55 protein-coding genes and 1 pseudogene (1 of these 56 only partly in view) are annotated in these 56,504 nt (G+C 62.8%); 32 read left to right on the top strand and 24 right to left on the bottom strand.

Annotated features, from left to right (window positions below; genetic code table 11):
* Positions 1-665 carry the 5' portion of an acyl-CoA dehydrogenase gene (locus tag PC358_RS22105; RefSeq protein ID WP_033702565.1) on the bottom strand. Its footprint begins 517 nt before the window's first position, so 665 of the gene's 1,182 nt are visible here — the first part of the coding sequence; its start codon is at positions 663-665; its stop codon lies off the left edge, out of view.
* A gap of 163 nt (positions 666-828) precedes the next feature.
* Here PC358_RS22105 and PC358_RS22100 point away from each other — a divergent pair, with 163 nt between their 5' ends.
* From PC358_RS22100 to PC358_RS22055, 10 genes are all read left to right on the top strand, one after another.
* The gene (locus PC358_RS22100) at positions 829-1,728 is read left to right on the top strand and encodes a LysR family transcriptional regulator (protein ID WP_033702564.1); all 900 of its coding nucleotides are present in this window, start codon (positions 829-831) and stop codon (positions 1,726-1,728) included.
* A gap of 436 nt (positions 1,729-2,164) precedes the next feature.
* Positions 2,165-3,286 carry a Re/Si-specific NAD(P)(+) transhydrogenase subunit alpha gene (locus tag PC358_RS22095; RefSeq protein WP_033702563.1) on the top strand — a complete coding sequence of 374 codons (1,122 nt, stop codon included), beginning with the start codon at positions 2,165-2,167 and terminating at the stop codon, positions 3,284-3,286.
* Positions 3,287-3,297: 11 nt separating this feature from the next.
* The gene (locus PC358_RS22090; RefSeq protein WP_033702562.1) at positions 3,298-3,612 is read left to right on the top strand and encodes an NAD(P) transhydrogenase subunit alpha part 2; all 315 of its coding nucleotides are present in this window, start codon (positions 3,298-3,300) and stop codon (positions 3,610-3,612) included.
* A 2-nt stretch (positions 3,613-3,614) separates the two neighbouring features.
* Entirely contained in the window at positions 3,615-5,051 is a 1,437-nt protein-coding gene (locus PC358_RS22085) for an NAD(P)(+) transhydrogenase (Re/Si-specific) subunit beta (RefSeq protein ID WP_033702561.1), read from the top strand.
* 188 nt (positions 5,052-5,239) lie between these two features.
* Entirely contained in the window at positions 5,240-6,733 is a 1,494-nt protein-coding gene (locus PC358_RS22080) for an acetyl-CoA hydrolase/transferase family protein (protein WP_033702560.1), read from the top strand.
* Between the two features lie 319 nt (positions 6,734-7,052).
* On the top strand, positions 7,053-7,268 hold the full coding sequence (locus PC358_RS22075) for a DUF1127 domain-containing protein (RefSeq protein WP_033702559.1): 216 nt from the start codon (positions 7,053-7,055) through the stop codon (positions 7,266-7,268).
* Between the two features lie 293 nt (positions 7,269-7,561).
* Entirely contained in the window at positions 7,562-7,879 is a 318-nt protein-coding gene (locus PC358_RS22070) for a DUF2388 domain-containing protein (RefSeq protein ID WP_033702558.1), read from the top strand.
* 85 nt (positions 7,880-7,964) lie between these two features.
* On the top strand, positions 7,965-8,270 hold the full coding sequence (locus tag PC358_RS22065; RefSeq protein ID WP_033702557.1) for a DUF2388 domain-containing protein: 306 nt from the start codon (positions 7,965-7,967) through the stop codon (positions 8,268-8,270).
* Between the two features lie 36 nt (positions 8,271-8,306).
* Positions 8,307-8,627, top strand: coding sequence for a DUF2388 domain-containing protein (locus PC358_RS22060; RefSeq protein WP_027591949.1), 321 nt, complete (start codon positions 8,307-8,309; stop codon positions 8,625-8,627).
* Positions 8,624-10,579, top strand: a complete 1,956-nt coding sequence (locus PC358_RS22055) for a DUF7844 domain-containing protein (RefSeq protein WP_033702556.1) — start codon at positions 8,624-8,626, stop codon at positions 10,577-10,579. Before PC358_RS22060 ends, PC358_RS22055 begins: the two co-directional genes overlap by 4 nt.
* Positions 10,580-10,680: 101 nt before the next feature.
* Here the strand turns inward: PC358_RS22055 and PC358_RS22050 are convergent, their stop codons facing one another.
* A complete protein-coding gene (locus tag PC358_RS22050) occupies positions 10,681-11,082 on the bottom strand; it encodes a GFA family protein (RefSeq protein ID WP_033702555.1) in 402 nt (133 codons plus the stop codon).
* A gap of 267 nt (positions 11,083-11,349) precedes the next feature.
* Between PC358_RS22050 and PC358_RS22045 the strand changes: the two genes are divergently transcribed.
* From PC358_RS22045 to PC358_RS22005, 9 genes are all read left to right on the top strand, one after another.
* On the top strand, positions 11,350-12,657 hold the full coding sequence (locus PC358_RS22045) for a CitMHS family transporter (protein WP_033702554.1): 1,308 nt from the start codon (positions 11,350-11,352) through the stop codon (positions 12,655-12,657).
* 72 nt (positions 12,658-12,729) lie between these two features.
* Complete coding sequence (locus PC358_RS22040; RefSeq protein WP_033702553.1) at positions 12,730-13,500, top strand: TerC family protein; 771 nt, start codon at positions 12,730-12,732, stop codon at positions 13,498-13,500.
* A 232-nt stretch (positions 13,501-13,732) separates the two neighbouring features.
* Positions 13,733-15,391 carry a Na/Pi cotransporter family protein gene (locus tag PC358_RS22035; protein WP_033702552.1) on the top strand — a complete coding sequence of 553 codons (1,659 nt, stop codon included), beginning with the start codon at positions 13,733-13,735 and terminating at the stop codon, positions 15,389-15,391.
* Between the two features lie 30 nt (positions 15,392-15,421).
* The gene (locus PC358_RS22030) at positions 15,422-16,828 is read left to right on the top strand and encodes a M16 family metallopeptidase (protein ID WP_033702551.1); all 1,407 of its coding nucleotides are present in this window, start codon (positions 15,422-15,424) and stop codon (positions 16,826-16,828) included.
* 93 nt (positions 16,829-16,921) lie between these two features.
* The gene (locus PC358_RS22025; RefSeq protein WP_033702550.1) at positions 16,922-17,944 is read left to right on the top strand and encodes a DUF5924 family protein; all 1,023 of its coding nucleotides are present in this window, start codon (positions 16,922-16,924) and stop codon (positions 17,942-17,944) included.
* Between the two features lie 87 nt (positions 17,945-18,031).
* A complete protein-coding gene (locus tag PC358_RS22020; protein ID WP_033702549.1) occupies positions 18,032-19,165 on the top strand; it encodes an ABC transporter permease in 1,134 nt (377 codons plus the stop codon).
* Positions 19,162-19,953, top strand: a complete 792-nt coding sequence (locus PC358_RS22015) for an ABC transporter ATP-binding protein (RefSeq protein WP_033702548.1) — start codon at positions 19,162-19,164, stop codon at positions 19,951-19,953. Before PC358_RS22020 ends, PC358_RS22015 begins: the two co-directional genes overlap by 4 nt.
* A 3-nt stretch (positions 19,954-19,956) precedes the next feature.
* Entirely contained in the window at positions 19,957-20,895 is a 939-nt protein-coding gene (locus PC358_RS22010) for an MlaD family protein (RefSeq protein ID WP_033702547.1), read from the top strand.
* Positions 20,892-21,533 carry an ABC-type transport auxiliary lipoprotein family protein gene (locus PC358_RS22005; protein ID WP_033702546.1) on the top strand — a complete coding sequence of 214 codons (642 nt, stop codon included), beginning with the start codon at positions 20,892-20,894 and terminating at the stop codon, positions 21,531-21,533. Before PC358_RS22010 ends, PC358_RS22005 begins: the two co-directional genes overlap by 4 nt.
* Here the strand turns inward: PC358_RS22005 and PC358_RS22000 are convergent.
* From PC358_RS22000 to PC358_RS21975, 6 genes are all read right to left on the bottom strand, one after another.
* A complete protein-coding gene (locus PC358_RS22000) occupies positions 21,515-22,744 on the bottom strand; it encodes a nucleoside recognition domain-containing protein (RefSeq protein WP_033702545.1) in 1,230 nt (409 codons plus the stop codon). The two genes, PC358_RS22005 and PC358_RS22000, sit on opposite strands and share 19 nt — an antisense overlap.
* Positions 22,745-22,900: 156 nt before the next feature.
* The gene (gltP, locus tag PC358_RS21995) at positions 22,901-24,229 is read right to left on the bottom strand and encodes a glutamate/aspartate:proton symporter GltP (protein ID WP_033702544.1); all 1,329 of its coding nucleotides are present in this window, start codon (positions 24,227-24,229) and stop codon (positions 22,901-22,903) included.
* Positions 24,230-24,996: 767 nt separating this feature from the next.
* Complete coding sequence (locus PC358_RS21990; protein WP_033702543.1) at positions 24,997-25,467, bottom strand: inhibitor of vertebrate lysozyme family protein; 471 nt, start codon at positions 25,465-25,467, stop codon at positions 24,997-24,999.
* A gap of 2 nt (positions 25,468-25,469) precedes the next feature.
* Positions 25,470-25,631: a DUF1328 domain-containing protein gene (locus tag PC358_RS27385; protein WP_003252966.1), complete on the bottom strand. Its 162-nt coding sequence runs from the start codon at positions 25,629-25,631 to the stop codon at positions 25,470-25,472.
* A gap of 54 nt (positions 25,632-25,685) precedes the next feature.
* A complete protein-coding gene (locus PC358_RS21980; RefSeq protein ID WP_033702541.1) occupies positions 25,686-25,976 on the bottom strand; it encodes a hypothetical protein in 291 nt (96 codons plus the stop codon).
* A 174-nt stretch (positions 25,977-26,150) separates the two neighbouring features.
* A complete protein-coding gene (locus PC358_RS21975) occupies positions 26,151-26,972 on the bottom strand; it encodes a BON domain-containing protein (RefSeq protein ID WP_033702540.1) in 822 nt (273 codons plus the stop codon).
* Positions 26,973-27,181: 209 nt separating this feature from the next.
* Here PC358_RS21975 and algB point away from each other — a divergent pair, with 209 nt between their 5' ends.
* Entirely contained in the window at positions 27,182-28,528 is a 1,347-nt protein-coding gene (algB, locus tag PC358_RS21970; RefSeq protein ID WP_033702539.1) for a sigma-54-dependent response regulator transcription factor AlgB, read from the top strand.
* Positions 28,525-30,303, top strand: a complete 1,779-nt coding sequence (locus PC358_RS21965; protein WP_033702538.1) for a KinB sensor domain-containing domain — start codon at positions 28,525-28,527, stop codon at positions 30,301-30,303. The genes algB and PC358_RS21965 overlap by 4 nt, the downstream gene beginning before the upstream one ends.
* A 15-nt stretch (positions 30,304-30,318) precedes the next feature.
* Here PC358_RS21965 and PC358_RS21960 read toward each other — a convergent pair whose 3' ends face one another.
* The 8 genes and pseudogenes from PC358_RS21960 to PC358_RS21925 form a co-directional block, all read right to left on the bottom strand.
* Positions 30,319-31,938: an EAL domain-containing protein gene (locus PC358_RS21960; RefSeq protein ID WP_033702537.1), complete on the bottom strand. Its 1,620-nt coding sequence runs from the start codon at positions 31,936-31,938 to the stop codon at positions 30,319-30,321.
* Between the two features lie 72 nt (positions 31,939-32,010).
* Positions 32,011-32,787 (bottom strand): N-acetylmuramoyl-L-alanine amidase, encoded by a 777-nt coding sequence (locus PC358_RS21955; RefSeq protein WP_033702536.1) that lies wholly within the window; start codon positions 32,785-32,787, stop codon positions 32,011-32,013.
* A 79-nt stretch (positions 32,788-32,866) separates the two neighbouring features.
* A complete protein-coding gene (locus tag PC358_RS21950) occupies positions 32,867-33,259 on the bottom strand; it encodes a hypothetical protein (RefSeq protein WP_033702535.1) in 393 nt (130 codons plus the stop codon).
* Positions 33,260-33,359: 100 nt separating this feature from the next.
* Positions 33,360-35,303: a GGDEF domain-containing protein gene (locus PC358_RS21945; RefSeq protein ID WP_033702534.1), complete on the bottom strand. Its 1,944-nt coding sequence runs from the start codon at positions 35,301-35,303 to the stop codon at positions 33,360-33,362.
* 27 nt (positions 35,304-35,330) lie between these two features.
* Positions 35,331-36,163: pseudogene (locus PC358_RS21940) on the bottom strand (endonuclease/exonuclease/phosphatase family protein).
* 33 nt (positions 36,164-36,196) lie between these two features.
* Entirely contained in the window at positions 36,197-36,829 is a 633-nt protein-coding gene (dsbA, locus tag PC358_RS21935; RefSeq protein WP_033702532.1) for a thiol:disulfide interchange protein DsbA, read from the bottom strand.
* Between the two features lie 204 nt (positions 36,830-37,033).
* Positions 37,034-37,651, bottom strand: a complete 618-nt coding sequence (locus PC358_RS21930) for a c-type cytochrome (protein ID WP_033702531.1) — start codon at positions 37,649-37,651, stop codon at positions 37,034-37,036.
* Between the two features lie 31 nt (positions 37,652-37,682).
* Positions 37,683-37,985 (bottom strand): c-type cytochrome, encoded by a 303-nt coding sequence (locus PC358_RS21925; protein WP_033702530.1) that lies wholly within the window; start codon positions 37,983-37,985, stop codon positions 37,683-37,685.
* A gap of 201 nt (positions 37,986-38,186) precedes the next feature.
* Between PC358_RS21925 and yihA the strand changes: the two genes are divergently transcribed.
* Positions 38,187-38,819 (top strand): ribosome biogenesis GTP-binding protein YihA/YsxC, encoded by a 633-nt coding sequence (yihA, locus tag PC358_RS21920; RefSeq protein WP_033702529.1) that lies wholly within the window; start codon positions 38,187-38,189, stop codon positions 38,817-38,819.
* A gap of 350 nt (positions 38,820-39,169) precedes the next feature.
* Here yihA and polA read toward each other — a convergent pair whose 3' ends face one another.
* Entirely contained in the window at positions 39,170-41,920 is a 2,751-nt protein-coding gene (polA, locus tag PC358_RS21915; protein ID WP_033702528.1) for a DNA polymerase I, read from the bottom strand.
* Between the two features lie 74 nt (positions 41,921-41,994).
* On the opposite strand from polA, the gene PC358_RS21910 reads away from it, so the two are divergent.
* Entirely contained in the window at positions 41,995-42,282 is a 288-nt protein-coding gene (locus PC358_RS21910) for a DUF2782 domain-containing protein (RefSeq protein ID WP_010951520.1), read from the top strand.
* 69 nt (positions 42,283-42,351) lie between these two features.
* Complete coding sequence (locus PC358_RS21905) at positions 42,352-43,302, top strand: homoserine kinase (protein ID WP_033702527.1); 951 nt, start codon at positions 42,352-42,354, stop codon at positions 43,300-43,302.
* Positions 43,303-43,353: 51 nt separating this feature from the next.
* On the opposite strand, the gene PC358_RS21900 is transcribed toward PC358_RS21905, so the two are convergent.
* Positions 43,354-44,310 (bottom strand): zinc ABC transporter substrate-binding protein, encoded by a 957-nt coding sequence (locus PC358_RS21900; RefSeq protein WP_095065497.1) that lies wholly within the window; start codon positions 44,308-44,310, stop codon positions 43,354-43,356.
* A gap of 18 nt (positions 44,311-44,328) precedes the next feature.
* Between PC358_RS21900 and zur the strand changes: the two genes are divergently transcribed.
* The 4 genes from zur (at position 44,329) to PC358_RS21880 (ending at position 47,194) form a co-directional block, all read left to right on the top strand.
* Entirely contained in the window at positions 44,329-44,814 is a 486-nt protein-coding gene (gene zur / locus PC358_RS21895; RefSeq protein ID WP_033702526.1) for a zinc uptake transcriptional repressor Zur, read from the top strand.
* Positions 44,811-45,584, top strand: coding sequence for a zinc ABC transporter ATP-binding protein ZnuC (gene znuC / locus PC358_RS21890; RefSeq protein WP_033702525.1), 774 nt, complete (start codon positions 44,811-44,813; stop codon positions 45,582-45,584). The genes zur and znuC overlap by 4 nt, the downstream gene beginning before the upstream one ends.
* Positions 45,577-46,359, top strand: a complete 783-nt coding sequence (gene znuB / locus PC358_RS21885; protein ID WP_033702524.1) for a zinc ABC transporter permease subunit ZnuB — start codon at positions 45,577-45,579, stop codon at positions 46,357-46,359. The genes znuC and znuB overlap by 8 nt, the downstream gene beginning before the upstream one ends.
* 127 nt (positions 46,360-46,486) lie before the next feature.
* Entirely contained in the window at positions 46,487-47,194 is a 708-nt protein-coding gene (locus PC358_RS21880) for a PA5502 family lipoprotein (RefSeq protein WP_033702523.1), read from the top strand.
* A 43-nt stretch (positions 47,195-47,237) separates the two neighbouring features.
* On the opposite strand, the gene katE is transcribed toward PC358_RS21880, so the two are convergent.
* Complete coding sequence (katE, locus tag PC358_RS21875; protein WP_033702522.1) at positions 47,238-49,382, bottom strand: catalase HPII; 2,145 nt, start codon at positions 49,380-49,382, stop codon at positions 47,238-47,240.
* 226 nt (positions 49,383-49,608) lie between these two features.
* Between katE and PC358_RS21870 the strand changes: the two genes are divergently transcribed.
* The 3 genes from PC358_RS21870 (at position 49,609) to PC358_RS21860 (ending at position 52,122) form a co-directional block, all read left to right on the top strand.
* Complete coding sequence (locus tag PC358_RS21870; protein WP_033702521.1) at positions 49,609-50,616, top strand: methionine ABC transporter ATP-binding protein; 1,008 nt, start codon at positions 49,609-49,611, stop codon at positions 50,614-50,616.
* The gene (locus tag PC358_RS21865) at positions 50,616-51,287 is read left to right on the top strand and encodes a methionine ABC transporter permease (RefSeq protein WP_033702520.1); all 672 of its coding nucleotides are present in this window, start codon (positions 50,616-50,618) and stop codon (positions 51,285-51,287) included. The genes PC358_RS21870 and PC358_RS21865 overlap by 1 nt, the downstream gene beginning before the upstream one ends.
* A 64-nt stretch (positions 51,288-51,351) precedes the next feature.
* Positions 51,352-52,122 carry a MetQ/NlpA family ABC transporter substrate-binding protein gene (locus PC358_RS21860; RefSeq protein ID WP_033702519.1) on the top strand — a complete coding sequence of 257 codons (771 nt, stop codon included), beginning with the start codon at positions 51,352-51,354 and terminating at the stop codon, positions 52,120-52,122.
* Positions 52,123-52,229: 107 nt separating this feature from the next.
* Here the strand turns inward: PC358_RS21860 and PC358_RS21855 are convergent, their stop codons facing one another.
* From PC358_RS21855 to PC358_RS21835, 5 genes are read right to left on the bottom strand one after another with little or no spacing between them, the layout of a single operon-like run.
* Complete coding sequence (locus tag PC358_RS21855) at positions 52,230-52,862, bottom strand: SCO family protein (RefSeq protein WP_033702518.1); 633 nt, start codon at positions 52,860-52,862, stop codon at positions 52,230-52,232.
* Positions 52,859-53,752 (bottom strand): heme o synthase, encoded by an 894-nt coding sequence (gene cyoE, locus PC358_RS21850; RefSeq protein WP_033702517.1) that lies wholly within the window; start codon positions 53,750-53,752, stop codon positions 52,859-52,861. Before cyoE ends, PC358_RS21855 begins: the two co-directional genes overlap by 4 nt.
* The gene (locus PC358_RS21845; RefSeq protein ID WP_033702516.1) at positions 53,737-54,810 is read right to left on the bottom strand and encodes a COX15/CtaA family protein; all 1,074 of its coding nucleotides are present in this window, start codon (positions 54,808-54,810) and stop codon (positions 53,737-53,739) included. Before PC358_RS21845 ends, cyoE begins: the two co-directional genes overlap by 16 nt.
* A 9-nt stretch (positions 54,811-54,819) precedes the next feature.
* Positions 54,820-55,404 (bottom strand): hypothetical protein, encoded by a 585-nt coding sequence (locus PC358_RS21840; RefSeq protein WP_033702515.1) that lies wholly within the window; start codon positions 55,402-55,404, stop codon positions 54,820-54,822.
* Positions 55,370-56,113 (bottom strand): SURF1 family protein, encoded by a 744-nt coding sequence (locus PC358_RS21835; protein WP_033702514.1) that lies wholly within the window; start codon positions 56,111-56,113, stop codon positions 55,370-55,372. Before PC358_RS21835 ends, PC358_RS21840 begins: the two co-directional genes overlap by 35 nt.
* 51 nt (positions 56,114-56,164) lie before the next feature.
* On the opposite strand from PC358_RS21835, the gene PC358_RS21830 reads away from it, so the two are divergent.
* Entirely contained in the window at positions 56,165-56,368 is a 204-nt protein-coding gene (locus PC358_RS21830; protein WP_033702513.1) for a twin transmembrane helix small protein, read from the top strand.
* Positions 56,369-56,504 lie beyond the last annotated feature (136 nt).

Genomic DNA, 56,504 nt, shown 5'->3' with positions numbered 1-56,504 from the left:
ATTTCGCCGGTGATCGAGGCGCGCAGGCCGACCTTGCCATGGATCGCCGGGGCACTGAGGCCTTCCCAGCCCTTTTCCAGCACGAAGCCGCGGATGTCGCCCGCGTCATCCTTGCCCCAGACCACGAACACATCGGCGATCGGGCTGTTGGTAATCCACATCTTGCTGCCGGTCAGGCGGTAGCCACCGTCGACCTTCCGGGCACGGGTGATCATCGAACCCGGGTCGGAGCCATGGTTAGGCTCGGTCAGGCCAAAGCAGCCGATCCATTCACCACTGGCCAGTTTGGGGAGGTACTTCTGCTTCTGCGCCTCGGTGCCAAATTCGTTGATCGGCACCATCACCAGGGAAGACTGCACGCTCATCATTGAGCGATAGCCCGAGTCGATGCGCTCTACCTCGCGTGCAATCAACCCGTAGCACACATAATTCAGGCCGCTGCCGCCGTACTGTTCGGGAATGGTCGCACCCAGCAAACCGATTTCGCCCATCTCGCGGAAGATTGCTGGGTCGGTTCGCTCATGGCGGAAGGCCTCGAGCACGCGCGGCGCCAGCTTGTCCTGGGCAAACTGATAAGCGCTGTCACGCACCATGCGCTCTTCTTCAGTGAGCTGCTGATCCAGCAACAGCGGATCGATCCAGTTGAAGCTTGCTTTACCGGCCATGAGCGAAATCCTCGATATAGAGAGAGCAAATTCTTGTGCCCTTGAGCCTAGGCCTGATCGGCTGCCGGGACAAACGAGGATTGCGCACGGATTAGTGATAATTTATCACTCCGTAAATCGGCAAAACGCCACATTGACAGCCTTACAAGTGAGGTTGACGTACATGCGCCGCAAGATCCCCAGTACCGCCGCCCTGGTCTGCTTCGAGGCGGCGGCGCGTAACGAGAGCTTTACCAAGGCTGCGCAAGAGCTTGCGCTGACCCAGGGCGCCGTTTGTCGGCAGATCGGTGGCCTGGAGGCCTTCCTTAATGTCGAACTGTTTCGTCGCTCACGGCGTGGGGTAAAGCTGACCGAGGCGGGCCTGTCTTATAGTCGCCAGGTCGCCGCGCAGCTGGATGCCGTTGAGCGCGACACCCTGTCAGTGATGCGCCAGCAAGGCGCCAACGTGATCGAACTGGCCGTGGTGCCGACCTTTGGCACCCAATGGCTGCTGCCCAGGCTCAAGGACTTCCAGCAGGGCCACCCGGACGTCACCGTCAACCTGACCAACCGCACCCGCCCGTTCCTGTTTGCCGACACCGCCTTTGATGCCGCCATCTATTTCGGTGATGCCGACTGGTCAGGCACCCAGTCGCACCGGCTGATGGGCGAGAACCCTGTACCCGTGTGCAGCCCGGCCATGCTGGACGGGCAGGGCATGCTCGACGCCCGGCGCATTGCGCAACTGCCCTTGCTGCAGCAGACCACACGCCCGTATGCCTGGCGACAGTGGTTCGCCAGCCTGGGCATGAACGTGGAGCGCGACATGACAGGCCCACGCTATGAACTATTCTCCATGCTCGCACAGGCGGCGATGCACGACATGGGCGTCGCGCTGATCCCACCCTTCCTGATCCAGCGTGAGTTGCAGGAGGGTAGGTTGGTGGTCGCTAACAGGCATGCCCTGAGCAGCGACAAGGCCTACTATCTGATGATTCCCGAGCGCAAGGTTGAGTCCGCTTCGCTGCGCGCCTTCCGCGACTGGCTGGTGGCACAAGCCAAGCAATACACGGCGTCAACGTAGGAATACGGTGCAACCTGACCCCGTAGTCAATTATTTTAAACACCTACAGATATATGTATTTGTCGCATATACGTAAACTGTTATGCAAGCCTGAAAATCCCCTTTAAGCCTTCTGACTACGCGGCTTTCAGGGCGAAATTGCGACATTCAGCAAGTCGTAAGCGAATTAGGGCCATTTTTTTTGATTTTTTCTCCTAATCTCCCAATAGCCCATGTTTGACGGGCTGCGACGGTAGGCTTGCGACATACGGTCACAGGGTGACTTGTAGTTTTAACTTCGTTTCGCTCCATAACCGGTTGTAGGCCCCCGGGTTCATCTGCAAAATGCCTGGCCCGCCTAGGACTCGGCGGGTTGACGCTCAACGACCGCACCAGCGCACCACCCGAAGTACGCTGGCTTCCACAAAGACAAAAGGTCACCGCAGGAGATAAAGTCGTGCACATTGGTGTTCCTCTCGAGACGCAGACGGGTGAGACAAGGGTCGCCGCGACCCCTGAAACCATCAAAAAACTGGTTGCTCAAGGCCATCAGGTCACCGTCCAACGGGGGGCAGGGCTAAACGCCAGCATTCCGGACAGTGCCTATGAGGCCGTGGGCGCCTCCCTGGGAAGCGCCGCCGACGCCTATGGCGCGCAACTCGTACTCAAAGTGGTCGCGCCCAATGATCAGGAGCTCGCGCTGATCAGCAGTGGCAGCCTGCTGGTGGGGATGCTCAACCCGTTCAACGGCGAACTGATCGGCAAGATGGCCGACCGCGGCATCACTGCCTTCGCCCTGGAAGCAGCGCCACGTACCTCACGTGCGCAAAGCCTCGACGTACTGTCGTCGCAGGCCAACATCGCCGGTTACAAGGCAGTGCTGCTGGCCGCTCACTACTACCCGCGCTTCATGCCCATGCTGATGACCGCTGCCGGCACCGTTAAGGCTGCCCGCGTGCTGATTCTGGGCGCCGGCGTTGCAGGGCTGCAGGCCATTGCCACGGCCAAGCGCATGGGCGCCGTGATCGAGGCCTCGGATGTGCGCCCCGCCGTCAAGGAGCAGATCGAATCGCTGGGCGCCAAGTTCATCGATGTGCCTTACGAAACCGACGAGGAGCGTGAGTGCGCCGAAGGCGTGGGTGGCTATGCGCGGCCGATGCCGGCCAGCTGGATGCAGCGCCAGGCCCAGGCCGTACACGAGCGCGCCAAGCAGGCCGATATCGTCATCACCACGGCACTGATCCCGGGCCGCAAGGCGCCAACCCTGCTCAGCGCTGAAACCGTCGCGCAAATGAAGCCGGGCTCGGTGGTCATCGACCTGGCGGCAGCCCAAGGCGGCAACTGCCCGCTGACCGTTGCCGACCAGGTGGTGCTGGAAAACGGCGTGACCATCGTCGGCCCCACCAACCTGCCAGCCCAGGTGGGGGCCGATGCGTCGGCGCTGTACGCACGCAACCTGCTGGACTTCATGAAGCTGTTGTTCGACAAGGACAACGCGCTGGTCATCAACCTCGAAGACGATATCGTCGCGGCCTGTCTCATGTGCCGCGACGGGCAAGTCGTCCGCAAGAACGGCTAAGGAGCACGACAATGGAAGACATGCTGATTTCCCATGGCATCTACAACCTGATCATCTTCGTGCTGGCCATCTATGTGGGCTACCACGTCGTGTGGAACGTTACCCCGGCATTGCACACGCCGCTGATGGCGGTCACCAACGCCATCTCCGCCATCGTCATCGTCGGCGCCATGCTGGCCGCCGCGCTGACCGTGACACCGGCCGGCAAGGTGATGGGTACGCTCGCCGTGGCCTTGGCCGCAGTCAACGTGTTCGGTGGCTTCCTGGTCACCCGTCGCATGCTTGAGATGTTCAAGAAGAAAGCCAAGAACGAGGCGAAGAAGTAAGCATGAGCATGAATCTGGTAACGCTTCTCTACCTGGTCGCCTCGATCTGCTTCATCCAGGCGCTCAAGGGCCTTTCGCACCCGACCACGTCACGCCGCGGCAACCTGTTCGGCATGATCGGCATGGGCTTAGCCATCATCACCACCGTTGGCCTCATCTATAAGCTGGGCGCAGAGCTTGCCACCGCCGGCATCGGCTATGTGATCGTCGGCCTGCTGGTCGGCGGCACCGCTGGCTCGGTCATGGCCAAGCGTGTCGAGATGACCAAGATGCCGGAGCTGGTCGCCTTCATGCACAGCATGATCGGCCTGGCTGCGGTATTCATCGCCATTGCCGCCGTGCTTGAGCCCCAGTCGATGGGCATCGTCGCCGCCATCAGCGACCCGATCCCCACCGGCAACCGCCTGGAGCTGTTCCTCGGTGCAGCCATTGGTGCCATCACCTTCTCGGGTTCGGTCATCGCCTTCGGCAAGCTGTCGGGCAAGTACAAGTTCCGCCTGTTCCAGGGCGCACCGGTACAGTTCACCGGCCAGCACAAGCTGAACCTGATCCTTGGCCTGACCACCATCGCCCTTGGCCTGCTGTTCACCTTCACCGGCCATTACAGTGCCTTCACCCTGATGCTGGCCCTGGCCTTCATCATGGGCGTACTGATCATTATCCCGATCGGTGGCGCGGACATGCCGGTGGTGGTGTCGATGCTCAACAGCTATTCGGGCTGGGCCGCTGCGGGTATCGGCTTCTCGCTGAACAACTCGATGCTGATCATTGCAGGCTCACTGGTCGGCTCCAGCGGTGCGATCCTCTCGTACATCATGTGCAAGGCGATGAACCGTTCGTTCTTCAACGTCATCCTCGGCGGCTTCGGTGGCGCGACGGATGTTGCAGGCCCAGCGGGGGCCCAGGAAGCTCGCCCGGTAAAATCCGGCTCGGCCGACGACGCCACCTTCCTGCTCAGCAATGCCGACACGGTGATCATCGTGCCTGGCTACGGCCTGGCGGTTGCCCGTGCCCAGCACGCGCTGAAAGAACTGACCGAGAAGCTGACCCACAACGGCGTGACTGTGAAGTACGCGATCCACCCGGTGGCAGGCCGTATGCCAGGGCACATGAACGTGCTGCTGGCCGAAGCCGAAGTGCCTTACGACCAGGTGTTCGAGATGGACGACATCAACGCCGAGTTCGGCCAGGCCGATGTGGTACTGGTGCTGGGCGCCAACGACGTGGTCAACCCGGCAGCGAAGAACGACCCCAAATCGCCGATTGCCGGCATGCCGATCCTTGAGGCGTTCAAGGCCAAGACCATCATCGTCAACAAGCGCTCCATGGCCAGTGGCTATGCAGGCCTGGACAACGAACTGTTCTACCTGGACAAGACCATGATGGTATTCGGTGATGCCAAGAAGGTAATCGAGGATATGGTCAAAGCAGTGGAATAACCCCACCGCGGTAAACCGTGCGCTATATAAGAAGCCCCGCCGAGAAATCTGCGGGGCTTTTTGCATTTGCCTGATCCAGATCAACGGCTCTACTTCCGGGCTTCTCATACGACCATGGTCGTGGGACGGCAACCGGCGAAATCTCTAGACTGCGCTCCAGTAGCTTCAGTAGCCTGAGATAACAATCCATGTACCGTGATCGTATCCGCTTGTCCTCCCTGCACAGCAAGGTAATGAGTGCGGCTGATGCCGCTGGTCTGATCGAGGACGGCATGACTGTCGGCATGAGCGGTTTCACCCGCGCCGGCGAAGCCAAAGCCGTACCCCATGCCCTGGCCGAACGTGCCAAGCAGTCGCCACTGAAAATCAGCTTGATGACCGGCGCCAGCCTGGGCAATGACCTGGACAAGCAGCTGACCGAGGCCGGCGTGCTGGCCCGCCGCATGCCCTTCCAGGTCGACAGCACCTTGCGCAAGGCCATCAACGATGGCCAGGTGATGTTCATCGACCAGCACCTTTCGGAAACCGTCGAACAACTGCGCAACCAGCAGCTCAAGCTGCCGGACATCGCGGTTATCGAAGCAGTGGCCATTACCGAGCAAGGCCACATCGTGCCGACCACCTCGGTGGGCAACTCGGCCAGCTTCGCGATCTTCGCCAAGCAAGTGATCGTCGAGATCAACCTGTCGCACAACGCCAACCTCGAAGGCCTGCACGACATCTATATCCCGACCTACCGCCCGACCCGCACACCGATCCCGTTGGTCAAGGTCGATGATCGCATCGGCAGCATGGCCATCCCGATCGACCCGGCCAAGATTGTCGGTATCGTCATCAGCGACCAGCCGGACTCGCCGTCCACCGTGTTGCCGCCTGACCACGAGACCCAAGGCATCGCCGACCACCTGATCAACTTCCTCAAGAAGGAAGTCGACGCCGGCCGCATGACCAACAAGCTCGGCCCGCTGCAGGCCGGTATCGGCAGCATCGCCAACGCGGTGATGTGCGGTTTGATCGATTCGCCGTTCGAAGACCTGACCATGTACTCCGAAGTACTGCAGGACTCGACCTTCGACCTGATCGACGCTGGCAAGCTGAGCTTCGCCTCGGGCAGCTCGATTACCTTGTCGTCCCGCCGCAATGCGGATGTGTTCGGCAACCTGGAGCGTTACAAGGACAAGCTGGTGCTGCGTCCGCAAGAGATCTCCAACCACCCCGAGGTGGTACGTCGCCTAGGCATCATCGGTATCAACACCGCACTGGAGTTCGATATCTACGGCAACGTCAACTCCACCCACGTCTGCGGCACGCGGATGATGAACGGCATCGGCGGTTCTGGCGATTTCGCCCGTAACGCCCACCTGGCGGTGTTCGTCACCAAGTCGATTGCCAAGGGGGGTGCGATTTCCAGCGTGGTGCCGATGGTCAGCCACGTTGACCACACCGAGCACGATGTCGACATTCTGGTCACCGAGCAGGGCCTGGCAGACTTGCGCGGCCTGGCGCCACGCGAGCGCGCCCGGGCGATCATCGACAACTGTGTGCACCCGGATTACCGCGCAGCGCTTAACGATTACTTCGAGCGTGCGTGCCAACGGGGTGGCCATACCCCGCACATTCTGCGCGAGGCGCTGAGCTGGCACGAAAACCTGGAAGAAACTGGGCGCATGCTCGCCAGTTGATCGGTTGGGAGGGGGCTGCTGCACAGCAGCCCTTTCGCGACGCAAGGTCGCCCCACTAGCAGCCCTAATAAACTGTACTACTGTACTGGTCATCACGCTTCAAGCCCGCCTTCACAAACCTCTCTCTACTCATTAACGCACCATAAAAGTGCAGACCAGTACAGTTGCGCCTATTTCGAGTGCAACAGTAGGATTACACAGTTAACTGAACCATCGTAATGCAACAGAACTGTATCTACTGTTATGGACAAGAGAGGAGGATCATTGGCATCAGTTAAATCACTACCTAATCCCGCCATAAGCGGAAGGATGAAACATCATGGAACGTACACTCAGTTCCGGTCTGGTTTTTGAAAGCAACGCCCAGCAATCCAACGCTTCAATGCCTCTGCGCGCTCTGTCCACCCTGCTGCTGTGGCAGCGTCGCATGGCCAGCCGCCGTCAACTGGCTCGCCTGGACTCCCGCCTGCTGGCCGACGCCGGTATCAGCGAGTCGCAGCGTCACGAAGAGCTGAGCAAGCCTTTCTGGCGCTAAGCTCCGGCTTGCCGGCTGCGGCCGGCACCGCAAATTCCAAAACCCGTTGCAGATGACTGCAACGGGTTTTTTGTGTCTGACCCTCGTGCTAGAGCACTTGGCAGCACAACAGGTACAGTTTATTTAAAATCATAAACACACCAGCACAGTTTTTGAGCGCGCCGTTCATTAACATCCAGAAACACCGGCGCGTGATACGCTTGGCTTAACAGTCTGGTAGAACCGGATGTTGAAAAGTACCGAGGCGCGCAGTGCGAGCGTCCGATTAGCAGAATCCCCAGGAGTCCACGATCATGTCCCGTAAACATCTGATTGGCGCCGCCCTGATGCTGAGCCTGGCAGGCACCGCCAGCGCCACCAGCTTCGTCGTCACCACCGACGCAGTCGTGGGCGCTGTAGCCGCCTCGACCGACGCCACTTCCGACGTGTCTTCGTCGTTCCGCGACGACAAGATCGTCCAGGCCGCCCGTGACGACGCCGCCAGCTTCGTCGGCAGCCAAGGCGCTATTCGCGGCGCCAAGCTGGAAAGCGCCTTCCTGCACATTCGTGGGCAGATGCCAACCCTGCAGGCCAGCGACGCACAGTTGGCACAGGCCATCCTGGCGCTCTGACCTGCAACTGAGCCGTGCGGCTCGTGGGGTTCGCCCGCACAGCCGCACGCGCCTTCACGCCCACGTTTCAAGCCTTTAGAAGCCCATGCGTTATCTTTTGCCGTTTTTGTTCGCCGCCGTTGGCGTGCCCCTGAGCATGGCAAGTGCCCATGCCATGGACACCACCACACAAAGCCTGGTCATCACCGGCTATGTCACCAGCCAAGTCACCACCGCGCCGTTTGACCGCAAGCTGGTCAGCCAGGCCCGTGACGATGCAGCAGCATTCGTCGCCAGCGATGGCATGATTCGCGGTGCGCGCCTGGAAGCGGCTCTCGATTCACTGCGCCACCCCTGTGCACGGCAGGCTGTCGGCGACCTGGAACTGGCGCAGGCAATTCTCGTCCAATGACTACACCTGACTCCCTGTATTTTTCGGAGATGCTCCATGCGTAAACCGCTGATCGCCGCTACCCTCGGCATGCTGCTGCTGGCCGACCTGGCCCAGGCACAGACTCTGGTGGCCACCAGCAATATCATCGTGCGCGCCTTCGGCCGCTCGATCGATTTCACCTCAGACACCACTACATCGATCCGTGACTCCAAAGTCGTGCGTGAAGCGCACGACGATGCTGCCAGCTTCGTCGCCAGCAACGGTGACATCCGTGGCGCCCAACTCGAGGCTGCCTTCAACACCCTGCGCGAGCGCCTGCCTGAAGCGCGTGGCGCCAGCGACCAGGTACTGGCCGAAGCCATCCTGGCACTGTGAACCAGGTGCGTGCCTGGCTGCTCGGCTGCGCCCTGACGCTGCTCGGTACGCCCGCCCTGGCCGACCTGCAGCTGGTGCTGCAGGCTTCCGGCCTCGACCCTCAACAAACTCAAGCCAGCCAGGCACTGCTCGACGAAGCGCTGGGCAAGCTGCCGCCGCGCTTCAAACAGCAACTGGACCGGCGTGTGCTGGTCAGCTGGAGCGCGCGCATGCCTGCCGACGCGTATGGTCAGGCATCGCTGGTTTCCACCCTGGAGCTCAACAGCCGCCTGTTGCCAGGGCTGGCTGATGGCAGCGCCGCCCACGAACGTACCGACCGCCCGCATGGCACCGTGCGGGAGGAGTTGTTGGCCACTGTGCTGCATGAGCTGACCCACATTTACGACCGCGCACGGCTATGGCCCGCTACCGAGCGCTCGCTGATCGCCCGCTGCAAGCGCCAGCAGGGCACCGTGGGCAAAGTCGGCCTGCCAGAGGTGTGCCGCGGCCAGGCCGAGCGGCGCTTCACCTTGAGCGATGACCCGCGCCTGCTCGACCTTGCCGGCTGGCAGCAGTATGTCGGCCGCCGTGGCGAACGCGAGCAGCACAACGGCCAGTTCGTGCGCAGCCCCGACAGCTATGAGCTGAGCAGCCCCAAGGAATTCATCGCGGTCAACATGGAGTACTTCCTCCTCGACCCGAGCTATGCCTGCCGGCGCCCAGCCTTGAACCAGTACCTGCGCGACCACTTCGGCTGGGCCCCCGAGCAACAAGCCTGTGCCAAAGGCCTGCCGTTCCTCAATGCCGGCAGCGACTTCGCCCGCCAGCCGCTGGGCGAGATCGACCCCGAGCGCGTCTATGAAGTCGACTACCTGCTGGCCGAAGCCAATCAGAACTGGGTCAGCCGCTGGGGCCACAGCATGCTGCGCCTGGTCATCTGCAAGCCTGGCCGGCCGCGCGGCCCGGATTGCCGCCTGGACCTCGACCAGCACCTGGTGCTGTCGTACCGCGCCTTCGTCAACGATGTGCAGCTGTCCAGTTGGGACGGCCTGGTCGGCGCTTACCCGTCGCGGCTGTTCGTGCTGCCCTTGGGCCAGGTGATCGATGAATACACCAAGACCGAGCTGCGCAGCCTGGCCTCGATCCCGCTCAGGCTCGACCGCCAGGAAGTCGAGAACCTGGTGCGCCAGGCCGCAGAAATGCACTGGAGCTACGACGGCAATTACTACTTCCTGTCCAACAACTGCGCGGTCGAGTCGCTGAAACTGCTACGCAGCGGCACGGCTAACCCACGCCTGAACGACCTGGACAGCATCATGCCCAACGGCTTGCTGGAGGTGCTCAAAGGGCGGGGCATTGCCGATACCCGTGTGCTCGATGACCCGCGCGAAGCGCTGCGCCTGGGTTACCGCTTCGACTCCTACCGCGACCGCTACCAGGCCATGTTCGACGTGCTGAAAAAACAGCTGCCGATCAAGCAGGACAAGGTCGAGGACTGGCTGGCCCTGGATGCCGAGCAGCGCCGCAGCTGGTTCGCCCAGGCCGACCTACGCACCAGCGCCGCCTTGCTGCTGCTGGAACAGGCCAGCTTGCGGCGCCAGCTGTTGCTGGCCCAGGACGAAGTCAAGCAGCGCTACCTGAACGCTGCTGCACTGAAGGATGGCAGCATCGACAAGGCCAACCAGACGCTGCAGCAGATGCTCGCCAACAGCGGTTTTCTCAGCCGCCCGGCAGAACTGCTCGATGCCAAAGGCTACGGCTTGCCGCAGCCTGATGAGCGCAAGCACCTGGAGAAGGTCAGCAGCGAGCGGCAGGCCCAGTTGCTGCGGCTGAGCACCGACCTGGACAAAGAGGTGAGGGCGCTGCTGGACCCGTCGCGGGCCAAGGAAATTGCCGCGATCGAGGCCAACGTGAAGCAAGTGGGCGAGCATTTGCGGGCATTGCACAAGGCCGCAGGTGGGCTGCAGTTGTAGGAGCGGCCTTGCCGGGGCGCCGGGCCGGTCGGAACACAAAAAAACTGACAGTCCCAAATCCCGGGGCCGCTGCGCAGCCCTTTCGCGACGCAAGGCCGCTCCTACAAGCTTTCCTCAGCCTCGCCCGGCAAGTCCTCATCCAGGTGCAACCAGGGCAACCGGCTACCAATCCAGATATGCCGGTTGGCCCGTACCCGTTCCGGGTGGTCCAGCGTCGCCACCGTCACATCGATGCTGTGCGGGCTGTGCGCAGTGACCAGTGCCACATGCGCCCCGCAATGCCCACAGAAGTACCGGCTGCAACTGGCCGGTGCCACGTAGCAGTTCGGCTCGCCCGCCAACCATTGAAAACCCGAGCGGGGCAGAGTCAGCCAGGTCACCACCAAACCACCACTGACCCGCCGACAAATCGTGCAATGGCAGTGGGCAACATCCGTCAGCGCGCCCTCCAACCGATAACGCAAGGCGCCACAATGGCAGCCACCCTCGGTCACATCCTGCATCACCTACCTCCTGTCGCCTTTGTCTCAGCGAAAGCTGGCTGAAAGCTTGCCCTCATAGGATAGCGCCCACTACCGGCACAAGACCGGTCAGCCAGGGCATCCGGAATTTTCCGCGCCCGGCCCAATCAACAACAACAATGGTGATTCTGATGTATTCCTGTGCCCGCCTTCTCGTAGTGCCCCTTCGCAAGCTCCCTGCGCAGCGCCCGACGCGCTGATCCGCCCGAATCGACTGTCCTTTCGCCGCGCCACGCCTGGAGTATTGCCATGCTGACCTTCCTCGGCTTTGCCATGGTCATCACCTTCATGTACCTGATCATGACCAAGCGCCTGTCGGCCTTGATCGCGCTGATCCTGGTACCGATCCTGTTCGCCCTGTTCGGTGGTTTTTCCGCCAAGATCGGCCCGATGATGCTCGAAGGCATCAGCAAACTCGCGCCCACCGGCGTGATGTTGATGTTCGCCATTCTCTATTTCGCCCTGATGATCGACTCTGGCCTGTTCGACCCGGCCGTGCGCAAGATCCTCAAGCTGGTCAAAGGTGACCCGCTAAAAGTCTCGGTGGGCACCGCCGTGCTGGCCCTGGTGGTCTCGCTCGACGGTGACGGCGCCACCACCTACATGATCTGCTGCGCCGCCATGTTGCCGATGTACAGCCGCTTGGGCATGAGCCCGCGGATCATGGCCGGGCTGATCATTCTCGCCGGCGGTGTGATGAACATGACCCCGTGGGGTGGCCCGACCGCCCGCGCCGCCAGCGCCCTGCACGTGGACCCATCGGACATTTTCGTGCCGATGATCCCGGCGATGCTGTTCGGCGTGCTGGCGATCCTGGCCATTGCCTATATGTACGGCAAACGCGAGCGCGCTCGTCTGGGTGAACTGCACCTGCCGACCGACGACATCGACCACAGCGAAATCACCGTTTCGCAGTACCCGGATGCGCGTCGCCCCAAGCTCCTGTACTTCAACGGCGCCCTGACCGCAGCCCTGATGGTTGCCCTGATCGCAGGCGTACTGCCACTGCCGGTGCTGTTCATGATCGCCTTCAGCATCGCCATGATCGTCAACTACCCCTGCCTGCAACAGCAGAAAGATCGCATTGCCGCCCATGCCGGCAGCGTGCTGGCCGTCACCGGGCTGATCTTCGCCGCAGGTATCTTCACCGGCATCCTGTCGGGCACCGGCATGGTCGATGCCATGTCCAAGAGCCTGCTGGCGGTCATCCCCGATGCAATGGGTCCGTACCTGGCGGTGATCACTGCGATCGTGAGCATGCCGTTCACCTTCTTCATGTCCAACGACGCCTTCTACTACGGCGTGTTGCCGGTGCTTGCCGAAGCGGCGAGCCACTATGGCATCAGCCCGGTCGAGATGGCCCGTGCGTCGATCGTCGGCCAGCCGGTACACCTGCTCAGCCCCCTGGTACCCTCCACCTACCTGCTGGTGGCCCTGGCCGGCATCGAATTCGGCGACCACCAGCGCTTCACCTTGAAGTGGGCAGTTCTGGTGTGCCTGTGCATAATGCTCGCCGCATTGCTGATGGGCATTTTCCCGCTGTTCAGTAGTCTTTAATAAACACGTATTACCCTACCGCGACGCGCCCCTTGTCCGGGCGCGTCGCCTTTATCGCTCGAAGGAATACACATGGAATGGCTGACCAGCCCGGAAATCTGGGTTGCCTTTTTCACCCTCACCGCGCTTGAGATCGTGCTCGGGATCGACAACATCATCATGATCTCGATCCTGGTCAGCCGCATGCCCAAGCACATGCAGCCACGTACCCGGATCTTCGGCCTGGCCCTGGCCATGGTCACGCGCATCCTCTTGCTGCTGTCGATCACCTGGGTCATGCGCCTGACTGCCGACCTGTTCGAGGTCTTCGGCCATGGCATCTCCGGGCGCGACCTGATCCTGTTCTTCGGTGGCCTGTTCCTGCTGTGGAAGAGCTCGCAGGAGATCTACCACGGCCTGGAAGGCGAAGACGAAAGCAGCGACGAGCCCAAAGGCGCGGGCGGCAAGTTCTTCTACACCATCATCCAGATCGCCATCATCGACATCGTGTTCTCGCTGGACTCGGTGATCACCGCAGTGGGCATGGTGTCCCATGTGCCGGTGATGATCGCCGCCATCGTCGTCGCCGTGCTGGTGATGATGCTGTGCGCTGGTGCCATCAGCAACTTCATCGACAAGCACCCTTCGCTGAAGATGCTCGCGCTGTCGTTCCTGATCGTGGTCGGTACCGTACTGATCGCCGAATCGTTCGACGTGCATGTGCCAAAAGGCTACGTCTACTTCGCCATGGCGTTCTCGCTGGCGGTGGAAGCGATCAACATCCGTATGCGCACTGCCTTGTCGCGCAAGGATGGCAAAGAGAATGATCCGGTGAAACTGCGCAAGGACATTCCGGGTCAATAAACCCAGGAAGCGTTTTGCAGAAAAGGGCCCTTCGGGGCTCTTTTTCGTTTATGCGGCCACAGAAATACAGGGCAATCATTCATGCGCGGTGTGTTTCAAATGAGTGACAGCCATGCGAAGCTGGCAACAGCTGCGCAAAACAACTAAAGCTTTGAGTGGGCACTGAAATTTCTCAAGCGCCCACGCTCCACTTCTTGGCCCGCATGGGCCATCGGCAACAGGGGGCTTCGCCATGCTGACCCTGCTCAACCTGCTCTCGGCCGTGACGCTATTGGTCTGGGGTACACATATCGTGCGTACTGGCATCCTGCGGGTATTCGGGTCCGACCTGCGCCGCATCATCAGCCAGAACATGAACAAGCGCCCCCTGGCGTTCATCGCCGGGATCCTCGTCACCGCTATGGTGCAGAGCAGCAACGCCACCGCCATGCTGGTCACATCCTTCGTCGGCCAGGGCCTGATGGCCATGACGCCAGCCCTGGCGATCATGCTCGGCGCCGATGTCGGCACCGCGCTCATGGCCAGGGTGCTGACCTTCGACCTGTCGTGGCTGTCACCGCTGCTGATTTTTCTGGGGGTGATCTTCTTCCTTTCCCGCAAGCAGACCCGGGTCGGCCAATTGGGCCGGGTAGGGATCGGGCTTGGCTTGATCATCCTGGCCCTGGAGCTGATCGTGCAGGCCGCTGCACCCATCACCCATGCCCAGGGGGTGAAAGTGCTGTTCGCCTCGCTGACCGGCGACATCTTGCTCGATGCCCTGGTCGGCGCGCTGTTTGCCATGATTTCCTATTCCAGCCTGGCGGCCGTGCTGCTCACCGCGACGCTGGCCGGCGCCGAACTGATCAGCCTGCCGGTGGCCATCGGCCTGGTGGTCGGTGCCAACATCGGTAGCGGCTTGCTCGCATTCATCAGCACCAGCATGCAGAACGCCGCCGGGCGGCGTGTGGCTCTGGGCAGCTTGCTGTACAAGCTGATCGGCCTGGTGCTGATCATTCCGGTGCTGCACCCACTGGTGACGTGGATGGACACACTGAGCTTCAGCCCTCAGGAGCTAGTGATCGGCTTCCACCTGCTCTACAACACCTTGCGCTGCCTGATCATGCTGCCCACCGTCAAACCTATGGGCCGGCTGTGCAACAGCTTGCTGCCCGAACGCGAAAACGGCAACGGCCAAGTGCGCCCGCGCCACCTCGATGCCTCGGCGCTCGACACCCCCAGCCTGGCACTGGCCAATGCCGCCCGCGAGACCCTGCGCCTGGGCGATATTGTCGACAGCCTGCTCGAAGCCATGCTCGGCGCCCTGCGCGGCACCCAAGCAGCCCTGCCACAGCAGGTGCGTGCCTTGGGCGAGGACGCCGAGGCCTTGTACAGCGCCATCAAACTGTACCTGGCGCAAATGACGCGGGAGGACCTCAGCGAGCGCGACAACCGGCGCTGGGCCGAAATCATCGAACTGGCGATCAACCTCAAGCTGGCCTGCGACCTGGTCGAGCGCATGCTGCGCAAGGTCCAGCAGCAGAAAACCAGCCAACGCCGGGCGTTTTCCCAGGTCGGCCTGGAGGAACTGACCGGCCTGCAAGAACAGCTGTTGTCGAACCTGCGCCTCGGCCTGTCGGTGTTTCTCAGCGCAGACCCCGAGAGCGCGCAGTTGCTGCTGCGCGAGAAACGCCGTTTCCGTGCGCAGGAAAGGCGCCTTGCCCACGCGCATGTCAGCCGCCTGCAACGCAAGGTGTTGCAAAGTATCGAGACCAGTTCGCTACACTTGGAGCTGATTGCCGACATGAAGCGGTTGAACTCTTTGTTCTGCAGCAGTGCCTATGTGGTACTAGGCGGCTCGGACACCGGCGGGCTGATGCTCGACACTGTGCCGGACGAAGCCCGCTTGCCGTGATTTCGCCTACCAGGAGAGCCAAGCTCGCCCATGCGTTGCCTGATGTTCGTTTGCCTGCTGATCTGCAGCCTGCCCACCCTGGCCCTCGACCGCTCGCGGGTAGAGGGGTACCTGTTGCCCAACGGTCTGCAGGTCATCCTCAAGGACGGCTATGAACGTGACCACGTGGCCATCCGCCTGGTGGTCGGGGTTGGCCTGGATGACTTCGACTGTGAGCAGAAGGAGCTGCCACACCTGCTCGAGCACCTGCTGTTCAGCGGTATCGACGAAACCGGCGAGGGCGGACTGGAAGAGCGCCTGCAAGCCTTGGGTGGCGAGTGGAACGCCTATACCAGCAGCGCCGACACCACGTTCGTGATCGAGGCACCTGCGCGTAACCAGCGTAAAGTGCTCGACCTGCTGCTGGCGGTGATCCGCGACACCCCTATCGACGCCAAGGCCCTGGCCACGGCGAAAAGGATCATCGAGCGCGAGGACGGCGGCCACTATGGCCACCTGCAACGCTGGCTGGACCGCCAGGACATCGGCCACCCCGCCAGTGACCAACTGGCGACCGAACTGGGCCTCAAGTGTGCCGAGCGCTCGAACATCGACGACATGACCCTGGAGCAGGTGCAGGCCTTGCGCGACCGCTGGTACGCGGCCAACAACATGACCCTGATCATGGTCGGCGGCCTCGACCGCCTGCTGCCGGCGTACCTGGAGCGCACCTTTGGCGAGCTGCCAGCCACCGAGCCGGAAGAGCGCCGCAACCTTGAAAGCATCAGCCAGCAGGCCGAGCAACGCCGCGACCTGACCCGCGGCTGGCTGGGCGACAGCGTCAAGCTGCACTGGCTGTTCATCGAGCCGGTGCTGGACAACGACCATCAGCCGACCCTCGACCTGCTGTCGCGCTACCTGGATTGGGCGCTGTACGACCAGCTGCGCCTGCGCAATGGCTTGTCCTACGGGCCGTCGGTACAGCGCGAGAGCTTCGGTGACAGCGGCATGCTCAGCCTCAACGCCGACCTGGAACGCGACGACGTCGACCAGGCGGTCAAGGTGATGCAGGGGTTGTTCGACCACCTGCGCAAGGAAGGCCTCGACCCGGATACCTTCGCCCGCATCAAGGGCGCCAGCATGGCCCGGGAAAGCTGGAGCACCCAGGGCAACAGCGCCTTGGCCGACTACTACTGGGGGGCGTTGAACGACTACAACGACGGGCGCTTTGCCAACCCGGTGCGAAAGTTGCGGCAGGTCAGCCTGGTCCAGGCCAACGAAGCGTTGCAGGCACTGCTCAAGGACCAGGGCTACCTGCGCATCGAGAAGCCCCTGCTGGGTTATGACGAGCTGTACGGGTTGCTCGCCTTGCTGCTGGGGCTGATCCTGGCGGCCGGGTTGCTGCGTTGGCGCCGGCATACCCCGCAACCACCGAGCGGTGCTACACGCAAAGGGTGATTCGGCGGTATCCTTTAGCCAGTACCGGCCTCTTCACGGGGTTGCCCGAAAAGAGGCCGGCACAGCCACCCTATCTCTCCCTGTTGTAGACCCATGCCCCCAATTCCCCGCATCGTCCAGCGCGTCATCGAACTGCTTAAACGCTACCCCGGCATCATCGCGCTCGGAGGCTTCCTCTCCGGCATCGGCAGCTTCATCCTGGTCGACCGCCAGGCCGGCCTGGCCAGCTGGGTGGCGATCCTGATGCTGGTCAGCTGGGTCTGGCTGATGCTGGAAAACACCCTCACCGGCCTGTTCGCCCGCACCTTCAACCGAGAGATCCCGCAACCGTTGCTGCGCTACGCGACGCAGATGATCCACCAGGAAACACTGTTCTTCGTCCTGCCGTTCTTCTTCATCACCACCACCTGGAACAGCGGCCAACTGGTATTCACCGGCCTGCTCGCCGCCGCCGGGCTGATCTCGATCGTCGACCCGCTGTACTACAAGTGGTTGGCGCCGCGGCGCTGGCTGTTCCTCGCGCTGCACACGCTGACCTTGTTCGCGGCGCTGCTCACCGCGCTGCCGATCATTCTTCACCTGACCACCGCGCAAAGCTTCAAGCTGGCGTTGATCATTGCCATGGCCCTGTCGTTCCCGAGCCTGGCCAGCAGCTTCCCGGTCAATACCTGGCGGCGCGGCGTGGCGCTGGTTCTGGTGACCCTGTCGGTGGGCGGCGGGGGGTGGTTGCTGCGCTCGTGGGTACCACCGGCGACGTTGTGGATGACCGAAGTGGCCGTCAGCACCGAAGTGCTCAATCGCCAGCCCGGCGAGTCACTGGACGAGATTGCCGCCAGCCGCATCAAGACCAGCGGGCTGTATGCGTACACCTCGGTCAACGCACCCCGGGGCCTGAACGAGCGCATTTACCACGTGTGGCAAAAAGACGGCAAGGAAGTAGACCGGATTGCGCTAGATATTCATGGCGGGCGCAAGGAAGGCTACCGGGCCTGGACCCACAAGCAGAACTTCCCGCCTAACCCGGTCGGTAAATGGCAGGTGAGGGTGCTGACCGAGGACGGCCAGGTGATCGGGGTGCTGCGGTTCAAAGTGCTCGACGATGCGCCGAGCTCATAGCTTCCTGGTTTGAGCACACAATCAATAAACCGCCCCATGCCCTCTGCGCTATGATCAGCCCCTAAGCCTTAGCGCCGAGTCAGTTGCATGGAGCCTATGACACCCCCCAGCGCCACCTTGGACACCAGCCACCAACCGCCCTGCCTGCGTATTACCGGTGACTGGACCCTGGCCCACTATGCCAGCCTCAAGCGCGACAGCGAACGCCTGCGCACGCTATGCAGCAACGACGCCGTTGCCGACCTCAGCCAACTGGGCCGCCTCGACACCGCCGGCGCCTCGCTGCTGGCCGAACTGCTCGGCGCCGAACGCCTGTCGCACTGCACCGATGGCCTGCCCGACGCCAGCCGTGCCCTGCTCAAGACCGTGTACTGCTCGGTGCAGGACTACTGCATTCCGGTCAAGGAGGCCGAACGCCCGGTGCTGCTGTTGCTGCTCGAGCGTATCGGCCGTGCCGTCAGCACCGTCTGGCAAGACACCCGGCAGTTGCTCGGCTTCGTCGGCCTGATTCTCGAAACCTTGCTGCGCCGGGCCTTCCAGCCCCACCGCTGGCGGCTTACGCCGGTCGTGGCGCACATCGAACAGACCGGCCTGGATGCTGCGCCCATCGTCGCCTTGCTGACCTTTCTGGTGGGCGCGGTGGTGGCGTTTCTGGGCGCAACGGTGCTGGCCGCGTTCGGCGCGACCCTCTTCACCGTCGACCTGGTGGCGTTCTCGTTCTTGCGTGAGTTTGCCGTGCTGTTGACCGCCATCCTCATGGCCGGCCGCACGGCCAGTGCCTTCACCGCGCAGATCGGCTCGATGAAGGCCAACGAAGAAATCGACGCCATCCGCACCCTGGGCCTCAACCCCATGGAGCTGCTGGTGGTGCCACGGGTATTGGCACTATTGATTTCGTTGCCGCTGCTGACCTTCCTCGCGATGATCTGCGGCATCGTCGGCGGCGCGGTGGTGTGTGCCCTGTCGCTGGATATCTCACCCGCCATGTTCCTGTCGCTGCTGCAGACCGACATCGGTGTGCAGCACTTCCTCGTCGGCCTGGCCAAAGCACCGTTTTTTGCCTTCCTGATCGCCGCCATCGGCTGCCTGGAAGGCTTCAAGGTCAGCGGCAGCGCGGAGTCCGTGGGCGCCCACACCACCTCGGCAGTGGTGCAGTCGATTTTCGTGGTCATCGTGCTGGATGCGGTGGCGGCACTGTTCTTCATGGAGATGGGCTGGTGAGTGGCCGGGAAACCGTGATCGAGGCACGGGGCATCTGTAACCGCTTCGGCAGCCAGAGCGTGCATGAAAACCTCGACCTGGACCTGTACCGGGGCGAGATCCTTGCCGTGGTCGGTGGCTCGGGTAGCGGCAAATCGGTGCTGTTGCGCAGCATCATCGGCCTGCGACGGCCTAACGAGGGGCAGATCAAGGTATTTGGCCAGGACCTGGCCGAGTTGCGTGAAGAACAGCGTTCGTTGGTCGAGCGACGCTTCGGCGTGCTGTTCCAGAAGGGCGCGCTGTTCTCGTCGCTGACCATCACCGAAAACGTCGCCTTGCCGCTGATCGAACACGCCGGCTTGTCCCGCGCCGACGCCGAGCACCTGGCCGGGGTCAAGCTGGCCCTGGCCGGCCTGCCCATCTCGGCTGCCGACAAATACCCCGCCTCGCTATCCGGCGGCATGATCAAACGCGCAGCGCTGGCGCGTGCCCTGGCACTGGACCCGGACATCCTGTTCCTCGACGAGCCCACCGCAGGCCTCGACCCGATCGGCGCCGCCGCGTTCGACCAGTTGATCCTGACCCTGCGCGACGCACTCGGCCTGTCGGTGTTTCTCATCACCCACGACCTGGACACCCTCTACACCATCACTGACCGGGTGGCGGTGCTGTCGCAGAAAAAGGTCCTGGTGGCCGGCCCCCTGGCCGAGGTCGAGCAAGCCGACGACGCCTGGATTCAAGAATACTTTCACGGCCCACGCGGGCGCGCAGCCGAACAGGCCGCCGCCCGCCCGGGCCAGGAGCGCTGAACGATGGAAACCCGAGCACATCACGTCCTCATCGGCCTGGTCACCGTCCTGGTGGTGGCCGGTGCCATGCTGTTTGGCCTGTGGCTGACCAAGTCCAGTGTCGACGATGCCTTCAAGGATTACGAAGTGGTGTTCAACGAAGCCGTCTCGGGCCTGTCCCGCGGCAGCCCGGTGCAGTACAACGGCATCAAGGTGGGCGACGTGTCGACCCTGCGCCTGGACCCGAAGGACCCTCGCCGCGTGCTGGCCCGGGTACGGCTGAGCGGCGACACGCCGGTCAAGGAGGATACCCAGGCCAAGCTGACCCTGGCCGGGGTCACCGGCAACGCGTTCATCCAGCTCAGCGGCGGCACGCCGCATAGCCCCGAGCTCAAGGGCAAGGATGGCAAGCTGCCGGTGATCATCGCCTCGCCTTCGCCAATCTCGCGCCTGCTCAACGACAGCAGCGACTTGGTGACCAACATCAACCTGCTGCTGCACAACGCCAACCTGATGTTCTCGGAAGACAACATCGGCCACCTCAGCAGCACCCTGGCCAATCTCGACAAGACCACCGGTGCCTTCGCCGGCCAGCACGGCAGTATTGCCGAGGCCATCACGCAGCTGGTGCAGGTCGGCAAACAGGCCAGCGCCACCCTGGCCGAAACCCAGGCGCTGATGCGCAACGCCAACAGCCTGCTCGGCAGCGAGGGCAAACAGGCCATCGGCAGCGCCGAGCAGGCCATGCAGTCGCTGGCCGAAAGCACGGCGACCATCAATGCGCTGCTCAAGAACAACAGCGAGGCCATCGGTGACGGTGCCCAGGGCCTGAACCAGCTAACCCCCGCCATCCGCGAGCTGCGCGAAACCCTCAACGCACTCAAGGGCATTTCCCGGCAGCTGGAGGCCGACCCGAGCGGCTACCTGCTCGGACGCGACAACAACAAGGAGTTCCAGCCATGAAAGCATCGCTGCGCCTGTTGGCCCTGGCGGCCGCGGTGAGCCTGGCCAGTGCCTGCTCGATCCTGCCGCAAAGCGAACCCGTGGACCTGTATCGCCTGCCGGTGAACCAACCCAGCCGCGTTGCCGCGCCGCTGGACTGGTCGCTGCGGCTTAACAAACCGCTGGCCAGCGAAGTACTGGCCGGCCCACGGATCGCGGTGATCCCACAGGGAGACGTGGTCAGCAGCTACAAGGGCGCACGCTGGAGCGACGCCGCGCCAGTACTGCTACGCAACCGCCTGCTCGATGGCTTCCAGCGTGACGGCCAGGTTCAACGCCTTAGCGCCGATGACAGCAACCTGCAGGCCGACTACGAGCTGGCCGGCGAGCTGCAGGCGTTTCAGAGTGAGTACCGCCCGGACGGGGCAGTGGAGGTGGTGATTCGCTACGATGCGCGTCTGGTCCAAGGGCGCAGTCAGCGTATCCTCGCCAGCAAACGCTTCGAGATCCGCCAACCGCTGGCCGCCAAGGAGGTTTCGGCAGTGGTGGCAGGCTTCGGCGGCGCCAGCGACCAACTGGTCGGGCAGGTGGTCAGCTGGACCGTCGCCCAGGCCACGCAGGCCCAAGCTCAGGTCCAGGCTCAGCCGAAGAACCAGTAGCAGACCAAGATCGCCGCGACCACGCCGGAAAATTCGGCCAGCAGGGCGCAACCGACCGCGTGGCGTACCCGCTGGATGCCCACGGCACCGAAGTACACCGCCAGCACATAGAAGGTGGTCTCGGTACTGCCCTGAACGGTCGCCGCGACCAGTGCCGGGAAGCTGTCCACACCGTGGGTCTGCATGGTCTCGATCAACATGGCCCGCGCCGCACTGCCCGAGAATGGCTTGACCAGCGCGGTGGGCAGGCCTTCGACGAAGCGGGTATCCATGCCCATCCAGTTCACCGCATGGCGAATGCCGTCCAACGCCAGCTCCAGCGCGCCCGAAGCGCGCAGTACGCCGACTGCTACGAGCATGGCCACCAGGTAGGGAAGCAGGCTCTTGGCCACATCAAAGCCTTCCTTGGCGCCTTCGACAAAGGCTTCGTACACCTTGACCCGCTTCAGCGCACCAATCACCAGGAACAGGATGATCACACCGAACAGCGTGAGGTTGCCAAGGATAGACGACAGGCCCGCCAGCGCAGCGGCCGACAAGGTGCCGAGAAAGGCCATGAAGCAGCCCAACAGCAACGCACCGGGGATCAGGTAGGCCAGCACCACCGGATCCCACAGGCGCAGGCGCTGCATCACCGCCACCGACAGCAGGCCCACCAGGGTCGACACGCTGGTAGCCAGCAGGATCGGCAAAAATACCAGCGTCGGGTCGGTCGCGCCTTGCTGCGCGCGGTACATGAAGATGGTCACCGGCAACAGGGTCAGCGACGACGCATTGAGTACCAGGAACAGGATCTGTGCGTTGCTTGCGGTGCTGCTGCTGGGGTTCAGCTCCTGCAGCGCGCGCATGGCCTTAAGGCCAATCGGCGTGGCCGCGTTGTCCAGCCCCAGGCCGTTGGCCGCGAAGTTCATGGTGATCAGGCCCAGGGCCGGGTGCCCCGGCGGTACCTCAGGCATCAGCCTGGCAAACAGAGGGCCGAGGACCTTGGCCAGCCACTCGACGATACCGGCCTTCTCGGCGATTTTCAGAAAGCCCAGCCACAGGGTCAGGGTACCGAACAACAGGACCATCACCTCCACCGACAGCTTGGCCATGGCGAAGATGCTCTCGACCATGGCGGCGAAGATGCCGGCGTTGCCGCCGATCAGCCACTGGGCCAGGGCGGAGACGGCCGCCACCAGGAAAAAGCCGAGCCAAAGGCCGTTGAGCATCCGATTGTTCCCCCTGAAATGTGCCCGAATGATAACGGAGATTGCAGGCGCCCACACAAGACGCAGTCCCTAGAAAGGGGCGCAACGCGCCCCCCACAATCCCCCACACAACAAAAAGCCCCGACAAGTCGGGGCTTTTTGTTCAACGCATCAGCTTCAGCGCTTGGCGGCTTCGCCAACCACCACAGCTTCCTGCTTGTCGGCCATCAGCGAGGCATAGTACTGCTCGCCCTTGGCAGCGTCGTACATGCCTTCCCAGCGTGCGATGACCAGCGCGGCCAGGGCGTTGCCGACCACGTTCAGCGCGGTACGGGCCATGTCCATGATGCGGTCGACACCGGCGATGAAGGCCAGGCCTTCCAGCGGGATGCCCACGCTGCCCAGGGTCGCCAGCAACACCACGAACGATACGCCCGGTACGCCGGCAATACCCTTGGAGGTGACCATCAGGGTCAGCACCAGCAGCAGCTGCTGGCTCCACGACAGGTCGATGCCGTACAGCTGGGCGATGAAGATTGCCGCGATGCTCTGGTACAGGGTCGAACCGTCGAGGTTGAACGAATAGCCGGTCGGCACCACGAACGAGCAGATCGACTTCGGCGCGCCGTACTTCTCCATCTTCTCGATCACCCGCGGCAGCACGGTTTCGGAGCTGGAGGTGGAGTAGGCCAGGATCAGCTCATCTTTCATGATGCGCATGATCTTGATCACCGAGAAGCCAAACACGCGTGCCACCAGGCCCAGCACCATGAAGGCGAAGAAGGCGATGGCGAAGTACACCAGCAGCACCAGCTTGGCCAGCGGCAGCAGCGAGCTGAAGCCGAAGTTGGCGACGGTGACGGCGATCAGGGCGAACACGCCGATCGGGGCGTAGTTCATGATCATGTGGGTGACCTTGAACATGGTCTCCGACACGGCCTGGAAGGTACGCACCAGCGGGTCGCGCAGCTCTGCCTGAAGGCTCGATAGGCCCAGGCCGAACATCACCGAGAAGAAGATGATCGGCAGCATTTCGCCACGCATCAGCGCCGCGAAGATGTTCGACGGGATCAGGTTGAGCAGGGTTTCGATGAATGCATGCTCATGCTGCACTTCGGCCGCAGTGGCCTGGTACTTGGAGATGTCCACGGTACCCAGGGTGCTCATGTCGATGCCGGCGCCCGGGTGGAACAGGTTGGCCAACACCAGGCCGACGACGATGGCGATGGTGGTCACCACCTCGAAGTAGACGATGGTCTTGAGGCCGATGCTGCCCAGTTTCTTCGCGTCGCCAACTCCGGCGATGCCCACGATCAGCGACGAGATCACGATCGGGACGACGATCATCTTGATCAGGCGAATGAAGATGTCACCAGCGGGCTGGAGGACGTTGCTGATCCACCATGCCTTTTCCGCACTGAAATGATTCAGTAGCGCGCCGATTGCAACGCCCAGGACCAGACCGATCACGATCTGCCAGGCGAGGCTCAGTTTTGCCTTCTTCATGTCTTTACCCTTTGTTCTAGTGGTCATGGGCGCCGGACGAAAACGCGCGTAACAGAGCCGTTGGCAACGTCACGGTGAGCGAAAAGCTTCCGTCCGGTGGCCTCATGTAAGGACACCGCGAGCGAGCGACTGGGCGCTCGGGCCAGCGAAAAGGCGGCAACTATTGCGATGGGGAAGGGGGAAATCTAATGCCTGAAACGCATACCCCATGCCGATACTGCATAATGATTTACGCTAAAAATGGCATGGCGCAAGTGCTTGATTTATAACGTTCGGAATCCCGAACAAGACCAAAGCGCCATTTTTAGGCAGATTTGGCAGCGTGTTCGGAGAGGGGTAGATGGCTTGTTCGACAATCCGAATGGCCGAAATGCCACTTGCGAAGGGACCCTGGCGGGCGAAAAAAAGTTGATGTACGGTCGAGACAAAATGTGTCTTTGAGGGAAAAACACGCAAGAAGGGTAATTTGCCTGATTGCCTTAACGGTTCCTCGTTGGCTCCTCGGAAGTCAGGTCGGCACCTGGTATCCCTGATGACACCACCGACCTGAGGCTTCCGATTCCGCCTCTCCTGACCCGGCCCATTGCTGGAGGTACTCCCTGTACCCCTAGGCCACTCCGACCCTGCAACAGTCAGAACAGCCCGGCCCCTTGGTCATGTGCTGCCCCTCCTCGGGGCGGCGCATCATAGAAGGCTGAAATATAAAAAGGTTCAGCTTCTATTACGTGACAGTGCATAACCGTTCATCGGTAACGGCTTATAAAAGCTCAGTACCACTTCGGGTCACGCTTGAGTTGCTCGCGCAACATCGCCTGCATGCCATCATCCGGTTCGCCAATAAAGCGGTATTGCGCATGACGGGTAGGCGACTTGTCGCTCGGCAAGCCTTCGGGCACCTCTACGAGCATCCCGTAGGCTTGGTCCTTGTCCCAGCTAAACGCCACGATCAGACGCTTGTAGGTGCAGTTTTGCGCCGTTTCACACAAGGGCCCGACCAGGTACTGGTCGCCGTCCTCGGTGACTGCCGACATCTGCTCCTGGGCACTGCCGGTGAGGTTGACTACCCAATCGGGCAAGCGCTCCTCGCCCTTGATCGTGTCCTGCCAGGTTTCCCGGTATTCAGGGTCCGAGCCGAGCAACTGATCGACCCGGACCTGGCCGTCATTGGCCGCCATCGCCGCTGCACTGCCGCCCAGCAAGCAGGCGGCAGCCAGGGCTGTGCAAAGCTTCCTGCGCATCTTCAACCTCGACCACGTCCAAAGAAGAAGGAGGCTACGAACAGGACCAGGAAGACGATGAACAGGATCTTCGCGATACCCGTGGCGGCGCCAGCGATACCACCGAAGCCCAGTACGGCGGCGACAATGGCGATGATGAGGAAAGTGATAGCCCAACTCAGCATGGTGGTTCTCCTTTCTTTTTTGAAATCAATCCGGCTTTGGGGTACAGCACAGGCTCAGAACACCCAGCGATCCTGTGGTACGACGTTTTCCAAGGTGGCCGGTGAAGCGGTGGCATTGCTCGATGGCAGCGGGTCGGCCGCCTTCACGAGGCTGGTGGCACGGGTTGCCTGAATCTGCGTCAGAAGCGCGGTCTGTGCCGCCACTTGCTCCGCCAGACGCGCGGTCTGCCAGCTGTAGTAGAAGAGGCCAGCGGCCAAGGTCAGCAGCAGCGCCATCCCCAGTAACAGGAACTGGCGCAAAGGCAGTGCGACGTTCTGCGAGCGGTTGACGGATTGGCGGTTCATGCCGGCTCCTCCTGCTGTAATTGTTGTTCAAACCTGAACAGGTAATTGCAGCCTGCATGCCAGCCTTTGCATCAATAAAAAATCCTTTTAAATCAAACACTTAAAACAATCACACATTGCACCGAAGGACGTATCCTGCACGATGGCCCCTGGGGCGTCGTGCGAATTGCACGATCAGCCCTCGACCTTGGTCGCCACCTTGAGCAGATCGGCGTCCACACCGCGCACGCCGATGATCTGCCGGGCAATCTCGACAGCAATGGTCTTCTGCTCGCTGCTGACCACTTCGCCCGACAGCCGCACCAGGCCCTCCTCGCTGGCGACCTTGAGGTTCAGGCCATCGAGGTTGCGGCTGAAACGGAAGCTGTTCTGGATCTTGTCGACGATCCAGCTGTCGCTAGGCTGCGGCCCGGTCGGCGCGCCTACCGGGTTGTCGCGCGCCTTGGCCATGGCGGCGGTGTCCAGGCTGACCAGGTTGTTGACCAGGTGCACACCGTCGGTGGTGCGCGCCACTACGCCGGCCAACTCCTTGGCCTCTGTGCTGTCGACCCTGCCGCGCAGGGTCACTACGCCTTCGCTGCTTTGCACTTCTATAGGCGCCTTCTCGGTGGTGCGGCTCCACAGCAGCCGTGCACGTATCACCGCCGCCAACGTTGCGTCCTCCAGCCGCTGGGCATAGGCCCGCAGCTCGAGCGGGCGTTCCACCAGTTGAGCATTGACCTGCAACTGGTTGTCGACCTGTTCGATGCCGCGGGTGGCCAAGGCGACATGCTCGGCCAACTGGCGCTCGACAGTGTTTTCGACCTCACCCGATAGCCGCGCCTGCTTGCCGTCTACCACCACATCGATACGAAAGGGGTTGAGCATGCGGTTGAGCGACAGGGCGGTTTGCAGTGAGCCCTCCAGGCGGGCGTCCTGCACAGGGTCAGCGAATGCCGGGTTCATAACCGGCAGCAAAGTGGCCGCCAACACGGCCAGTCGTGGGAAAAAGGGCATGGCTGTGCCTCCTTTGTTGGCAAAAACAGAAAATAGTCGCAACCAATGTGCCATCGCGCACCTCTAAGCAAATCATCGAGATATCGCGGCTCAAGGGCATTGTTTGGCCACTGGCTAGCATGCAAAGGACAGAATCCTTCAGAATTGACCATGCAACTTGCCCGATTTTTCCCACACTAATTGAAGATCTATCCTAAGGAGCGCAGGAAATGGAATCAGCCCAGGACAAGCAAGGCCGCATTCTGCTGGTGGATGACGAGTCCGCGATCCTGCGCACCTTCCGCTACTGCCTCGAAGACGAAGGCTATAGCGTGGCCACCGCCAACAGCGCCGCGCAGGCCGATACCCTGCTGCAACGCCAGGTGTTCGACCTGTGCTTCCTCGACCTGCGCCTGGGCGAGGACAACGGCCTCGACGTGCTGGCCCAGATGCGTATCCAAGCCCCGTGGATGCGGGTGGTGATCGTGACCGCGCATTCGGCGATCGACACGGCGGTGGATGCCATCCAGGCCGGTGCCGCCGACTATCTGGTCAAACCCTGCAGCCCCGATCAACTGCGCCTGGCGACTGCCAAGCAGCTGGAAGTGCGCCAACTGTCGGCGCGCCTCGAAGCCCTTGAAGGCGAGGTGCGCAAGCCCAAGGACGGCCTCGACTCGCACAGCCCGGCCATGATGGCGGTGCTGGAAACCGCGCGTCAGGTGGCCACCACCGACGCCAACATCCTCATCCTGGGCGAGTCCGGCACCGGCAAGGGTGAACTGGCCCGTGCCATTCATGGCTGGAGCAAGCGAGCGCGCAAAGCCTGCGTCACCATCAACTGCCCGTCGCTGAATGCCGAGCTCATGGAAAGCGAGCTGTTCGGCCATACCCGCGGCGCCTTCACCGGCGCCAGCGAGAGCACCCTTGGCCGCGTCAGCCAGGCCGACGGGGGCACGCTCTTCCTCGATGAAATCGGCGACTTCCCGCTGACCTTGCAGCCAAAGTTGCTGCGCTTCATCCAGGACAAGGAGTACGAGCGTGTCGGCGACCCGGTCACCCGCCGGGCCGATGTGCGCATTCTCGCCGCCACCAACCTCAACCTTGAAGAGATGGTGCGCGAAAGCCGCTTCCGCGAAGACCTGCTGTACCGCCTCAACGTCATCACCTTGCACCTGCCGCCCCTGCGCGAACGCAGCGAAGACATCCTGACCCTGGCCGATCGTTTCCTGGCCCGCTTCGTCAAGGAATACTCCAGGCCGGCCCGTGGTTTCAGCGATGAGGCCAGGGCTGCCCTGCTCAACTACCGCTGGCCCGGCAACATTCGTGAACTGCGCAACGTCGTGGAGCGCGCCAGCATCATCTGCCCGCAGGAACGCGTGGAGATCAGCCACCTGGGCATGGGCGAACAACCGACAGGCAACGCGCCCCGCGTGGGCGCGGCATTGAGCCTGGATGAGCTGGAGCGCGCGCACATCGGCGCCGTGCTGGCCGCCAGCGATACCCTCGACCAGGCCGCCAAGACCCTGGGCATCGATGCCTCGACCCTGTATCGCAAACGCAAGCAGTACAACCTATGAAGTGGCAGATGAAGCTGCGCACGCGGCTTTTCCTCAGCATTTCGGCGCTGGTCACAGTGGCCCTGCTGGGCCTGATGCTGGGGCTGGTCAGCGTGCTGCAGATGGCCACGGTGCAACAGCAGTTGGTACGGGACACCACCCACGCGCTGGAAGTGGGACTGAAACTGCGGCAAAACCTCGGCGAACAGCTGACCCTGATACTCGATGAGAACACCGCGCCGCAGAACCTGCGGCTGTTACAGGACAACTTCCAGGCGCTGCTCGACCAAGGGCTCGAACAAGGCGGTGAACGCACCGGTTTCAGTAAGGCCAGCAGCAATTACCAGACCTTCCTCCGGGCCTACCGCGACAGCCCAGCACCTGCGCGCAGCATGGGCAGCGACGAGCCACTGGGTGCAGCTTTCAACCAGCTACGCACCGACCTCATCGATTCGCACAAACAGGCGCTGGAACACATCACCCGCAGTGAAGAACGTACCCGTGATCGCGCCTTGCTGGTCAGCGGCGTGCTCGGCCTGATGGGCTTGGCGATACTGGTATTGGGCTTTGTCACCGCGCACAACATCGCGCGACGCTTCGGCCAACCGATCGAAGCCTTGGCCAAAGCGGCCGACCAACTCGGCAAGGGCAACTTCGACGTCACCCTGCCAGTCACCCAGGCCAGCGAGCTCAACCAGCTGACCCGTCGCTTCGGGCTGATGGCCGACGCCTTGCGCAAGCACCAGGCCACCAACGTCGATGAGCTGCTGGCCGGCCAGCAACGCCTGCAGGCCGTGCTCGACAGCATCGACGATGGCCTGCTGATCATTGACCGGCAGGGCCGCCTGGAACACCTCAACCCCGTGGCCCAACGCCAGCTGGGCTGGAACGACAGCCGCCTTGGCAGCACTCTGGCCGAAGCCTTGCAGCGCCCGGAGCTGGAGCAGCAACTGCGCCAAGTGCTGCGCGGTGGCAGCCTCGATCGCCCGCCAGACGACCTGAACATCGACGTCGATGAAGAAACCCGCCTGCTGACCTATAGCCTGACACCGGTCAGCCACCCTCAGGGGCCGATTCTGGGCGCGGTGATGGTGCTGCACGATGTGACCGAGCAGCGGGCCTTCGAGCGCGTGCGCAGCGAGTTCGTTCTGCGTGCCTCGCACGAACTGCGCACGCCGGTCACAGGCATGCACATGGCGTTCGGTCTGCTGCGTGAGCGGGTGAAGTTTCCACCCGAGGCGCGCGAGTACGACCTGCTCGAAACCATCGGCGAAGAAATGCAGCGCCTGACCCAGCTGATCAACGACCTGCTGAACTTCTCTCGTTACCAGAGCGGCTTGCAGAAACTCGAACTCGCCCCTTGCGCCATCGATGAGCTGCTGGAGCGCGCGCAGCTGCGTTTTGCCGAACAGGCCGCACACAAGCAGATCGAGCTGATCAAGGAACTGGAGCTGCCGCTACCTCGCATCCAGGCCGATGTCGCCCAGCTCGACCGGGTACTGGACAACCTGCTGCACAACGCCGTGCGCCATACCCCCAGTGGTGGCCGCATACGCCTGCACGCAAGGCGCCATGCCGAGCGTGTGATCATCAGCGTCGAGGACAACGGCGAGGGCATCGCCTATGGGCAGCAGGGGCGTATCTTCGAGCCCTTTGTGCAGGTGGGGCGCAAGAAGGGCGGTGCAGGGCTGGGCCTGGCGTTGTGCAAGGAGATCGTGCAACTGCACGGCGGCCGAATGGGCGTGTTTTCCCGCCCGGGGCAGGGCACCCAGTTCTACATGGCATTGCCGGTGTAGCCAGCGGGGCGGGCCTCAGGACTCATCGTTGGCCCGCCGCCCAGCCCCCTCGCGCCGGCCGCGGGTGACCAGTTCGGCAAACTGGCGGGCATTCAACGGGCGGGCGAACAACCAGCCCTGCCCATAGTTGACCCCTTCGCTGTAGAGCAGCACCGCCTGGTCTTCGCATTCGATGCCTTCGGCAATCACTCGCAGGTGCAGGTCATGCGCCATGCGGATGATGTGCGGGGCCACGCCACTGCTGGCGGCGTCATGCCCCAAGGCATCAATGAAGGCCTTGTCGATCTTCAGGCAGTCGACGGGCAAGGTCTGCAGATAGGCCAGGCTGCAATAACCCGTGCCGAAATCGTCGATCAACACCTGATGGCCCAACGCACGCAGGGCCTGCAGGTTGTCACGGGCTACCACCACGTCGATCAGGCCGCGCTCGGTGACCTCGAAAGCGATCTGGCTGGCCGAGACCCGGTGCTGGGCCAGCAACCGCGCCGCGACCCGGCCGATACGAGGGACCATCACGTCGCACGCTGCAAGGTTCACCGAGATGTACAGGTTGCGGTGCGAACGCAGCAACTGGCCAAGCTGTTCGAGCACACGTTGCAGGACAAAATCGGTGATCTGGCGGATTTGCCCGGTATTTTCGGCCAGGGGTATGAACAGGTCCGGGCTGGTCAGGGTGCCGTCAGGGCGGCGCCAGCGCACCAGGGCTTCGGCGCCGACACAGCGCCGGGTGTCGAGCTCGATGATCGGTTGGTACAGCACCTGCAACTCGCCTCGGCGCAGCGCGTTCTGCAACTCCGAGCTCATCGACCGGCGCTGCAGAATCAACTGCAGCACCAGCCAGCCGATGCAACAGGCGGCCAGCACGCTGCCGGGGAACAACAGCCAGAGCATGCCGTTCATGCGCAGGGGCAGGCTGGCACGCGGCGCGATCAGCACCAGTTGATAGTCCGGAGATTTGGTTGGCATGCGGTAGATGAGGCGGTCGCTCAGCTCCAGCAGCGACTTGTGGCTGGCCGTCCAGGCCGAGGGCGGGGGCCAGACCTGCGGTGGGCCCAGTACCGGGATTGCCCGGGTACCGTTGTCCAGCACAACCACCAGGCTGCCGCCGGGCGGCAAGTGGACCACATCGGTCAGGTGCCCGCGCGAGGTGGACACCACGAAATTGCCACGCCCTAGCATCAAGGCCGCCAGGTTTTCGTTGGGTTCGGTAGTGGTATTGAGCCAATAGCTGTAGGTCGGGCCCTTGATGTCGGGCGCCCGCAGGGGTTCGAACGCCCGCTCATCACCCCGGTTGGAGCAGGCGACATTGGCGTCCACGTAGGCCGCCTCATAAATGAAGCGCGAACTCAGGCCAACCTGCTGCAACGCCGCCAGCATCTGCGGGCTGCAACCTCGCAAGGGCTGCGCCTGCAAGATATCCACCCCTTCACGCAACTGGCCGAACACCTGTTCGAGGCGTTCGAGAAAGCGCTCTCCCCGGGCATTCATCTGTGCGCTCTCGCTTTGCTTCATCTGCTGCAGGGCAATGCCGATGCTGGCGGTTAGCAACAGCGCGGCGCTGGCCAGCGCCGCCAGTGAGGCCAGCATCCAGGGACGGTAAAAAATTTGGCGCAGCGTGGAGATGAGGGCTGACATCAAGGGCATCCAGTTGATTACTAAGGTATAGCAACTGGATCAGGAATCGCCCTCGCCGTTGGGCGCCTCAGCTCAACGCATGCGGTTGAGCACCTGCAGCATGGCGGCCGTTTGCGCGTCGGGCATGCCATCGAAGCGTTGTGGCCGGAAACGCATCTGGAACGCGGCGATCACATGCCGCGTGGCAACGTCCAGCTCACCGGTTTGCGCGATGGCGTAGCCGAACCGCGCCAGTTCCTGCTGATACCAGCCCACGCTGGGCGGGTTGACGCTGAAGAAGGCTTGTTGACGGGCGACGGCGTTAGCCTCGGGCCAGATACCGATGCCGGCATCAGCCAAACGCTTCCACGGGAACAACGGGCCCGGGTCGAGCTTGCGCAAAGGTGCGATATCGCTGTGGCCAACGATGTGCCGGGGGTCGATCTTGTTGCGCGTGACGATGTCCTTGAGCAGTGCGATCAAGGACTGCACCTGGGCTTCGCTGTAGGGGTGCCAGACCCGGCCATTGGGAGTGTCGGTGAACCCTGGGTTGACGATTTCGATGCCAATAGAGGTGGAGTTCAACCAAGTGCGCCCCTGCCATTGGCTGTCACCGGCATGCCAGGCACGGCGGCTTTCATCCACCAGCTGATAGACCGTGGCCGGGCCGTCGCCAATCAGGTAATGGCTGCTGACCTCGCCGTGGGTCAACAGCGCCAATGAGCGCTCAAGCGAGGCATTGGTGTAGTGCAGGACGATGAACTGGATACGGTTGTCCTGGTTGACCGAAGGGTGGCTGCGGTCGATGCGCAGGCCCGTCGAACAGCCGGTCAATATCATCAGTAAAAGCGTTGCTAAAAGGGTCTTCATCGAAAGGGCACGTCAACGTGAATAGATAAGTTAGCCACAGTATAACGAGCCCCTTTCAGACGGCGCGGCTCAAGCAGCCTCAACGCATGCACATCAGCATGAACGCCAGCGAATTGTCTCCACTGGCGCCGTTGACGTCTATCAGCTGGGTGTTAATGGTAACGCCCCCGTCAACACTCGGCATACCAACAACTTTGGCGTGGCCATGCAACAAGCGGGTCTGCGTGCTCCCATCAATCGGCGAAACAGAACAAAACCTGGGGTCCTGCTGAACGATGTGCTTGTTGAGGTGCATCTTGTACTGCGTGAAGTAGTTGGATTGCGGTGTCTTTTCTACTTTTTCGATCCATTTCGGCCAAGATCGCAGCACTTCACCCTCGGCGCTGATATGCGCCGTCCAGTGATCATCTGCGGCCATGGCACTGACATGGAATGTCAGGCTCACTATCAGTGGCAGCGTCCATCTGGTCATTTTCGACTCCTGAGTAAGTAGTTCAATCGACCGCTGCTGGTGATTCAGCATCACGGCAAGCCAGTCTCGAACACTTCTCAGCCCGCAACGCGGTACATATTTACCCCTGCTCCACTCGATTTCGCCCCAAATCCTTGGCCCGGTACAACGCGGTGTCGGCGCGCTTGAGCACCTGGTCGCCGCGCTCGCCCGAACGAAACGCGCCCAGCCCGATAGAGGCGGTGATCACCACGCGTTCACCCTTGAAGTGGAACGGGCACGCTTCGATGGTCGCACGCAGTACCTCGGCCATCTGGGCGGCGGCCGCTGGCGAGGTCTGCGGGAACAGCAGCACGAACTCCTCACCGCCGAAGCGCGCAATGAAATCGCGCCCTCGCAGGCGTTTGCGCAGCTGGTCGGCGACGATCTTCAACACCTTGTCCCCCGCCAGGTGCCCATAGTTGTCGTTGATGCGCTTGAAGTGGTCCAGGTCGAGGATCGCCATGGCCAGATGGCCGCCACTTTCATGCCAGTCGAGCATCTCGCGTTCCAGGTGCTCGCTCCAGGCCGCGCGATTGGGCAGGCCGGTCAGCGGGTCCAGCAACGCCTTTTGCCGCTGCTCTTCGAGGTGCTCGCGATAACCGAGCGCCTCGTGTTCCATGTTCGCCACCCGCTCGGACAGGCCTTGCAGGCGCCCGGCGAGCTCCTGCTCGCGACGATCACGCTCGTGCTTGTGTTCGTCCATGGTTACCAACAGGCCTTCGAGGCGGTTTTCCAGGATGTGCTTGAGGCTGTCCACATCGGCGGCACCTTGCACACTGCTCTGCAGCCCATCGACCTGCTTGCGCAGCTGGGTATCGAGCGCCTGGGCGGCGCTGCTGTTGTCGGCATGCCCGGCACTGGCTTCGTGCAGGTGACTCTGGAAGCTTTCCAGGCGCTCGTTGATCTGTTGCAGGTAGGTCTCGAATTCGTGCTGGCCGCTGTCGGTTATCGCCAACATCAGCACCGCTAGGTCATCCAGCACCGGGATCAGCTCATACCAATTCAGCCCACGCGCCACCCGCTCGCGCATTTCCTGGGCCTGGGCCTTGTGCCGTTCGGGCAGGCTGAGGTCGTCGAGCAGGCCGATAAGGGTCTGTTCGATGTGTGCGGCCACTTGGCTGTAGGGCGGCTCTACCGCATAGGGCAGGGCATAAGGGCCGTCTTCGCCGAAGGTGTCTTCGAGCGCCTGCGCAGGTTCTGCCTCAGCTGCGGGAGAGATGAGGGTAGTAGCCAGCTCGGGCGCCTCGTCCGGCAAGGACTCAGGTTGTGGCGTGGCCGGCGTGTCTGTGGTTTCGATCAGCGCCGGGCCCTCAGGCGCCTGTGCCTCAGTCAGCGGGGCTGGCAACGGCAGCAGGGCGTCCACATCGTCGGGCTGCGGGTCCTCGGCTGTGCGCTGTACGGGGGCTGCTGCCGGCTGCGGCACTGCGTCTGCCATCACGCCCGCAGGCGCTGCTGCCAGCGTAGCCTCGGCGTCGGCGTCAGCTTCGCCGGGTTGCTCGTTCTCGCGCCCGCCAAACAAACGCTGCAAAAAGCCCGGCCGCTCTTCCTCGGGCTTGCCCAGGGCAGAGAGTGCGCGGCCTTGCAGGCCACTCAGCTCGCCCAGCAGCGGGGGCAGTTCACGTGACTGGGCGACCCCACCATCGAGCTTCTTCGCCAGCTTTTTCAGCGGCCGCGAGATGTCGCTCGGCAACGGCAGGCCTTGCAGCTGGCTCACCAGCGATGTCAGCGCATCGCTGACCTGGTTCATGCGGGTTTCCCGGCGCTGCTCGGAGTCCAGCACCGCCTTTTCCAGGCGCGGGATCAGCCCGGCAAGGCCCGCGTCCATATTGTCGCTGCGGATGACCTCGCGCATTTCCTTCATGCACGCGTCCACCACCTTGTCGCTACCTTCGGCGGCCAGGGTGCTGCGCACGAGCCCGCGACGCAGCAGGTCGAGACGTGCGTCCCAACGGCGCTCAAGCTTCTCTTGCTGCTCGATGCTCTTAAGGTATTTCTCTTTCCAGCGCTCAGCGTCGTCAGTCATGCCCAGGTCCGCAAACGGTGATGGCAATTAGCTCAAAACCGGCAGCGTATCCACAGTCAATGCATCAGGCAATCGAATCTCGACGGCAACGGGAAGGTGATCGGAAATTGGCTGCGCCAACACCTCGACACGCTCAAGCGTAAGGGTTGGGCTGAGCAGGATATGGTCCAGGCAACGCTGCGGTCGCCAGCTGGGGAAGGTGGCCTCGACCTGAGGGGCAACCAGGCCCAGATCGCGCAGGGGCGAACGCTCCAGCAGGTCGGTGGCATGGGTGTTCATGTCACCCATCAACACCTGATGGCGGTAGCCGCCGATCAGCTCGCGAATATAGCTGAGCTGCAGGGCACGGGTCTTGGCGCCGAGTGCCAGGTGCATCATCACCACGATCAGCGCATCTTCACCTTCGCCGAAACGCACCAGGATTGCACCGCGACCGGACGGGCCGGGCAAAGGGTGGTCTTCAAGGTGTTGCGGCTTGAGACGGCTGAGCACGCCGTTGCTGTGCTGGGCAAAGCGGCCAAGGTTGCGATTGAGCTGCTGGTACCAATAGGGGAAGGCACCCAGGTGAGCCAGGTGTTCGACCTGGTTGATGTAGCCTGAGCGCAGGCTGCCACCATCGGCTTCTTGCAGGGCCACCAGGTCGAAGTCACCGAGCAGTTGGCCGATCTTCTGCAGGTTGCCGGCACGCCCGGTATGCGGCAGCAGGTGCTGCCAGCTGCGGGTCAGGTAGTGCCGGTAGCGCTCGGTGCTGATGCCGACCTGAATGTTGAAACTGAGCAGCCGCAGGCGACCATCCTCTGGCAGGCCCGGAGCCTGCAGGTGATGCTCGTTGACCTGCGGCTGGTGCAGGCCAATGCCACGCGTGGTTCTGAAGCGGGGCATGGGTACGCCGCTTACTTAGCGGCGCGCTCCTTGTCGATCAGCTGGTCGGCCACTTTCAGCACGCCTTCAGGCCCGCCTGCAGTGCCCAGGTCGAAGCGGTACTTGCCGTTGACGACCAAGCTCGGTACGCCGGTGATTTCGTACTTCTTCGACAGTTCTTTGGCCTGGTTGACCTGGCCTTTGATGGCGAAGGAGTTGAAGGTGGCGAGGAACTTGTCCTTGTCCACGCCTTGAGTGGCGAGGAAGTCGGCCATGTCCTCTGGGTCGGTCAGGCGTTTTTTCTGGTTCTGAATGGCATCGAACACTGCCGCGTGAACCTTGTGCTCGACGCCCATGGCTTCGAGGGTCAGGAACATCTGGCCGTGTGCGTCCCACGGGCCACCGAACATGGCGGGTACGCGCTTGAAGTTGACGTCCGCTGGCAGCTTTTCGGCCCACGGGTTGATGGTCGGCTCGAAGTGGTAGCAGTGAGGGCAGCCGTACCAGAACAGCTCGACCACTTCGATCTTGCCGGGCACGGAAACCGGAACAGGGTTGCTCAGCTCGATATAGGGCTTGCCGGCATCAGGCTCGGTGGCCTGAACGGCGGTCATACCGAATACGCTGGCGGCGACCAACGCAGCGCTGAGAATCAGTTTACGCATGCTTTACTCCTGAGCATTCATGGGTCGCCTCGACGCGACCTGTACCTGAGACAGGTCGGGCCAGGCCCGAGTTCTGTAGTGTAACGGCTGCGGACGCAAAAAAGGGCGGTCCGGCCGCCCTTTCATCTTTGCCTTACAACATTAACCGAATGTTAATGCGCCAATTTCTTCGCGGGTTCAGCCGCGAAGAAATCGACAACCACCTCAGTGCAGGCCCTGGATGTAGCTGGCCAACGCTTCGATATCGTGGTTGCTCAGCTTGCCCGCGATGGTGCGCATGGTCGTGGCGTCGCCATCGTTGGTACGCACGCCTTCACGGAACTCGGTCAGCTGCTTGGTCACGTACTGCGCGTGCTGCCCGCTCAGGTGCGGGAAGCCGGCCAAGGCGATACCTGCGCCGTTGGGCGAGTGGCAGCCGGTACAGGCAGGCAGGCCTTTTTCCAGGTCGCCGCCGTTGAACAGGGCACGGCCACGCTCGACCAGCTTGGGGTCGGCCGCCCCGACGCTGCCCTTCTGGCTGGCAAAGTACGCGGCGATATCGGCCAGGTCCTGGTCACTGAAGGCGGCCAGCATGCCGGTCATCTCCAGCACGGTGCGCTTGCCGGACTTGATATCGTGCAGTTGTTTTTCGAGGTAGCGCTGGCCCTGGCCTGCCAGTTTCGGGAAGTTCGGTGCCAGGCTATTGCCGTCGGGGTTGTGGCAGGCACCACAGACGGCCGTCTTGGCCTGGCCGGCGGCGGCATCGCCTTTGATAGGTTGCGCAGCAGTGGCCGCACCTGCGACACCCATGGTCAACAGCAGACTCACGACTAGTTTGTTCATCAGCTAATCCAACACGGCTAAGGGTGAAATGTTATGTATCGGGACTGCCGCTCATCCAAAGGATGACCAAACGGTAGTCCTCGGCACTGCAGTCCATGCACAATCCACGCGGCGGCATAGCCTTGAAACCCTGGGTCACATGCCTCACGAGTACATCCACACCTTGCGCCAGCCTTGGCTCCCACGCTGCCCGGTTACCCCGCTGGGGGGCCTGGGGCAACTGCCCGGCGTGACAGGCCGCACACGTGCGGTTGTACAACACCTCGGGATCCTGTGTAGCCTGTGCGCTGAAAAACGGCAGGAACATACCGACAGCAAGCAGCCATTTCGCCATGCGGAACGACCTTCAGGGTTGGGGGCCGCGCTGCGTTCTGATGCGCGAGCTATTGTTCGACACCCCATGCTCGCTCTCCTTCGCTGGGAGAATGAGCACACAAAAACTGGGGCATTATATACTTCCGCCATCCAAACGGAAACGACACCGCTTGCCAGGCTCGAGCCTTCAGAGTCAGGCAACACCCACATCGGATATCCCATGCAAGTCAAGAACCCCATCCTCGGCCTCTGCCAGAAAGCCACATTCGCCCTCAGCGCTGCCAAGGTCGAACAATGCCCGGACGACCAGGGTTACGAGGTGGCTTTCGCCGGCCGCTCCAACGCCGGCAAATCCAGCGCCCTCAATACCCTGACTCATGCCAGCCTGGCGCGTACCTCGAAAACCCCGGGGCGCACCCAGCTGTTGAATTTCTTCAGTCTGGACGATGAACGGCGTTTGGTCGACCTGCCGGGCTACGGTTATGCAAAAGTACCGATTCCGCTCAAGCAGCACTGGCAGCGCCACCTGGAAGCCTACCTGGGCAGCCGCGAGTGTCTGCGCGGGGTGATCTTGATGATGGACGTGCGCCATCCGATGACCGACTTCGACAAGATGATGCTCGACTGGGCCAAGGCCAGCGGCATGCCGATGCACATTCTACTGACCAAGGCCGACAAGCTGACCCACGGCGCGGGCAAGAACACCTTGCTCAAGGTGCAGTCCGAGATCCGCAAGGGGTGGGGCGACGCGGTGACCATCCAGTTGTTCTCGGCGCCCAAGCGCCTGGGGCTCGAAGAGGCCTACCGCGTACTGGCGGGCTGGATGGAACTGGAAGACAAGCCTGCGGAATAAAGGCTGATCACTGATCCTGGAGCCTTGCCGCAAGGCCGCTCCAGGGATCGTAGGGTGGTCAAATCCCAGGCAAAAAAAACCCCGGACTTCGTATGGGGAGGGGGAAGTTCGGGGTCCAAGTCCGGACCGCTAGGGCGGGGTCCAGATATCTGCCAACACTTAACACAACATAGGAGCATCGAAGGGCTTCACCAGCCATTCAGTTACTCTGAGTTCCGCTTCACCGGTTTAGTTCCGAAGCCTTGAAAACTATTTGCGATAGTTTCATGAAACCCCAGCACTAATGGCATCTAGCTATGCCAGGATCCGCGTCACTACGTCGCAGATCCTACACAGCTTTGCAGGCTCAATCAGTGAGCTTCGTCCCAATTCGCGCCAATTCCTGCTTCGACCAGCAACGGCACATCCAGCTGTGCGGCACGGCTCATATGCAGGCGGATTTCATCTTTCACCTGCTCGACCAACTCCTCACGCACCTCCAGCACCAGTTCATCGTGCACCTGAAGGATCACCCGGGCATCCAGGCCGCTCTCGGTCAGCCAGTTGTCCACGTTGACCATCGCCCGCTTGATGATATCGGCCGCAGTACCCTGCATCGGGGCGTTGATCGCCGTCCGCTCGGCGCCTTTGCGCAGGGCCGGGTTCTTGGCGTTGATATCCGGCAAGTACAGCCGGCGGCCGAACAGGGTTTCGACGAAACCTTGCTCGGCCGCCTGGGCGCGGGTGCGCTCCATGTAAGCCAGCACGCCTGGGTAACGGGCGAAGTAACGGTCGATGTAGTCCTGGGATTGCTTGCGGTCGACGCCAATCTGCTTGGCCAGGCCAAAGGCACTCATGCCGTAGATCAGGCCGAAGTTGATGGCCTTGGCGCTGCGGCGCTGGTCGGTGGTGACATTTTCCAGCGCCACACCGAACACTTCGGCAGCAGTGGCGCGGTGCACGTCGAGGTTGTTGCGGAAGGCATGCAGCAAACCTTCGTCCTTGGCCAGGTGGGCCATGATGCGCAGTTCGATCTGCGAATAGTCCGCCGCCAGCAGCTTGTAACCGGGGCTGGCCACGAAGGCCTGACGGATACGCCGACCTTCGGCGGTGCGGATCGGGATGTTCTGCAGGTTCGGGTCGCTGGACGACAGGCGCCCGGTGGCGGCCACTGCCTGCTGATAAGAGGTGTGAATGCGCCCGGTGCGCGGGTTGATCTGCCCCGGCAGCTTGTCGGTGTAGGTGCTCTTGAGCTTGCTCAGGCTGCGGTACTGCATCAGTACCTCGGGCAGCGGGTAGCCTTGCTCGGCCAGCTCGTCGAGTACCGCCTCGGCGGTGGACGGCTGGCCCTTGGCAGTCTTGCTCAGCACCGGCATGCCCAGCTTGTCGTAGAGGATCGCCCCCAACTGCTTGGGCGAGCCGAGGTTGAACGTCTCGCCAGCCAGTTCATAGGCCTGGCGCTCCAGTTCAGCCATTTTCACGCCCAGTTCGCCGCTTTGCACGTGGAGCAGTTCGGCATCCACCAACGCGCCTTGGCGCTCGATTTTCGCCAGCACCGGCACCAGCGGCATCTCGATGTCCATCAGCACCGGTTGCACGCTTGGGGTCTTGGCCAGGCGCAGCTGCAGTGCCTGGTGCAGGCGCAGAGTGATGTCGGCATCTTCGGCAGCGTACGGGCCGGCCTTGTCCAGCGGGATCTGGTTGAAGGTCAGCTGTTTCGCGCCCTTGCCGGCAATCTGCTCGAAGGTGATGGTGGTGTGGTCGAGGTACTTCTGCGCCAGGCTGTCCATGTCGTGACGGGTGGCCGTGGAGTCCAGCACATAGGACTCGAGCATGGTGTCGTAGGCCACGCCGCGCATCTGGATGGCCGGGGCGCCGTTGGCCAGGATGTTGATATCGTACTTGGCGTTCTGCCCGACCTTGGCTTTGGCCGGGTCTTCCAGCAGGGGTTTGAGCGCCAGCAGCACGGCCTCGCGGTCCAGCTGGACCGGGGCGCCTTCGTAGTCGTGGGTCAGCGGTACATACGCCGCCTCATGCGGCTCGACCGCAAACGACAGGCCGACCAGCTGCGCCTGCTGGGCATCGAGGCCGGTGGTTTCGGTGTCGAACGCGAACAGCGGGGCCTGGCGCAGCTTGTCCAGCCAGGCATCGAAACGGGCCTGGTCGAGCACCGTCTCGTACTTGGGTTCGACCTTGGCCGCCGGCGCGTCCTCCGGCACGGTCACGGTCGCCCCGGCCCTGGCGGCTTCGCGCTGAACGTCGGCGACCCAGCTTTTGAATTCCATCTCGGTGTACAAGGCCAGCAATGCATCACGGTCTGGCTCGCCGCAGACCAGCGCCTCGACTTCGATATCCAGCGGCACGTCGAGCTTGATGGTGGCCAGCTCATAGGACAGGAACGCCGCCTCACGGTGCTCTTCAAGCTTGGCCGGCAGGGTCTTGGCGCCGCGGATGCTCAGGGTCGGCACCTTGTCGAGGTTGTCGTAGACGTCGCGCAGGCCGCCACCAATACCTGTCAGCAGGCCGGCAGCGGTCTTCTCGCCCACGCCCGGCACGCCGGGGATGTTGTCGACCTTGTCGCCCATCAGGGCGAGGAAATCGATGATGTGCTCAGGGCCGACACCAAACTTTTCGTGCACCCCGGCAACATCCATCACGCTACCGGTCATGGTGTTGACCAGGGTGACATGCCCGTCCACCAGCTGCGCCATGTCCTTGTCACCGGTCGAAATGATGACCGAGCGGCCCTGCGCCGCACTGCTGCGCGCCAAGGTGCCGATCACATCGTCGGCCTCCACGCCCTCGACGCACAGCAGCGGGTAGCCCAAGGCCTTGACGCTGGCATGCAACGGTTCGATCTGCACCCGCAGGTCGTCAGGCATGCTCGGGCGGTTGGCCTTGTACTCGGCGAACATGGCATCGCGGAAGGTACCGCCCTTGGCGTCGAACACCACCGCAAACAAGCTGTCGGGGTATTGCTTGCGCAGGCTCTTGAGCATGTTCAGCACACCCTTCACCGCGCCGGTAGGCATGCCCTTGGAGGTGGTCAGCGGCGGCAATGCGTGGAAAGCGCGGTAGAGGTAGGAGGAACCGTCCACCAGGACGAGGGGCGCTTGGCTCATGAGCAGAATCAACCTTTTCGGCGGGTCCGGAGCTAGAATAGCCGGATCAATGACGACAAAGGGACAAGGTTATCATGCGTACACTCAATCGCCTGTTACTGCTCGGTCTGTTGGCAACCATGCCAGTCGTCACCCTGGCGGCGGACGACGCCCCCTCGGCCGATCCCGAGGTGACCATTCGCACGGAAGGCGATAAAACCATCCAGGAATACCGCCAGAACGGCTTCCTGTATGCGATCAAGATCACGCCGAAAAACGGCAAGCCTTATTTTCTGGTACGCGCCGATGGCACTGATGCCAATTTCATTCGTTCCGACCAGCCGGACATGCTGATTCCGTCCTGGAAGATCTTCGAGTGGTAAGCTGACGCGTATCGTTCACATCAACCCGGCACTTCCCGGCGGAAGTGCCCGTATGGGCATTTTTTCATCATGTCAGTCTTCACCCCTGTGACCCGGCCTGAGCTGGAAACCTTTCTGGCGCCGTACCAGCTGGGCCGTCTGCTCGATTTCCAGGGCATCGCCGCCGGCACCGAAAACAGCAACTTCTTCGTCAGCCTGGAACAGGGTGAGTTCGTCCTGACGCTGATCGAACGTGGCCCGAGCGAAGACATGCCGTTCTTCATCGAGCTGCTCGACGTGCTGCACGCCGCCGACATGCCGGTGCCCTACGCCCTGCGTGACCGCGACGGCAATGGCCTGCGCGAACTGTGCGGCAAGCCTGCACTGCTGCAGCCGCGCTTGTCGGGCAAGCACATCAAGGTGCCGAACAACCAGCACTGCGCGCAGGTAGGCGAATTGCTCGCGCACATTCACCTGGCTACCCGTCACCACGTCATCGAGCGCAAGACCGACCGCGGCCTGGACTGGATGCTGGCCTCGGGGGCCGAGCTGATGCCGCGCCTCACGGCCGAACAGGTTGCGCTGCTGCAGCCTGCGCTGGACGAAATCAACGCGCACAAGGCGCAGATCCTGGCCTTGCCACGGGCCAACCTGCACGCCGACCTGTTCCGCGACAACGTGATGTTCGAAGGTACCCACCTGAGCGGGGTGATCGACTTCTACAACGCCTGCTCGGGCCCAATGCTGTATGACATCGCCATCACCGTGAACGACTGGTGCATCGATGAGCAGGGCGCGCTCGATGTGCCACGGGCCCAGGCGCTGCTGGCGGCCTATGCGGCGCTGCGGCCGTTCACCGCAGCCGAGGCCGAATTGTGGCCGGAAATGTTGCGGGTCGGCTGCGTGCGCTTCTGGCTGTCGCGCCTGATCGCGGCGGAGTCGTTTGCCGGGATGGATGTGATGATCCATGACCCGAGCGAGTTCGAGGTGCGCCTGGCGCAGCGCCAGCAAGTGGCGTTGCACCTGCCGTTCGCGCTCTAGAACCTCGCCGGCTTCTTCGCGGGGCAAGCCCGCGAAGAAGCCGCTACAGGGTTACAACTGCTCCAGGCACCCGGCCAGATCACCCCCCAGCTTCTCCAGCAAGCGCTCATAGCCCTTGCCGTCCACTGGGTCGGTGCCGCCCAGGGCATCCAGCTCGGCCAGGCGCACCGGCAGCCCGGCGGTCAACGTCTCGGCCAAGCGCGGGCGCAGCGGCGGTTCGCTGAACACACAGGTCTTGCCCACTTCCTGCAGGCGTTTGCGCATGGCCGCCACATGCTGGGCGCCCGGCTGCACCTCCGAAGCCACGCTGAATACCCCGGCGTGCTTCAGGCCATAGGCGGCCTCGAAGTAGTCAAAGGCTTCGTGGAACACGAAGTACGGCTTGTCGGCGATGCCGGCCACACGTGCCTTGATGCGCCCATCCAGAGCATCCAGGCGCTCGACGAATGCCTTCAGGTTGCTTTGATAGCGCGTGGCATTGGCCGGGTCGACCTCGGCCAGGTCCGCCGCCATCTTCGCCGCGATCACCCGGGCATTGACCGACGACAACCACAGATGCGCATCCAGGCTACCGGGGCGGTGGTCGTGATCATGGTCGTCCTGGTCGGTTTCTTCATGCGAGTGGCTGTCTTCGCCAAAATGGCGCAGCTGCATGCCGGTCAGCGACTGAACCGCGATGGTGGCCTTGTCTCGGCCTTTGAGCACCCTGGGCAGGAAGTTCTCCATGTCCGGGCCGATCCAGTACAGCAGGTCGGCGTCCGCGACGCGCCGTACGTCGGAGGGGCGCAGGGCGTAATGGTGCGGCGAGGCGCCAGGCGGCAGCAGCACATCCGGGCTGCCGACCCCGTCCTGAACGGCGGCGGCGATCTGCTGCAGCGGTTTGATGCTGGTCAGCACACGCACGTCGGCCTGGGCTGAAAATGCGATGAAAGCGACAAAAAGGGCTAGGAATCGGGACACGGTGAATACTCGGCTCGCCAGAAACAGGTAACATAATAACGTCTCCATCCAGAACCGTCGCTGCCCATGTCCATCACGCCGCTGGCCAACCGCCCCCACGATCACTCCCATTGCGTACACAGCGCACTGGCCGAAGCCGATGCCTTGTGCACCCGCCAAGGGTTGCGCCTGACCGCGCTGCGCCGCCGTGTGCTGGAGCTGGTATGGCAAAGCCACAAACCGCTGGGCGCCTACGACATTCTTGCCGTGCTCAGCGAGCAGGATGGCCGCCGCGCCGCACCGCCAACCGTGTACCGCGCTCTGGACTTCCTACTCGACAACGGCCTGGTGCACCGCATCGCCTCACTCAATGCGTTCATTGGCTGCAGCCACCCCGAGCACGTGCACCAGGGCCAGTTCCTGATCTGCCGCGCCTGCCATGTGGCCATCGAGCTGGAGCAGGCCAGCATCAGCGACGCCATCATCAACAGCGCCAAGGGCGTCGGCTTCAGCGTCGAAACCCAGACCGTGGAAGTGGTAGGCCTGTGCGGCAGCTGCCGGAGCGCGGCATGAGCGACGCGCTGATCCGCCTGGAGCAGGTCGGTGTGACCTTCGCCGGCGAAGCGGTGCTCGACAGCATCGACTTGTCGGTGGCGCCGGGCCAGATCGTCACCCTGATCGGCCCCAACGGGGCAGGCAAGACTACCCTGGTACGCGCCGTGCTGGGGCTGCTCAAGCCGCACCGGGGCAAGGTATGGCGTAAACCGCGCCTGCGCATCGGCTACATGCCGCAAAAAATCCAGGTCGACGCCACGCTGCCGCTGTCGGTGCTGCGTTTCTTGCGCCTGGTGCCTGGCGTCGACCGGGCAGCGGCGCTGTCGGCATTGCAGGAAGTGGGCGCCGAGCACGTTATCGACAACCCGATCCAGACCGTTTCCGGCGGCGAAATGCAGCGCGTGCTGCTGGCCCGGGCCCTGCTGCGCGAGCCGCAACTGCTGGTGCTCGACGAACCGGTACAAGGCGTCGATGTGGTCGGCCAGACCGAGCTGTACAACCTCATCACCCGCCTGCGCGACCGCCACGGCTGCGGCGTGCTGATGGTCTCCCACGACCTGCACCTGGTCATGAGCACCACCGATCAGGTGGTCTGCCTCAACCGCCACGTGTGCTGTTCCGGCCACCCGGAGCAAGTCAGCGGCGACCCGGCCTTCGTCGAGCTGTTCGGCCAGAACGCGAAAAGCCTGGCCATCTATCACCACCATCACGACCACAGCCACGACCTGCATGGCTCGGTGGTCGCCCCTGGCACCCATGTTCACGGAGAGCACTGCAAGCATGGCTGATTTTCTTCTCTACGCCCTGCTTGCCGGTCTGTCCCTGGCGCTGGTGGCCGGCCCACTAGGGTCTTTCGTGGTGTGGCGGCGCATGGCCTATTTTGGCGACACCCTGTCCCACGCCGCCTTGCTCGGCGTCGCCCTGGGTTTCGCCCTGGACGTCAGCCCAGCCCTGGCAGTGACCGTGGGCTGCCTGCTGCTGGCGATCCTGCTGGTGACTTTGCAGCAACGCCAACCGCTGGCCTCCGACACCCTGCTCGGCATCCTTGCCCCCAGCACGCTTTCCTTGGGCCTGGTGGTGCTGAGCTTCATGCACGACGTGCGCATCGACCTGATGGCCTATCTGTTCGGCGACCTGCTGGCCATCAGCACCACGGACCTTGCCTGGATCCTCGGTGGCAGCGCACTGGTGCTGCTGTTGCTCGCCGCACTGTGGCGGCCCTTGCTGGCGGTGACCGTGCACGAGGAACTGGCCATGGTCGAGGGCCTGCCCGTGGCGGGCCTGCGCCTGGCATTGATGCTGTTGATTGCGGTGGTGATTGCCGTGGCGATGAAGATCGTCGGCGTGCTGCTGATCACCTCGTTGCTGATCATCCCGGCCGCTGCGGCGCAGCGCCACGCCCGCTCGCCCGAACAGATGGCCCTGGGTGCCAGCCTGCTGGGGGTGACCGCGGTTTGTGGCGGCCTGGCCATGTCCTGGTTCAAGGACACCCCAGCCGGCCCTTCGATCGTGGTCTGCGCGGCAGTGCTATTCTTGCTGAGCCTGGCCTTGCCGAAACGCTGAAAGCCAGGGCGCCCGAAGGCGCGCCCTGCAACCTTTTCACGGGTAAAGGGTCTGTAAGACTTGTTTTCGAGCGTGCGCACCTGGGTGTAGACTTGCTCGCTTTTTGCGCAAATAGAGAGTCGCAGGAATGAAGCCGTTCGCCTCCCGTTATCTGCTTGTAGCCGCGTTTTCCCTGTTCCTGGCTGCCTGTTCCAGCGCACCGGTCGAACAGGCCGATGCACCTGCTCAAGCCGATGCCTGGCAGCAGTTGCAACAAAACATTGCCAGCAATGAGCTGGCCACCGCCGAAGACCAGCTGGCTGCATTGCAGGCACAGTCGCCGGTAGACCCGCGCCTGGAGCAATACCAGCGGCAGTTGGCCGAGGCGTATCTGCAGCGTAGCCAGATCGTCCTGCAGAAGGGCGATGTCAACGCTGCGGCCACCGCCCTGGCCCGCGCCCGCGCCCTGATGCCGCAAGCCCCGGCAGTAACCGGTGGTGATGCCGTCAGCCAGGCGCGCAAAGCCGAGCTGGAGAAAGCCGAGGCGGCGTTGAAAGCTGCCGAGGCCAAGCCCCAGGCGCGGGTCATCGACCCGACTGCGCCAAGTACGGTGATTGCGCTGAAGACTACGGACATGGCTGCCATGCGCCGTCAGCTCGATGAGATTGCCAAGGACGTGGTCAATTACCAGTGCGAGGTGGTGTTTCAGGTACCACGCACCGAGGACGCACCTTGGCTGAAGACCCTGCTGGAAAAGCGCGTTCACAAGCTCGACAGCAGCTTTGCGCTGAAGCAGAAGCATGAAATCCAGCGCAAATTGCCGGCGCAGGTGGTACTGGTCCCGCACCAGCGCTGAATGCTTGGCGGGGCAAGTCGGATTGCCCCGCGAAGCGGCCCTGTCAGGCTGGTACTGCTTCAGCAGCCGCCTCCCGCTCCCACACCCGATGCCCTTCAACCGCTTTCACAAAGGCATCCACGGTCTTCTGGTCATCCCCCAGCAGCAGGCCCTTGTCTTCCTTGAGCCCCAAGCTATCCAGCAACGCCTTGCCTTCCTTGGCCAGCGCGATCGCCTTCAGATGCTTGTAACCCTCTAGCAGGAAGTGCTTGGCCAGCCCACTGGCACCCAACGCATCCAACGACGCCTTGCCAGCCGGCACCACAATGCCGTCGAACATGATCGATGGCATGCCCTCCATCGACGCATCCACCGGCAGTGGCTTGCCTTGGGCGGTTTTAACCGGCGCCGACGTAGGCCCGAGCACCATGATGCGAGCACTGTGCGCTTCCAGCGCCTTGACCTGTTGATCGACGCTGGCACCGTCCACGCCGTCAGCCACCAGCACGGCAATCTTGCGGCCCTTGATGCCTACATCGCCGGGGTGGTTCATCTGGCTCAAGGCGGGCGATTTCGCGAGCTTGCTGCCTTTGACCTGAACCGTGCCGGCCTTGGGCGCAGGCAGGCCGAGGTTGGCCGCGACGGCCGCAGCCAGTTTCAGGTCGATGTTGGCCAGAATCTCATTTACCTCACGCACCCGGATATGCTCACGCTCAACCTTGCCCAGCTCGAAGCTGTAGGCCTTGATGATGTGCTGCTGCTCATTCGGGCTCATGCTCTGGAAGAACAACCGCGCCTGCGAGAAGTGATCACCGAACGACTCGCTGCGTTGGCGTATCTTCACCGCATCGATACGCTCCTGGTAGCTCTCGAAGCCGCCATCCTGGGCTGCGGCAGGGGTTTCTTTCGGCCAGCCGCCATCGATCGAGTTCGGCTCGTACGAGGCGCGGCCCTTGTGGATAGTCTGCCGGTGCAGCGCGTCACGTTGGTTGTTATGGTTCGGCGCAACCGGGCGGTTGATCGGGATTTCATGGAAGTTAGGCCCGCCCAGGCGGCTCAGCTGGGTGTCGGTATAGGAGAACAACCGGCCCTGCAGCAGGGGGTCGTTGGAGAAGTCGATGCCAGGCACGATATGCCCAGGGCAGAAGGCAACCTGCTCCACTTCGGCAAAGAAGTTGTCGGGGTTGCGGTTGAGCACCATCTTGCCCAGCGGCGTGACCGGCACCAGTTCTTCGGGGATGATCTTGGTGGGGTCGAGCAGGTCGAATTCGAACTTATGCTCGTCGGCTTCGGGCACGATCTGCACGCCCAACTCCCACTCTGGGTAGTCACCCATCTCAATCGCTTCGCTCAGGTCGCGGCGGTGGAAGTCGGTGTCCTTACCCGCCAGTTTCTGCGCCTCATCCCACAATACCGAGTGAACCCCTTGGCGTGGTTTCCAATGGAACTTGACGAAGCTGGCCACCCCTTCGGCATTGATCAGGCGGAAGGTGTGGATGCCAAAGCCTTCCATCATCCGCAGGCTGCGGGGGATGGCACGGTCGGACATGGCCCACATGACCATGTGCGCAGACTCCGGCACCAGCGAAACGAAGTCCCAGAACGTATCGTGGGCCGAGCCGCCCGTAGGCATCTCGTTGTGTGGCTCGGGTTTGACCGCATGCACGAAGTCGGGGAACTTGATCGCGTCCTGGATGAAGAACACCGGCATGTTGTTGCCGACCAGGTCGAAATTGCCTTCATCGGTGTAGAACTTCACCGCGAAGCCACGTACATCTCGCACGGTGTCGCCCGAGCCGCGCGGGCCCTGCACGGTTGAAAAACGCACGAATACCGGGGTGATCTTCTCTGGGTCCTGCAGGAAACCGGCCTTGGTCAGGGCAGCATGGTTGCCGTAGCTCTGGAAGTAGCCATGGGCACCGGTGCCGCGTGCGTGGACGATCCGCTCCGGGATGCGCTCATGGTCGAAGTGGGTGATCTTCTCGCGCATGATGAAGTCTTCGAGCAGCGAAGGCCCGCGGTCACCGGCCTTGAGCGTGTTCTGGTTGTCGGCGATGCGCACGCCTTGGTTGGTCCGCAAAGCCTGGCCCGTCGCATCGCTGCGCACAGCCTCGAGGCTCTGCAGTTTGGCATTGGTATTGGCCTTGTCGGGCGTCTGGGTACCGGCGGCCTGGCTCTCTTTGGGCGCGTCCGTTTTCTTGCTGGGCATGGTCGGCTTTCCTCATCAGTCTTCAGGCTTGCCCGTGTGGGCTTGTTCTAGTAGTGACTGGAGCCCGATTGGCTACGTTCAATAAGCTTTACCGGTTGTCGCGTTATGCCCGCTGGGTTGGTGCATGACGAAATAAATGCTAAGAACAGCTATGGGAAAAGGCTAAAATGCGCGACCCCAGCTAACCGCTGACCCAAAATTCCATGCGCCCCACAAGGTTCGCTACGTGATCGAGTTCCAACATGTCCATAAGACCTACCGCGTCGCCGGTAGGGAAATCCCCGCCCTCAACCCGACCAGCCTGACCATCGAAGACGGCCAGGTGTTCGGCCTGATCGGCCATTCCGGCGCCGGCAAAAGCACCATGCTGCGCCTGATCAACCGCCTCGAAGAGCCCTCGGGCGGCACGATCATCGTCGATGGCGAGGACGTCACCGCGTTCAACGCCAACCAACTGCGCGGCTTCCGCCAGCAGGTCGGGATGATTTTCCAGCACTTCAACCTGCTGGCATCCAAGACCGTGGCCGACAACGTCGCCCTGCCGCTGACCCTGGCCGGCGGGCTGTCGCGCAGCGAGATCGACAAGCGCGTCACCGAGCTGCTGGCCCGCGTCGGGCTTTCCGACCACGCCAAGAAGTACCCGGCGCAGCTGTCCGGCGGCCAGAAGCAGCGCGTGGGCATCGCCCGTGCCCTGTCCACCAACCCGAAGATCCTGCTGTGCGACGAGGCCACCAGCGCCCTCGACCCGCAGACCACCGCGTCGGTGCTGCAACTGCTGGCCGAGATCAACCGTGAGCTGAAGCTGACCATCGTCCTGATCACCCACGAAATGGACGTGATCCGCCGGGTCTGCGACCGCGTGGCGGTCATGGACGCCGGGCAGATCGTCGAGCAGGGCTCGGTGGCCGATGTGTTCCTGCACCCGCAGCACCCGACTACCAAGCGTTTCGTCCAGGAGGACGAACAGGTCGATGAAGGCGAACAGCGCGACGACTTCGCCCACGTACCGGGGCGCATCGTGCGCCTGACCTTCCAGGGCGAGGCCACCTACGCACCGCTGCTGGGCACCGTGGCCCGCGAGACCGGCGTCGACTACAGCATCCTGGCCGGGCGTATCGACCGCATCAAGGATGTCCCCTATGGGCAGCTGACCCTGGCCGTCACCGGCGGCGACATGGAAGCGGCGTTCGACCGCTTCAAGGCAGCTGACGTACATATGGAGGTACTGCGTTGATGGACGCCCTGAATTTCTTCGCCAACGTCGACTGGGCCGAAATCTGGCTGGCCACCGTCGACACCATGGTCATGCTGTTCGGCTCGTTGTTCTTCACCGTGCTGCTGGGCCTGCCGCTGGGCGTGCTGCTGTTCCTTTGCGGCCCACGCCAGATGTTCGAACAGAAAGGCGTGTACGCGCTGCTGTCGCTGGTGGTCAACATCCTGCGCTCGCTGCCGTTCATCATCCTGCTGATCGTGATGATCCCGTTCACCGTGCTGATCACCGGCACCTCGCTGGGCGTCGCCGGGGCCATTCCGCCGCTGGTGGTAGGGGCCACGCCGTTCTTCGCGCGCCTGGTCGAAACCGCCCTGCGCGAGGTCGACCGCGGCATCATCGAGGCCACCCAGTCGATGGGCGCGACGACGCGCCAGATCATCACCAGTGCCTTGCTGCCGGAAGCCCGCCCGGGCATCTTCGCAGCCATCACTGTCACCGCCATCACCCTGGTTTCGTACACCGCGATGGCCGGTGTGGTGGGCGCGGGCGGCCTGGGCGACCTGGCCATCCGCTTCGGCTACCAGCGCTTCCAGACCGATGTCATGGTCGTGACCGTGGTGCTGCTGCTGGTGCTGGTTCAAGTCCTGCAAAGTGTGGGCGACAAACTGGTCGTGCATTTTTCCCGTAAGTAACCCCAATGGGGTCGGCCTGGCCGACCCGTTCGGGGGCCGTCGCGGCCCTCACAAGGAGTGATTCATGAAGAAGCTGCTTGCTGTCGCTGCCGCTGTCGCGGCCTTTTCGGCCCACGCCGATACCCTGACCGTTGCCGCCACCCCGGTGCCGCACGCCGAGATCCTCGAGTTCGTCAAACCACAACTGGCTAAAGAAGGCGTGGACCTGAAGGTCAAGGTATTCACCGACTACATCCAGCCGAACGTGCAGGTCGCCGAAAAGCGCCTGGACGCCAACTTCTTCCAGCACCAGCCGTACCTGGATGAGTTCAACAAGGCCAAGGGCACCGCCCTGGTCAGCGTTGCCGGCGTGCACATCGAGCCGCTGGGCGTGTACTCGTCCAAGTACAAGAAGCTCGCCGAGCTGCCTTCGGGCGCCACCGTGGTCATTCCCAACGACGCCACCAACGGCGGCCGTGCTTTGCTGCTGCTGGCCAAGGCCGGCGTGATCACGCTCAAGGACAACAGCAATATCCTGTCGACCGTGAAGGACGTTGCCGAGAACCCGAAGAACATCAAGTTCCGTGAGCTGGAAGCGGCCACCATCCCGCGCGTGCTGACCCAGGTCGATGCTGCCCTGATCAACACCAATTACGCGCTGGAAGCCAAGCTGAACCCTGCGAAGGACGCGCTGGCCATTGAAGGCAGCGACTCGCCTTATGTGAACATCCTGGTTGCCCGCCCGGACAACAAAGACTCGGATGACATGAAGAAACTGGCGGCTGCACTGCACTCGCCAGAGGTGAAGCAGTTCATCAACGAGAAGTACAAGGGCGCTGTAGTACCTGCTTTCTGATCCGAAATCCATGGGGCCGCTTCTACAAGGGATCGCATTCCCCTGTAGGAGCGGCCTTGCCGGGGCGCCGGACCGGTCGGAAAGGCCTGCGCAGCAGGCCCAAAATCTCAATCCCGCTTCACCAGCCCGGGCAACTGCGCCACCAGCTTCTGGTTGTTGAACGGCGCACGAATGAACCCGCGCTGACGCCCATCCGGCCCCACAATCGCCAGGTTGCCGCTGTGATCCACGGTATACCCAGGCTTGCTGGTATCCGCCGGAATGAACGGAATGCTCAAGGCATTGGCCAGTTTCTGGGTGTCTTCGATCGACCCCGCCACCCCGACAAAATCCTTGTCGAAGTAACCCAGGTACTGCTTGAGCTGGTTCGGCGTGTCGCGGTTCGGGTCCACGCTCACCAGCACCACCTGCAAGCGGTCCACGGCCTCCTTGGGCAGTTCGCTCTTCACCTGACGCAACTGGGCCAACGTGGTTGGGCAGATGTCCGGGCAGTAGGTGTAGCCGAAGAACAGCAACGACCACTTGCCCTTCAGATCATCCAGCGCCACGGGCTGGCCGTCCTGGTTGGTCATGGTCACGTTCGCCACCGTACGGCTCTGCGGCAAGAGGATGATGCCGGCATCGATCAGCTCCGTCGGGTTGGGCTGGTCGCGGCCATTGAGCACCTTGTTGACGGTCAGGCCCAGGATCAACGCGACCAGGGCGACGAGGATGAAGACGGTTTTCTGGGTTCGGGTCATAGATTCAGCAACAGGTAGTGGTCAAGGAGCAACGCGACGAACAGCGCGAACAGGTAGCCGATAGAGTACTTGAAGGTGCCGATTGCCGCGTGCGGGCGGCTGCCACGGTACAACACCCAGGCCCAATGCAGGAAGCGCAGGCCCAGGGCCAGGGCACAGGCCAGGTACAACGGGCCGCTCATGTGGATGGCATAGGGCAGCAGGGTGACGGCCAACAGTATCAGGGTGTAGAGCAGGATGTGCAGCTTGGTGTAGCGCTCGCCGTGGGTCACCGGCAGCATCGGGATATCGGCCTTGGCGTATTCCTCCTTGCGGTGGATGGCCAGGGCCCAGAAGTGCGGTGGGGTCCAGGCGAAGATGATCAGCACCAGCAACAAAGGCTCGGCGCTGACATGGCCGCTGACCGCCACCCAGCCAAGCAGCGGCGGCGCCGCGCCGGCCAGGCCACCAATCACGATGTTCTGTGGTGTTGCACGCTTCAGAAAGCCGGTGTAGAGCACCGCATAGCCCAGCAGCGAAGCCAGGGTCAGCCAGGCGGTGAGGGCGTTGGTGAACACCAGCAACAGCGCCATGCCCAGCAACGCCAGGGCCAAGGCAAAGGCCAGCGCCGGCAGCGGCGCGACCCGGCCTGCAGCCAATGGCCTTTTGTGGGTGCGCGCCATCAAGGCGTCGATACGCCGGTCCACCACATGGTTGACCACCGCAGCGCCACCCGCGCACAAGCCAATGCCCAGGTTGCCGAACAGCAGCACGCTCCAGGCAACGCCTGCGCGGCTGGCGAGGAACATCCCTGCAAGGGAAGTGATCAGCATCAGCACCACCACCTTGGGCTTGGTCAGCTCCAGATAGTCGCGCCAGCCTGCCCGTTGTGCGCCTAGAAGCGTCGCCACGAATCGTTCCTCATTGGGTGCGAGATATCCACGCCCACCACCGGCGTCAGGCGCCAGCCGTGGCCGACGCGCACTTTGTCGACCACGCGGATGCGGTAGTTCACCAGCACCATGCTCAGTAACAGCATGGCCCCGCCGGCGTTATGGGCCACTGCCACGCCAAGCGGCAGGTGGAACAGCACGTTGCTGATGCCTAGCCCGACCTGCACCGCCAGGGCCAACAGCACCAGCCGCGCCAGGCCAGCGAGGCCACAGCGGTAAAGCTTGAAGCTCAGCATCAGCAGCACGGCACTGACCAGCAACGCACCCAACCGGTGGCTGATGTGGATGGCCGTGCGCGCATCGCTGTCCAGTTGCCCGCCTAGGTAGTTGGGGCCGACGTGCTGGGTCAGGTGGAAGCCGTTGCTGAAGTCCGCCGCCGGCCACCACTGGCCATGGCAAGTGGGCAAGTCGATACAGGCGACCGCCGCATAATTGGCGCTGACCCAACCGCCCAGGGCGATCTGGCCGACCACCGCCAGCAGCGCCAGAGCCGCAATGCGGCGTAGGCTCAGCGGTAGCTTAGGCAGCGGCGCAAAGGCCCGGGACAGCCGCAGGCACAGCAGAAACAGCAGGCTCAAGGTGGTGAACCCACCCAGCAGATGCGCGGTGACGACTTGCGGCCAGAGTTTCAGCGTCACTGTCCACATGCCAAACGCCGCCTGGGCCAGCACCACCGCCAGCAAGAGCACGGGCAAGCGGTAGGGCTGGCCATCACGCGCATGGCGGCGTACGGCCTGCAAGGCCAGCCAGGCGATCACCAGCGCCAGGGTGCCGGCGAAGTAGCGATGGACCATTTCGGCCCAGCCCTTGGCGGCCTCCACCGGGTGTTCGGGGAAGTGCACTTCGGCGTGGGCCAGCTGAGCGTCGGTCTTGGGCACACTGATAAATCCATAACAGCCTGGCCAATCAGGGCAGCCCAGGCCGGCATGGGTCAGGCGGGTATAGGCACCGAGCAACACGACCAGCAGTGCCAGCAGGGTGGCGAACACAGCGAGGCGCAATCCGGGTCTGGCCATGGCAGGCTCCTAGCCGATGTTGGAGAGCTTGAGCAGGTGGCGCAGGTCGTCCAGCACGTGCTTACCGTTGGCCTTGCTGTCGTAACGCAGCACCAGGTTGCCGTGGGGGTCGACGATCCACAGTTGCGGGCCAGGCTCGCCTACCTGCTGCAGGTAGCGCGGAGCATCCAGTGGGTAGCGTTGCAACTGCGGGTACTCGCGACCAAGCAGTGCCTGGTAGTCGGCGGTCAGCGGTTGGGCGGTTGCCAGCGCATGGCTTGCGCGGCTGGCATCGCGGCCCAGGCCGACCTGGATTTGCCGGGCCAGATACACCAGGCGCTGGCAGTCCTCGGTACAGGCTTCGGGCGCACTGACCAGCAACTGCCAACGCTCGTCCTGGCCTGCCACGCCGATATCCGTGCGGCTTTCACCATTGCCGATCATCGCGCCGTGATAGCTGCGGCCTTCCGGCACCCAGAACTTGAGCTTGTACATGCTGGTGGCCAGGATCATCGGGCCGAGCACAACCAGCAGTATCAGGACCAGCTGCAAACGCCCGCGGGCTCTGGGCTTGCGGCGCTCAGGCACTTCCAGTGGGCTGGTGGTGGCGACCATGGTGGTTCTCCTTCTTGTTGTTGTGCCAGCCAAAGTAGAGGTAAAGCAGCACCAGCGCGGCGGCCAGGGCAAACCACTGCACGGCGTAGCCCAGGTGCTTTTCCGGGCCCATCGCGACCACTGGCCAGTCCAGGCGATAGGCGGCCGGGCCGGGTTGCATCCGCAGTTCATGGGCGAAGCCTTCACGGCTCAGCTGCTGCCACAGCTGCGCGGCATCGATGGCGGTCAGCAGGTGCGGCCATTGGCCCCCGGCCGGGTCGGGGTGCAGTTGGAAGGTGCTGCCGGGCGCCACATAGACCGAAGCATCCAGCGCCAACGCCTGCGCCGGGGTCTCGAAGTGCACCGGCACGCGGCGGTCCGGCCAGGCTAACCAGCCACGATTGACCAGCAGCCACAGCCCGCTGGGCTGGTCATGGAAGGGCTGTAGCAGCTCGACACCGGCCTGGCCGTCGCGCATGCGGTTGTCCAGCAGCAGGCTGTGTTCGGCATCGAAACGGCCGTACAGGTGCACGCGGCGAAAAGCGCTATCGTCGCGTTGCTGCAGTTGGGCAGTAGAGAGGGGCGCATCAATGCTGCGCTCGGCATAGGTCGCCAGCAGCGCGCGCTTTTGCTCGGCGCGGCCCAGTTGCCAGCAGCCAAGCGCGATCAAGCCCGGCAGCAGCGCGAGCACCACCAGGGTCGGTAGCCAACCTGGGCGAAACGGCCTCACGGGCGCCTCGCTATACTTATCCACATCACTGCATCCCCCCGGAGAAGCGCCATGCTCAAGGCCGCAATTGTCCTGATGCTGTTGGCCACGGTTGCCAGCCTGTTCAGTGGGCTGGTGTTTCTGGTCAAGGACGATGAAAACTCGACGCGCTTACTGAAAGCGCTGACCGTACGCGTGACCCTGGCCGCCTTGACCATCGGGCTGGTGGCTTACGGCTTGATCAGTGGCCAGCTGGTCTCTCACGCGCCCTTCTGAATCACCCCACACTCGCTTTTTGTTGGAGCGGCCTTGCGTCGCGAAAGGGGCGCGAAGCGGCCCCAGGTTTTGTGTGGTGACATAAATCGCCGGGGCCGCTTCGCTGCCCTTTCGCGACGCAAGGCCGCTCCTACAC

The sequence above is a fragment of the Pseudomonas capeferrum genome (assembly GCF_000731675.1).
Classification (GTDB): Bacteria; Pseudomonadota; Gammaproteobacteria; order Pseudomonadales; family Pseudomonadaceae; genus Aquipseudomonas; species Aquipseudomonas capeferrum.
The sequence above is the reverse complement of the archived record's forward strand: the minus strand, read 5'-3'. Positions and strand labels throughout refer to the sequence as shown.

Excerpts from the sequence above, each read along its gene's own strand:
- PC358_RS22075 (WP_033702559.1), top strand. The coding sequence starts at position 7,053 with ATGGAACGTACACTCAGTTCCGGTCTGGTTTTTGAAAGCAACGCCCAG.
- dsbA (WP_033702532.1), bottom strand. The coding sequence starts at position 36,829 with ATGCGTAAACTGATTCTCAGCGCTGCGTTGGTCGCCGCCAGCGTATTC.
- PC358_RS21910 (WP_010951520.1), top strand. The coding sequence starts at position 41,995 with ATGCGTACACTCAATCGCCTGTTACTGCTCGGTCTGTTGGCAACCATG.
- PC358_RS22050 (WP_033702555.1), bottom strand. The coding sequence starts at position 11,082 with ATGCAGGATGTGACCGAGGGTGGCTGCCATTGTGGCGCCTTGCGTTAT.
- PC358_RS22060 (WP_027591949.1), top strand. The coding sequence starts at position 8,307 with ATGCGTAAACCGCTGATCGCCGCTACCCTCGGCATGCTGCTGCTGGCC.
- PC358_RS21830 (WP_033702513.1), top strand. The coding sequence starts at position 56,165 with ATGCTCAAGGCCGCAATTGTCCTGATGCTGTTGGCCACGGTTGCCAGC.
- PC358_RS21980 (WP_033702541.1), bottom strand. The coding sequence starts at position 25,976 with ATGAACCGCCAATCCGTCAACCGCTCGCAGAACGTCGCACTGCCTTTG.
- PC358_RS22010 (WP_033702547.1), top strand. The coding sequence starts at position 19,957 with ATGGAAACCCGAGCACATCACGTCCTCATCGGCCTGGTCACCGTCCTG.
- polA (WP_033702528.1), bottom strand. The coding sequence starts at position 41,920 with ATGAGCCAAGCGCCCCTCGTCCTGGTGGACGGTTCCTCCTACCTCTAC.
- PC358_RS22020 (WP_033702549.1), top strand. The coding sequence starts at position 18,032 with ATGGAGCCTATGACACCCCCCAGCGCCACCTTGGACACCAGCCACCAA.
- PC358_RS22065 (WP_033702557.1), top strand. The coding sequence starts at position 7,965 with ATGCGTTATCTTTTGCCGTTTTTGTTCGCCGCCGTTGGCGTGCCCCTG.
- PC358_RS22070 (WP_033702558.1), top strand. The coding sequence starts at position 7,562 with ATGTCCCGTAAACATCTGATTGGCGCCGCCCTGATGCTGAGCCTGGCA.
- PC358_RS21900 (WP_095065497.1), bottom strand. The coding sequence starts at position 44,310 with ATGGAGACGTTATTATGTTACCTGTTTCTGGCGAGCCGAGTATTCACC.
- PC358_RS21860 (WP_033702519.1), top strand. The coding sequence starts at position 51,352 with ATGAAGAAGCTGCTTGCTGTCGCTGCCGCTGTCGCGGCCTTTTCGGCC.
- znuB (WP_033702524.1), top strand. The coding sequence starts at position 45,577 with ATGGCTGATTTTCTTCTCTACGCCCTGCTTGCCGGTCTGTCCCTGGCG.
- PC358_RS21930 (WP_033702531.1), bottom strand. The coding sequence starts at position 37,651 with ATGAACAAACTAGTCGTGAGTCTGCTGTTGACCATGGGTGTCGCAGGT.
- PC358_RS21945 (WP_033702534.1), bottom strand. The coding sequence starts at position 35,303 with ATGACTGACGACGCTGAGCGCTGGAAAGAGAAATACCTTAAGAGCATC.
- PC358_RS21965 (WP_033702538.1), top strand. The coding sequence starts at position 28,525 with ATGAAGTGGCAGATGAAGCTGCGCACGCGGCTTTTCCTCAGCATTTCG.
- PC358_RS21990 (WP_033702543.1), bottom strand. The coding sequence starts at position 25,467 with ATGCGCAGGAAGCTTTGCACAGCCCTGGCTGCCGCCTGCTTGCTGGGC.
- PC358_RS22005 (WP_033702546.1), top strand. The coding sequence starts at position 20,892 with ATGAAAGCATCGCTGCGCCTGTTGGCCCTGGCGGCCGCGGTGAGCCTG.
- katE (WP_033702522.1), bottom strand. The coding sequence starts at position 49,382 with ATGCCCAGCAAGAAAACGGACGCGCCCAAAGAGAGCCAGGCCGCCGGT.
- PC358_RS21925 (WP_033702530.1), bottom strand. The coding sequence starts at position 37,985 with ATGGCGAAATGGCTGCTTGCTGTCGGTATGTTCCTGCCGTTTTTCAGC.
- PC358_RS21950 (WP_033702535.1), bottom strand. The coding sequence starts at position 33,259 with ATGACCAGATGGACGCTGCCACTGATAGTGAGCCTGACATTCCATGTC.
- PC358_RS21840 (WP_033702515.1), bottom strand. The coding sequence starts at position 55,404 with ATGGTCGCCACCACCAGCCCACTGGAAGTGCCTGAGCGCCGCAAGCCC.
- yihA (WP_033702529.1), top strand. The coding sequence starts at position 38,187 with ATGCAAGTCAAGAACCCCATCCTCGGCCTCTGCCAGAAAGCCACATTC.
- PC358_RS22090 (WP_033702562.1), top strand. The coding sequence starts at position 3,298 with ATGGAAGACATGCTGATTTCCCATGGCATCTACAACCTGATCATCTTC.
- PC358_RS21905 (WP_033702527.1), top strand. The coding sequence starts at position 42,352 with ATGTCAGTCTTCACCCCTGTGACCCGGCCTGAGCTGGAAACCTTTCTG.
- PC358_RS22040 (WP_033702553.1), top strand. The coding sequence starts at position 12,730 with ATGGAATGGCTGACCAGCCCGGAAATCTGGGTTGCCTTTTTCACCCTC.
- gltP (WP_033702544.1), bottom strand. The coding sequence starts at position 24,229 with ATGAAGAAGGCAAAACTGAGCCTCGCCTGGCAGATCGTGATCGGTCTG.
- PC358_RS22100 (WP_033702564.1), top strand. The coding sequence starts at position 829 with ATGCGCCGCAAGATCCCCAGTACCGCCGCCCTGGTCTGCTTCGAGGCG.
- PC358_RS22080 (WP_033702560.1), top strand. The coding sequence starts at position 5,240 with ATGTACCGTGATCGTATCCGCTTGTCCTCCCTGCACAGCAAGGTAATG.
- algB (WP_033702539.1), top strand. The coding sequence starts at position 27,182 with ATGGAATCAGCCCAGGACAAGCAAGGCCGCATTCTGCTGGTGGATGAC.
- PC358_RS22085 (WP_033702561.1), top strand. The coding sequence starts at position 3,615 with ATGAGCATGAATCTGGTAACGCTTCTCTACCTGGTCGCCTCGATCTGC.
- PC358_RS21955 (WP_033702536.1), bottom strand. The coding sequence starts at position 32,787 with ATGAAGACCCTTTTAGCAACGCTTTTACTGATGATATTGACCGGCTGT.
- PC358_RS22030 (WP_033702551.1), top strand. The coding sequence starts at position 15,422 with ATGCGTTGCCTGATGTTCGTTTGCCTGCTGATCTGCAGCCTGCCCACC.
- PC358_RS21960 (WP_033702537.1), bottom strand. The coding sequence starts at position 31,938 with ATGTCAGCCCTCATCTCCACGCTGCGCCAAATTTTTTACCGTCCCTGG.
- PC358_RS22025 (WP_033702550.1), top strand. The coding sequence starts at position 16,922 with ATGCCCCCAATTCCCCGCATCGTCCAGCGCGTCATCGAACTGCTTAAA.
- PC358_RS22000 (WP_033702545.1), bottom strand. The coding sequence starts at position 22,744 with ATGCTCAACGGCCTTTGGCTCGGCTTTTTCCTGGTGGCGGCCGTCTCC.
- PC358_RS21855 (WP_033702518.1), bottom strand. The coding sequence starts at position 52,862 with ATGACCCGAACCCAGAAAACCGTCTTCATCCTCGTCGCCCTGGTCGCG.
- PC358_RS27385 (WP_003252966.1), bottom strand. The coding sequence starts at position 25,631 with ATGCTGAGTTGGGCTATCACTTTCCTCATCATCGCCATTGTCGCCGCC.
- PC358_RS22045 (WP_033702554.1), top strand. The coding sequence starts at position 11,350 with ATGCTGACCTTCCTCGGCTTTGCCATGGTCATCACCTTCATGTACCTG.
- PC358_RS21880 (WP_033702523.1), top strand. The coding sequence starts at position 46,487 with ATGAAGCCGTTCGCCTCCCGTTATCTGCTTGTAGCCGCGTTTTCCCTG.
- zur (WP_033702526.1), top strand. The coding sequence starts at position 44,329 with ATGTCCATCACGCCGCTGGCCAACCGCCCCCACGATCACTCCCATTGC.
- PC358_RS22035 (WP_033702552.1), top strand. The coding sequence starts at position 13,733 with ATGCTGACCCTGCTCAACCTGCTCTCGGCCGTGACGCTATTGGTCTGG.
- PC358_RS21845 (WP_033702516.1), bottom strand. The coding sequence starts at position 54,810 with ATGGCCAGACCCGGATTGCGCCTCGCTGTGTTCGCCACCCTGCTGGCA.
- PC358_RS21975 (WP_033702540.1), bottom strand. The coding sequence starts at position 26,972 with ATGCCCTTTTTCCCACGACTGGCCGTGTTGGCGGCCACTTTGCTGCCG.
- znuC (WP_033702525.1), top strand. The coding sequence starts at position 44,811 with ATGAGCGACGCGCTGATCCGCCTGGAGCAGGTCGGTGTGACCTTCGCC.
- PC358_RS21865 (WP_033702520.1), top strand. The coding sequence starts at position 50,616 with ATGGACGCCCTGAATTTCTTCGCCAACGTCGACTGGGCCGAAATCTGG.